The sequence below is a fragment of the Streptomyces sp. KL109B genome, assembly GCF_030766935.1.
GTDB lineage: Bacteria > Actinomycetota > Actinomycetes > Streptomycetales > Streptomycetaceae > Streptomyces.
On sequence record NZ_JASERL010000006.1, the window covers coordinates 401,804 to 458,093 of the forward strand.

53 protein-coding genes and 1 pseudogene (2 of these 54 cut by a window edge) are annotated in these 56,290 nt (G+C 71.9%); 33 read left to right on the top strand and 21 right to left on the bottom strand.

Annotated elements, in window-relative coordinates:
- A protein-coding gene (locus RBJ65_RS22565) for a TetR/AcrR family transcriptional regulator (protein WP_306318964.1) crosses the window boundary here: on the bottom strand, positions 1-73 show its 5' portion. Its footprint begins 527 nt before the window's first position; 73 of the gene's 600 nt are visible here — the first part of the coding sequence; it begins with the start codon at positions 71-73; its stop codon lies off the left edge, out of view.
- Positions 74-393: 320 nt separating this feature from the next.
- Between RBJ65_RS22565 and kdgD the strand changes: the two genes are divergently transcribed.
- The 4 genes from kdgD to RBJ65_RS22585 all read left to right on the top strand — a co-directional run bounded on the left by kdgD (position 394) and on the right by RBJ65_RS22585 (position 4,909).
- Complete coding sequence (kdgD, locus tag RBJ65_RS22570; protein ID WP_306318965.1) at positions 394-1,320, top strand: 5-dehydro-4-deoxyglucarate dehydratase; 927 nt, start codon at positions 394-396, stop codon at positions 1,318-1,320.
- An 88-nt stretch (positions 1,321-1,408) separates the two neighbouring features.
- Entirely contained in the window at positions 1,409-2,758 is a 1,350-nt protein-coding gene (gudD, locus tag RBJ65_RS22575) for a glucarate dehydratase (RefSeq protein WP_306318966.1), read from the top strand.
- Between the two features lie 124 nt (positions 2,759-2,882).
- A complete protein-coding gene (locus tag RBJ65_RS22580) occupies positions 2,883-4,205 on the top strand; it encodes a gluconate:H+ symporter (RefSeq protein ID WP_306318967.1) in 1,323 nt (440 codons plus the stop codon).
- Positions 4,206-4,255: 50 nt separating this feature from the next.
- Positions 4,256-4,909 carry a DUF4232 domain-containing protein gene (locus tag RBJ65_RS22585; RefSeq protein WP_306318968.1) on the top strand — a complete coding sequence of 218 codons (654 nt, stop codon included), beginning with the start codon at positions 4,256-4,258 and terminating at the stop codon, positions 4,907-4,909.
- 49 nt (positions 4,910-4,958) lie between these two features.
- On the opposite strand, the gene RBJ65_RS22590 is transcribed toward RBJ65_RS22585, so the two are convergent.
- Positions 4,959-5,825 (bottom strand): LLM class F420-dependent oxidoreductase, encoded by an 867-nt coding sequence (locus RBJ65_RS22590; RefSeq protein WP_306318969.1) that lies wholly within the window; start codon positions 5,823-5,825, stop codon positions 4,959-4,961.
- Positions 5,826-6,062: 237 nt separating this feature from the next.
- Between RBJ65_RS22590 and RBJ65_RS22595 the strand changes: the two genes are divergently transcribed.
- Together RBJ65_RS22595 and RBJ65_RS22600 are read left to right on the top strand one after the other, a co-directional pair.
- A complete protein-coding gene (locus tag RBJ65_RS22595; protein ID WP_306318970.1) occupies positions 6,063-7,436 on the top strand; it encodes a sodium/glutamate symporter in 1,374 nt (457 codons plus the stop codon).
- A gap of 153 nt (positions 7,437-7,589) precedes the next feature.
- Positions 7,590-9,335 carry an IlvD/Edd family dehydratase gene (locus RBJ65_RS22600; protein WP_306318971.1) on the top strand — a complete coding sequence of 582 codons (1,746 nt, stop codon included), beginning with the start codon at positions 7,590-7,592 and terminating at the stop codon, positions 9,333-9,335.
- Positions 9,336-9,356: 21 nt separating this feature from the next.
- Here the strand turns inward: RBJ65_RS22600 and RBJ65_RS22605 are convergent, their stop codons facing one another.
- The gene (locus tag RBJ65_RS22605) at positions 9,357-10,313 is read right to left on the bottom strand and encodes a fumarylacetoacetate hydrolase family protein (protein WP_306318972.1); all 957 of its coding nucleotides are present in this window, start codon (positions 10,311-10,313) and stop codon (positions 9,357-9,359) included.
- A 101-nt stretch (positions 10,314-10,414) separates the two neighbouring features.
- Here RBJ65_RS22605 and RBJ65_RS22610 point away from each other — a divergent pair, with 101 nt between their 5' ends.
- Entirely contained in the window at positions 10,415-11,911 is a 1,497-nt protein-coding gene (locus RBJ65_RS22610) for an FGGY-family carbohydrate kinase (RefSeq protein ID WP_306318973.1), read from the top strand.
- A gap of 26 nt (positions 11,912-11,937) precedes the next feature.
- Here RBJ65_RS22610 and RBJ65_RS22615 read toward each other — a convergent pair whose 3' ends face one another.
- Positions 11,938-12,561: a DJ-1/PfpI family protein gene (locus RBJ65_RS22615; protein ID WP_306318974.1), complete on the bottom strand. Its 624-nt coding sequence runs from the start codon at positions 12,559-12,561 to the stop codon at positions 11,938-11,940.
- A 100-nt stretch (positions 12,562-12,661) separates the two neighbouring features.
- Here RBJ65_RS22615 and RBJ65_RS22620 point away from each other — a divergent pair, with 100 nt between their 5' ends.
- A complete protein-coding gene (locus RBJ65_RS22620; RefSeq protein WP_306318975.1) occupies positions 12,662-13,999 on the top strand; it encodes a PLP-dependent aminotransferase family protein in 1,338 nt (445 codons plus the stop codon).
- 28 nt (positions 14,000-14,027) lie between these two features.
- Here RBJ65_RS22620 and RBJ65_RS22625 read toward each other — a convergent pair whose 3' ends face one another.
- A complete protein-coding gene (locus RBJ65_RS22625; RefSeq protein WP_306318976.1) occupies positions 14,028-15,491 on the bottom strand; it encodes an APC family permease in 1,464 nt (487 codons plus the stop codon).
- Positions 15,492-15,733: 242 nt separating this feature from the next.
- Here RBJ65_RS22625 and dapE point away from each other — a divergent pair, with 242 nt between their 5' ends.
- Complete coding sequence (gene dapE / locus RBJ65_RS22630) at positions 15,734-16,822, top strand: succinyl-diaminopimelate desuccinylase (protein WP_306318977.1); 1,089 nt, start codon at positions 15,734-15,736, stop codon at positions 16,820-16,822.
- Here the strand turns inward: dapE and RBJ65_RS22635 are convergent.
- Positions 16,811-18,382, bottom strand: coding sequence for a CdaR family transcriptional regulator (locus tag RBJ65_RS22635; protein WP_306318978.1), 1,572 nt, complete (start codon positions 18,380-18,382; stop codon positions 16,811-16,813). The genes dapE and RBJ65_RS22635 overlap by 12 nt on opposite strands.
- Before the next feature lie 117 nt (positions 18,383-18,499).
- On the opposite strand from RBJ65_RS22635, the gene RBJ65_RS22640 reads away from it, so the two are divergent.
- The 5 genes from RBJ65_RS22640 (at position 18,500) to RBJ65_RS22660 (ending at position 22,941) form a co-directional block, all read left to right on the top strand.
- Positions 18,500-19,300, top strand: a complete 801-nt coding sequence (locus RBJ65_RS22640) for a chorismate synthase (protein ID WP_306318979.1) — start codon at positions 18,500-18,502, stop codon at positions 19,298-19,300.
- Positions 19,297-20,403: an o-succinylbenzoate synthase gene (menC, locus tag RBJ65_RS22645; RefSeq protein ID WP_306318980.1), complete on the top strand. Its 1,107-nt coding sequence runs from the start codon at positions 19,297-19,299 to the stop codon at positions 20,401-20,403. The genes RBJ65_RS22640 and menC overlap by 4 nt, the downstream gene beginning before the upstream one ends.
- A 157-nt stretch (positions 20,404-20,560) precedes the next feature.
- Positions 20,561-21,208 carry a class I SAM-dependent methyltransferase gene (locus RBJ65_RS22650; protein WP_306318981.1) on the top strand — a complete coding sequence of 216 codons (648 nt, stop codon included), beginning with the start codon at positions 20,561-20,563 and terminating at the stop codon, positions 21,206-21,208.
- A gap of 91 nt (positions 21,209-21,299) precedes the next feature.
- Positions 21,300-22,457, top strand: a complete 1,158-nt coding sequence (locus RBJ65_RS22655; RefSeq protein WP_306318982.1) for an NAD(P)/FAD-dependent oxidoreductase — start codon at positions 21,300-21,302, stop codon at positions 22,455-22,457.
- A 70-nt stretch (positions 22,458-22,527) separates the two neighbouring features.
- Positions 22,528-22,941 carry a VOC family protein gene (locus tag RBJ65_RS22660; RefSeq protein ID WP_306318983.1) on the top strand — a complete coding sequence of 138 codons (414 nt, stop codon included), beginning with the start codon at positions 22,528-22,530 and terminating at the stop codon, positions 22,939-22,941.
- A 65-nt stretch (positions 22,942-23,006) separates the two neighbouring features.
- Here RBJ65_RS22660 and RBJ65_RS22665 read toward each other — a convergent pair whose 3' ends face one another.
- The 3 genes from RBJ65_RS22665 to RBJ65_RS22675 form a co-directional block, all read right to left on the bottom strand.
- Positions 23,007-24,827, bottom strand: a complete 1,821-nt coding sequence (locus RBJ65_RS22665; RefSeq protein WP_306318984.1) for a phospholipase C — start codon at positions 24,825-24,827, stop codon at positions 23,007-23,009.
- 119 nt (positions 24,828-24,946) lie between these two features.
- On the bottom strand, positions 24,947-26,173 hold the full coding sequence (efeB, locus tag RBJ65_RS22670; protein WP_306318985.1) for an iron uptake transporter deferrochelatase/peroxidase subunit: 1,227 nt from the start codon (positions 26,171-26,173) through the stop codon (positions 24,947-24,949).
- Positions 26,174-26,184: 11 nt separating this feature from the next.
- Entirely contained in the window at positions 26,185-27,402 is a 1,218-nt protein-coding gene (locus RBJ65_RS22675) for an EfeM/EfeO family lipoprotein (protein WP_306318986.1), read from the bottom strand.
- Between the two features lie 199 nt (positions 27,403-27,601).
- Between RBJ65_RS22675 and RBJ65_RS22680 the strand changes: the two genes are divergently transcribed.
- Positions 27,602-28,774 (top strand): TetR/AcrR family transcriptional regulator, encoded by a 1,173-nt coding sequence (locus RBJ65_RS22680; protein ID WP_306318987.1) that lies wholly within the window; start codon positions 27,602-27,604, stop codon positions 28,772-28,774.
- A gap of 55 nt (positions 28,775-28,829) precedes the next feature.
- Here RBJ65_RS22680 and RBJ65_RS22685 read toward each other — a convergent pair whose 3' ends face one another.
- A complete protein-coding gene (locus tag RBJ65_RS22685) occupies positions 28,830-30,038 on the bottom strand; it encodes an oxygenase MpaB family protein (protein ID WP_306318988.1) in 1,209 nt (402 codons plus the stop codon).
- Positions 30,039-30,220: 182 nt separating this feature from the next.
- On the opposite strand from RBJ65_RS22685, the gene RBJ65_RS22690 reads away from it, so the two are divergent.
- Genes RBJ65_RS22690 through RBJ65_RS22700 form a run of 3 tightly spaced genes read left to right on the top strand, consistent with a single transcriptional unit; the run spans position 30,221 to position 33,365 of the window.
- Positions 30,221-31,825 carry a succinic semialdehyde dehydrogenase gene (locus RBJ65_RS22690; protein ID WP_306318989.1) on the top strand — a complete coding sequence of 535 codons (1,605 nt, stop codon included), beginning with the start codon at positions 30,221-30,223 and terminating at the stop codon, positions 31,823-31,825.
- Positions 31,822-32,307, top strand: coding sequence for a DUF4334 domain-containing protein (locus RBJ65_RS22695; protein ID WP_306318990.1), 486 nt, complete (start codon positions 31,822-31,824; stop codon positions 32,305-32,307). Before RBJ65_RS22690 ends, RBJ65_RS22695 begins: the two co-directional genes overlap by 4 nt.
- Positions 32,304-33,365 carry an alcohol dehydrogenase catalytic domain-containing protein gene (locus tag RBJ65_RS22700; RefSeq protein ID WP_306318991.1) on the top strand — a complete coding sequence of 354 codons (1,062 nt, stop codon included), beginning with the start codon at positions 32,304-32,306 and terminating at the stop codon, positions 33,363-33,365. Before RBJ65_RS22695 ends, RBJ65_RS22700 begins: the two co-directional genes overlap by 4 nt.
- 32 nt (positions 33,366-33,397) lie before the next feature.
- Here RBJ65_RS22700 and RBJ65_RS22705 read toward each other — a convergent pair whose 3' ends face one another.
- Entirely contained in the window at positions 33,398-34,279 is an 882-nt protein-coding gene (locus tag RBJ65_RS22705) for an SDR family oxidoreductase (protein ID WP_306319155.1), read from the bottom strand.
- Between the two features lie 120 nt (positions 34,280-34,399).
- Here RBJ65_RS22705 and RBJ65_RS22710 point away from each other — a divergent pair, with 120 nt between their 5' ends.
- The gene (locus RBJ65_RS22710; protein WP_306318992.1) at positions 34,400-34,981 is read left to right on the top strand and encodes a TetR/AcrR family transcriptional regulator; all 582 of its coding nucleotides are present in this window, start codon (positions 34,400-34,402) and stop codon (positions 34,979-34,981) included.
- Between the two features lie 6 nt (positions 34,982-34,987).
- Here RBJ65_RS22710 and RBJ65_RS22715 read toward each other — a convergent pair whose 3' ends face one another.
- Positions 34,988-35,431, bottom strand: coding sequence for a cytidine deaminase (locus tag RBJ65_RS22715; protein WP_306318993.1), 444 nt, complete (start codon positions 35,429-35,431; stop codon positions 34,988-34,990).
- Between the two features lie 63 nt (positions 35,432-35,494).
- Here RBJ65_RS22715 and RBJ65_RS22720 point away from each other — a divergent pair, with 63 nt between their 5' ends.
- Positions 35,495-37,474 carry a hypothetical protein gene (locus tag RBJ65_RS22720; RefSeq protein WP_306318994.1) on the top strand — a complete coding sequence of 660 codons (1,980 nt, stop codon included), beginning with the start codon at positions 35,495-35,497 and terminating at the stop codon, positions 37,472-37,474.
- On the opposite strand, the gene RBJ65_RS22725 is transcribed toward RBJ65_RS22720, so the two are convergent.
- A complete protein-coding gene (locus RBJ65_RS22725) occupies positions 37,471-39,144 on the bottom strand; it encodes a translation initiation factor 2 (RefSeq protein WP_306318995.1) in 1,674 nt (557 codons plus the stop codon). The two genes, RBJ65_RS22720 and RBJ65_RS22725, sit on opposite strands and share 4 nt — an antisense overlap.
- Before the next feature lie 272 nt (positions 39,145-39,416).
- On the opposite strand from RBJ65_RS22725, the gene RBJ65_RS22730 reads away from it, so the two are divergent.
- Entirely contained in the window at positions 39,417-39,863 is a 447-nt protein-coding gene (locus RBJ65_RS22730; protein ID WP_306318996.1) for a hypothetical protein, read from the top strand.
- Between the two features lie 8 nt (positions 39,864-39,871).
- Here the strand turns inward: RBJ65_RS22730 and RBJ65_RS22735 are convergent, their stop codons facing one another.
- Both RBJ65_RS22735 and RBJ65_RS22740 read right to left on the bottom strand, forming a co-directional pair.
- Positions 39,872-40,288, bottom strand: a complete 417-nt coding sequence (locus RBJ65_RS22735) for a hypothetical protein (protein ID WP_306318997.1) — start codon at positions 40,286-40,288, stop codon at positions 39,872-39,874.
- 68 nt (positions 40,289-40,356) lie between these two features.
- Entirely contained in the window at positions 40,357-41,358 is a 1,002-nt protein-coding gene (locus RBJ65_RS22740; RefSeq protein ID WP_306318998.1) for a hypothetical protein, read from the bottom strand.
- 127 nt (positions 41,359-41,485) lie between these two features.
- On the opposite strand from RBJ65_RS22740, the gene RBJ65_RS22745 reads away from it, so the two are divergent.
- The gene (locus RBJ65_RS22745) at positions 41,486-42,316 is read left to right on the top strand and encodes an aldo/keto reductase (protein ID WP_306318999.1); all 831 of its coding nucleotides are present in this window, start codon (positions 41,486-41,488) and stop codon (positions 42,314-42,316) included.
- 59 nt (positions 42,317-42,375) lie between these two features.
- Here the strand turns inward: RBJ65_RS22745 and RBJ65_RS22750 are convergent, their stop codons facing one another.
- Together RBJ65_RS22750 and RBJ65_RS22755 are read right to left on the bottom strand one after the other, a co-directional pair.
- Positions 42,376-42,984, bottom strand: a complete 609-nt coding sequence (locus tag RBJ65_RS22750; RefSeq protein WP_306319000.1) for a histidine phosphatase family protein — start codon at positions 42,982-42,984, stop codon at positions 42,376-42,378.
- 91 nt (positions 42,985-43,075) lie between these two features.
- The gene (locus tag RBJ65_RS22755; RefSeq protein WP_306319001.1) at positions 43,076-43,771 is read right to left on the bottom strand and encodes a type 1 glutamine amidotransferase domain-containing protein; all 696 of its coding nucleotides are present in this window, start codon (positions 43,769-43,771) and stop codon (positions 43,076-43,078) included.
- Positions 43,772-43,917: 146 nt separating this feature from the next.
- On the opposite strand from RBJ65_RS22755, the gene RBJ65_RS22760 reads away from it, so the two are divergent.
- Positions 43,918-44,664: an IclR family transcriptional regulator gene (locus RBJ65_RS22760; protein ID WP_306319002.1), complete on the top strand. Its 747-nt coding sequence runs from the start codon at positions 43,918-43,920 to the stop codon at positions 44,662-44,664.
- 73 nt (positions 44,665-44,737) lie between these two features.
- Here the strand turns inward: RBJ65_RS22760 and RBJ65_RS22765 are convergent, their stop codons facing one another.
- Positions 44,738-45,112, bottom strand: a complete 375-nt coding sequence (locus RBJ65_RS22765; RefSeq protein ID WP_306319003.1) for a nuclear transport factor 2 family protein — start codon at positions 45,110-45,112, stop codon at positions 44,738-44,740.
- Between the two features lie 128 nt (positions 45,113-45,240).
- On the opposite strand from RBJ65_RS22765, the gene RBJ65_RS22770 reads away from it, so the two are divergent.
- The gene (locus RBJ65_RS22770; protein ID WP_306319004.1) at positions 45,241-46,116 is read left to right on the top strand and encodes a LysR family transcriptional regulator; all 876 of its coding nucleotides are present in this window, start codon (positions 45,241-45,243) and stop codon (positions 46,114-46,116) included.
- A 41-nt stretch (positions 46,117-46,157) separates the two neighbouring features.
- Here RBJ65_RS22770 and RBJ65_RS22775 read toward each other — a convergent pair whose 3' ends face one another.
- On the bottom strand, positions 46,158-46,424 hold the full coding sequence (locus tag RBJ65_RS22775; protein ID WP_306319005.1) for an amidohydrolase family protein: 267 nt from the start codon (positions 46,422-46,424) through the stop codon (positions 46,158-46,160).
- Positions 46,425-46,931: 507 nt separating this feature from the next.
- Here RBJ65_RS22775 and RBJ65_RS22780 point away from each other — a divergent pair.
- From RBJ65_RS22780 to RBJ65_RS22820, 9 genes and pseudogenes are all read left to right on the top strand, one after another.
- Positions 46,932-47,330 (top strand): annotated as a pseudogene (locus RBJ65_RS22780) (GNAT family N-acetyltransferase); the annotation flags it as partial.
- 84 nt (positions 47,331-47,414) lie between these two features.
- Complete coding sequence (locus tag RBJ65_RS22785; protein ID WP_306319156.1) at positions 47,415-48,323, top strand: amino acid ABC transporter permease; 909 nt, start codon at positions 47,415-47,417, stop codon at positions 48,321-48,323.
- Entirely contained in the window at positions 48,320-49,096 is a 777-nt protein-coding gene (locus tag RBJ65_RS22790; RefSeq protein WP_306319006.1) for an amino acid ABC transporter ATP-binding protein, read from the top strand. The genes RBJ65_RS22785 and RBJ65_RS22790 overlap by 4 nt, the downstream gene beginning before the upstream one ends.
- A 62-nt stretch (positions 49,097-49,158) precedes the next feature.
- A complete protein-coding gene (locus RBJ65_RS22795) occupies positions 49,159-50,154 on the top strand; it encodes an ABC transporter substrate-binding protein (RefSeq protein ID WP_306319007.1) in 996 nt (331 codons plus the stop codon).
- A 68-nt stretch (positions 50,155-50,222) separates the two neighbouring features.
- Positions 50,223-51,389, top strand: a complete 1,167-nt coding sequence (locus RBJ65_RS22800) for an LLM class flavin-dependent oxidoreductase (RefSeq protein WP_306319008.1) — start codon at positions 50,223-50,225, stop codon at positions 51,387-51,389.
- A 20-nt stretch (positions 51,390-51,409) separates the two neighbouring features.
- Complete coding sequence (locus RBJ65_RS22805) at positions 51,410-52,831, top strand: NtaA/DmoA family FMN-dependent monooxygenase (protein WP_306319009.1); 1,422 nt, start codon at positions 51,410-51,412, stop codon at positions 52,829-52,831.
- Entirely contained in the window at positions 52,824-53,951 is a 1,128-nt protein-coding gene (locus RBJ65_RS22810; RefSeq protein WP_306319010.1) for an MsnO8 family LLM class oxidoreductase, read from the top strand. The genes RBJ65_RS22805 and RBJ65_RS22810 overlap by 8 nt, the downstream gene beginning before the upstream one ends.
- Positions 53,952-54,011: 60 nt before the next feature.
- Entirely contained in the window at positions 54,012-54,167 is a 156-nt protein-coding gene (locus RBJ65_RS22815) for a hypothetical protein (protein WP_306319011.1), read from the top strand.
- 54 nt (positions 54,168-54,221) lie between these two features.
- Positions 54,222-54,935: a glutathione S-transferase C-terminal domain-containing protein gene (locus RBJ65_RS22820; RefSeq protein WP_306319012.1), complete on the top strand. Its 714-nt coding sequence runs from the start codon at positions 54,222-54,224 to the stop codon at positions 54,933-54,935.
- Here RBJ65_RS22820 and mltG read toward each other — a convergent pair.
- A complete protein-coding gene (gene mltG / locus RBJ65_RS22825; protein WP_306319013.1) occupies positions 54,914-55,690 on the bottom strand; it encodes an endolytic transglycosylase MltG in 777 nt (258 codons plus the stop codon). The genes RBJ65_RS22820 and mltG overlap by 22 nt on opposite strands.
- Positions 55,691-55,844: 154 nt before the next feature.
- On the bottom strand, positions 55,845-56,290 hold the 3' portion of the coding sequence (locus tag RBJ65_RS22830) for a CdaR family transcriptional regulator (RefSeq protein ID WP_306319014.1). Its footprint extends 745 nt past the window's final position; only the last 446 of its 1,191 coding nucleotides appear in the window; the start codon falls outside the window, past its right edge; its stop codon occupies positions 55,845-55,847.

Below are 56,290 nucleotides of genomic sequence, written 5' to 3' on the forward strand. Positions count from 1 at the left end.
ACAACTCGCGCTCCCGCTCGGGGGTGAGGCGCGTGCGGCGCTTCCTGCGCGTGAGGGGTTCGGACAGCCCCATGGATTCCTTGCCTGACGGTGAATAAGCGAACCGAAACGGTTTCGTACCGCTAAAAGGTACGCCCCCGCTCATCGAAACGCAAACGTTTCGTTGCGTGCCGCATGGAAGTCCCGTCCGAAGCCCCGCCCAAAGCCTCGTCCAAGTGATGCTCAATGGGCATCGCAAGATGCGAAATCGGTGTTGGACGTGCATCAGCGGCAGCTCATAGCGTCTCGCCAGACCAGTGACGCGGGCCACGCGGGAGACGGCCCGCCGCGGTCACATCTGTCGCACACCTCAGCTACGTCTGTCGCACATCTCAGCTCGGGAGCACCACCGCTATGACCGCCTATACGCCCGCCGAACTCGGCCGACGCCTCGGTTCGGGCCTGCTGTCCTTCCCCGTGACGCACTTCCGCGGCGCGGAGCACGGACACTCCTTCGACGAGGACGCCTACCGGGAGCACGTCGCCCGGCTCGGCGCCCACGAGGTCGCCGGGCTCTTCGCCGCCGGGGGCACCGGAGAGTTCTTCTCGCTCACCGTGCCCGAGGTCGAGCGCGTCGTGACCGTCGCCGCGGCCGCGGCCCCCGAGGGTACCCCCGTCCTCGCGCCCGTCGGATACGGCACCGCCACCGCCGTCGAGATGGCACGGGCCGCCGAGCGGGCCGGCGCCGACGGCATCCTGCTCTTCCCGCCGTACCTCACCGAGGCCCCGCAGGACGGGCTCGCCGCACACGTCGAGGCGGTGTGCGCCGCGACGAACCTCGGTGTCATCGTCTACAGCCGCGCCAACGCCGTGTACCGCGCCGACACCATGGCCCGCCTCGCCGAGTCCTGCCCGAACCTGATCGCCTTCAAGGACGGCGTCGGTGACATCGACGCCATGACACGCCTCTACACGAAGCTCGGCGACCGCCTCACCTACATCGGCGGTCTGCCCACCGCCGAGACCTTCGCCCTGCCGTACCTCGAACTCGGTGTCACCACCTACTCGTCGGCCATCTTCAACTTCGTCCCCGAGTTCGCGCTCTCCTTCTACGCCGACGTCCGCGCCCGCCGCCACGACGAAGTGCTCCGCAAACTCGACGAGTTCGTGCTGCCGTACACGGAGATCCGCAATCGGAAGAGCGGATACGCCGTGAGTATCGTCAAGGCCGGGCTCGCCGCCACCGGGTACCACGCGGGACCGGTCCGGCCGCCCCTCACCGACCTCGAACCGGACGAACTGGACGCGCTCACCGTGCTGATCAAGGGCATCGGCCACTGACGGCGCGCCGCACACCCGCAGCCCCCTCATGCACCACACGTAGGCCCCTCATCCGCCCGCGAGCCGCACGCGAAAGGCCCCACCGTCCATGAGCACCCAGGCCGTTCCCCCCACCGCCACCCCCGTCGTCGCCTCGATGCGGGTCGTCCCGGTCGCAGGCCAGGACAGCATGCTGCTGAACCTGAGCGGCGCGCACGCCCCGTACTTCACCCGCAATCTGGTGATCCTCACCGACTCCGACGGACGTACGGGCGTGGGTGAGGTGCCGGGCGGCGAGGCCATTCGCGGCACCCTCGAAGAGGCCACCGACCTCGTCGTGGGGCGGCCCGTCGGCGATCCGCAGGCCGTGCTGCGCGCGATACGCGAGCGGTTCGGCGACCGGGACTCCGGCGGGCGCGGCGCGCAGACCTTCGACCTGCGGGTCACCGTGCACGCCGTCACCGCCGTCGAGGCGGCCCTGCTCGACCTCCTCGGCCAGTACCTGAACGTGCCGGTCGCCGCGCTGCTCGGGGAGGGTGTGCAGCGCACGTCCGTGCCCGTCCTCGGGTACCTCTTCTACGTGGGTGACCGCCGCCGCACCGACCTCCCGTACCGCGACGAGTCCGACGCCAAGGACGCCTGGGAGCGGCTGCGCAGCGAGGAGGCGCTCACGCCCGAGGCCGTCGTCGCGCTCGCCGAGGCAGCCCAACAGCGGTACGGATTCCAGGACTTCAAGCTCAAGGGCGGCGTCCTCGACGCCCGCGCCGAGGCCGAGGCCGTCACCGCGCTCGCCGAACGCTTCCCCGAGGCCCGCATCACCCTCGACCCCAACGGCGGCTGGCTCCTCGACGAGGCCATCGAGGTCGGGCGGTCCCTGCGGGATGTACTCGCATACGCCGAGGACCCCTGCGGCGCCGAGGGCGGCTACAGCGGCCGCGAGGTGATGGCCGAGTTCCGGCGCGCCACCGGCCTGAGGACCGCCACCAACATGATCGCCACGGACTGGCGGCAGCTCGGCCACGCCATCAAGGCCGACGCCGTCGACATCCCGCTCGCCGACCCGCACTTCTGGACCATGAACGGCTCCGTGCGCGTCGCCCAGCTCTGCGACGCCTGGGGACTGACGTGGGGCTCGCACTCCAACAACCACTTCGACGTGTCGCTCGCGATGTTCACCCACGTCGCCGCCGCCGCGCCCGGTGACATCACCGCCATCGACACCCACTGGATCTGGCAGGACGGTCAGCGCCTCACCCACGTGCCGCTGCCCATCGAAGGCGGCGCCATCGCGCTGCCCGAACGCCCTGGACTGGGCGTCGAGTTGGACATGGACGAGGTCGAGGCCGCCCACCGGCGCTACCTCTCCCTCGGCCTCGGCGGCCGGGACGACGCCGCCGGAATGCAGTACCTCATCCCGGGCTGGACCTTCGACCCGAAGCGCCCGGCCATGGTGCGCTAGGGCCCTAACCCTCCCCCCTCTCGCCGGTACGGCGTCGTGCCCCGCTCGGACGACGCCGCGCCGCACCCTCGCATGCCCTGAACAACCGAACGTGCACCTCCGTCACTTCGAAGGGGAAGTGATCATGCCAATGCTCGTCGTGGCGCTCAGTGTTGTGGCGCTGCTGTTCTTGATGACCAAGGTGAAGCTCAACGGCTTCATAGCCCTGCTCCTCGTCGCGGTCGTCGTCGCGATGGTCCAGGGGATCAGCCTCCCGGAGATCTCCGACGTCCTTGAGGCAGGAATCGGTGATCAACTCTCCGGTACGCTGCCGGTGATCGGCCTAGGGGCCATGGTGGGCCGCGTGATGGGCGACGCGGGAGCCGCCCAGCGCATCGCCACCAAGCTCACGAAGGCGTTCGGTGACCGGTGGGTGCAGGTGGCGATGGTCGTCACCGCCATGCTCATCGGCGTCACCATGTTCTACGAGGTCGCCTTCGTCATCATCGTCCCGGTGGCCTTCACCCTGGTCCGTGTCACCCGGCAGAACCTGCTGTGGATCGGCCTGCCGATGTCCATCGCGCTGTCCACGATGCACAGCTTCCTGCCGCCGCACCCCGGACCGACCGCCGTCGCCGAGATGTTCGACGCCTCCGTCGGCCAGACGCTCTTCGTCGGCCTGTTCATCGCCGTCCCGGCCGGCGCCCTCATCGCGCTGGTCTGGCCGCGGCTGCCGTTCGTCCGCCGGATGAACCCGTCGATCCCCACCGGCCTCGTCACCGAGCGCGTCTTCGAAGAGGACGAGATGCCGGCCCTCGGCTGGTCTCTCGCGGTCGCCCTGCTCCCGGTCGTCCTCATCGCCGGAGCGGCCATCGCCGAGATGTCCCTCGACGACCACGCCCCCGGCATGGGTGTCATCAAGTTCATCGGTTCCCCCGAGTTCGCGCTGCTGCTCACCCTGCTGCTCGCGATCTACGTCTTCGGCCCGCGCATCGGCCGCTCCCTCAAGGACATCGCCACCTCCTGCGGCGACGCCGCCAAGTCCATGGCCATGATCATGCTGGTGATCGCGGCGGGCGGCGCGTACAAGAACGTCCTCGTCGAGGGCGGCATCTCGGACTACATCAAGGACACCACCGAGCACTGGTCGATCTCCCCGCTGCTGCTCGCCTGGCTGATCGCCGCGATCCTGCGCATCGCCCTCGGCTCCGCCACGGTCGCGGTGTCCACCGCCGCCGGAATCGTCGCTCCGATGGTCGCGGGCAGCGGCAGCTCGCCGGAACTCATGGTGCTCGCCGTTTCCTGCGGCTCGATCGCGTTCTCGCACGTCAACGACCCGGGCTTCTGGATGTTCAAGGAGTACTTCAACCTTTCGGTACTCGACGCCATCAAGGCACGGACCACGTACACGACCGTGCTCGCGGTGCTTGGACTCGGTGGCGTGCTCGCGCTCAACGCGGTGATGTGACAAGGCTGTTCGTAGCATCCGGCACCACCGACCACGGAGGAACCGACACCATGCGCGCTCAGCAGACCACGCTTCTCGCCCTGGCCCTCCTCGCGGGGCTCTCGCTCACGGCCTGTGAGGGGACCGGGGCCTCCGCGGCGGGCACGGGTGATGCCGGTTCCTCCTCGTCGGCGTCGGCGTCGGCGTCCGCGTCGGAGTCGGAGTCGGCGTCGGAGTCGCCCGAGGCGTCGGCGTCCGTGGCGCCCTCGTCGCGCTCGCCCGAGGCGTCGACGGCCCCCGAGGGCAGCGGCGGCGGGCAGATCAACACGGGGCCCTGCAAGACGGCGAACCTCGCGTTCAGCACCGCGCACGGCATGGGCGAGGGCGATCTCCTGGTGACCATGAAGAACACCAGTGACGCCTGCTTCCTCAAGGGCTTCCCCGGCGTCGACCTCAAGGCCGACAACGGCCCCGGCGGCATCAGCGCCCAGCGCGACGACCGGCCCGTCACGACGGTCGTCCTCAAGAACGGCGAGGAGACCCGGTTCACGCTGCACACCCCGCGCAACGACACCGGCGGCTCGGGCCTCGACATCGTGAGCATCGTCGTCACCCCGCCCAACGAGACCCACTCCAAGACCCTGCCGGTCTCCCTCACCCTGCCGGTGTCCGACTCCACCGCCGGGAAGGTGACGGTGGACCCGGTCGGCTCCGGCAAGCAGTGACGGTCAAGCCATGACGGTCATGCGGTGACAGTCATGCGGTGACAGCGCCTCAGGCGAGGAGCGCGGCGACCTTCCGCCAGCCCTCGCGCGGCAGTTGGTCGGCCGGGGTGCCGTCCACCACCTGAAGCGCCAGATGGTCCGCGCCCGCGTCGAAGAACTCGTCGACGCGGGCGCGGATGCGTTCCTCGTCGCCCCACGCGTAGAGCGCGTCGATCAGGCGGTCGCTGCCGCCGTCGGCGAAGTCCTCCTCGGTGAAGCCGAGCCGCAGCCAGCTGTTCGTGTAGTTGGGCAGCGCGAGGTACATGGCGAGGACCTCGCGGGCGAGCGTGCGGGCGCGGTCCGGGTCGGTCTCCGGAACCACCTTCAACTCCGGCGCCAGCAGCGGCTGTTCGCCGAGGATCTCGCGGGCCTGCGCCGTGTGCTCGGGCGTGACCAGATACGGGATCGCGCCCGCGGCCCGGTCCGCGGCCAGCTTCAGCGTCTTCGGGCCGAGCGCCGCGAGCAGCCTGCGCTCGGCGGGCACCCCGGCGTCGTCGAGCGCGTCGAGGTAGTCGACAAGCGCGGAGTACGGGCGCCGGTACTGCTCCGCGATCTTCGCGTGGCTGACACCGAGGCCGAGCTGGAAGCGCCCGGGGTGGGCCTTCTCCAGCTCCGCGAAGCCCTCGGCGGTCGCCGCCGGTTCGTGCTGCCAGATGCTCTGGATGCTGGTGCCGACCACGAGCCGTTCGGTGCCCTCCAGCAGCGGCACGGCGTTCACCGCGGAGCTGTTTCCGCCCAGCCAAGCGGCTCCGTAACCGAGTTGTTCGAGTTCGGCGGCGGCCTCGACGATCTCGGCACGGTGCTCCGGGTCCTCCGAGCGAAGCCCGACGTTCCAGATTCCGTACCGGCCGACCTTGTCCTTCAGGGCGGTGCTCATGGGTGTCCGATCCCTCCGACGAGTTGGGTGTGGCGCGTCCACCACCAGACGATCACAACGAGTGCGGGGTCGCGCCGCATTCCGCTTCCGTGTCCGCGCTCCTCTCCGCGCGGTGCGCGCGTACCCACGTAAACCGGAACCTGGGTTTCCCTTTACCGTTTCTTTGCTGATAGAAAACTCCGGATCACCCCGCTCGTCCCGCACTGACTGAGGTGCCTGCCCCACCCCGGAGTCCCCGTGTCCTACTCACCCTGGTCGTTGCTCAGCGACGCCGGCCTCATAGCCGCGCTGCTCCTCGTCGGCACGCTGCTGCGGGCCCATGTCCGGCTGTTCCAGCGGCTGATGCTGCCCTCCAGCGTCATGGCGGGCTTCCTCGGCCTCGCGCTCGGCCCGGAGGGGGCGGGGCTGCTGCCGTTCTCCGACCAGCTCGGCACGTACGCCTCCGTGCTCATCGTCGTCGTCTTCGCCTGCCTCGCCCTCACCGACGGCCTCGGCCTCAAGGGCTTCGGCAAGGCCGCCGGCTCCTTCGGTTCGTACGGTGTCGCCGCCTACGCCCTCCAGGTGGGCCTCGGCATCGTCCTCGGCCTCGTGCTGCTGCAGCCACTGTGGGACGTGCCCGACGCGTTCGGCGCGCTGCTCTTCGCGGGCTGGGCCGGCGGCTTCGGCACGGCGGCGGCCCTCGGCACCGCCTTCGAGTCGAACGGCTGGGAGGGCGCCAGCTCGCTCGGCTTCACCTCCGCCACCGTCGGCATGCTCGTCGGCGTCGTCGGCGGCATCATCCTGTGCAACTGGGGCGCGCGGCGCGGACACACCAGCAGCGTCGGCCGCTTCGAGACGCTCCCCGACGAACTGCGCACCGGCCTCGTCCGCGACGAGGCGGAGCGTCACCCCACCGGCCGGGCCACCACCTCGCCCGCCTCCATCGAACCGCTCGGCTTCCAGATCGCGGTCATCGCCGCGCTCGCCGCCGCCGCGTACGGGGTCTCCGAGTGGATCACCGGGATGTTCCCCTCGCTGATGCTCCCGGTCTTCGCGCTCGCCTTCATCCTCGGCCTGATCCTGCGCGCCGCCGTGTCCCGCACCAAGGCCTGGAACTACGTCGACGGGGACTCCCTCAAGTCGCTCTCTGGCACCGCCACCGACGTCCTGATCACCTGCGGCATCGCGTCCATCGTGCCGAGCTTCGTCGCCGACTACTGGCTGCCACTGGCGCTCATGTTCGTCGGCGGCCTGGCCCTCGTCCTGGTCCTGTTCCTGGTCGTCGCGCCGCGCCTCTTCGAAGGCAACTGGTTCGAGAAGGCGCTCGTGACCTGGGGCTGGACCACCGGCGCCGCCGCCACCGCGATCGCCCTGCTGCGCATGGTCGACCCGAAGCTGAAGAGCGGCACGCTGGAGGAGTTCGGCGTCGCCTACATCCCCGTCGCCCCCGTCGAGACGGCCACCGTCACCTTCGTGCCCGTGCTGCTGTCGGCCGGCGCCGCCTGGGCGGTCGGCGGCGCGTGGGCCGCGGTCGGCGTCCTGGCGCTCGTCCTGCCGTGGCTCGCCGGATGGGCGCCGCGCGGCAAGTCGAAGGCGGCAGCGGCGCCGGCGAAGGAGAACGCCGGAGTCTGACGCCGACCACGCGACGAGAGAACGCCCCGGGCCACCGTGCCCGGGGCGTTCTCGTGCGCGCACACTGGACGGCCACCCTGAATCATCCGATGATTGCCGGGCATGGCAAGCGCTTCACTTCCGCCCCAACGGCCCCTCGGAGGAGTGAGCTTCATGGCACACGGTCACGGTCACGGTCACCCGCCCCGCCGCAGTCAGGCCTGGTTCGGGGCGGCAGGGCGCGGCGGCATGGTGTACCGGTCGTGGATGCGCAACCAGGGCTTCGGGCCCGAGGTCTTCGACGGGCGGCCGGTGATCGGCATCGCCGTCTCCGCGTCCGAACTCGCCCCCTGCAACGCCCACTTGACCCGGGTGGCGGAGGCGGTGAAGCGCGGAGTGTGGCAGGCGGGCGGCTTCCCGCTGGAATTCCCCACCATGGCGACCGGCGAGACACTGATGCGGCCCACGGCCATGCTGTACCGCAACCTCATGGCCATGGAGGTCGAGGAGCTGCTCCGCGCCAACCCGCTCGACGGGGTGGTGCTGCTCTCCGGCTGCGACAAGACGACCCCCGCCATGCTGATGGGCGCGGCCAGCGTCGACCTGCCCGCCGTCATGGTCACCGGCGGGCCCATGCTCAACGGCAAGTTCCAGGGCCGCGACGTCGGTTCGGGTACGGCGGTGTGGCAGATGGAGGCCGAGGTCAAGGCCGGGCGGATGACCGAGGAGGAGTGCTTCTTCGCCGAGGGCTGCATGGCCCGCTCCAACGGCCACTGCATGACCATGGGCACGGCCTCCACGATGGCGTGCATGGCGGAGACCCTCGGCATGCAGCTGCCGGGCTCCGCCACCTGGCCCGCCGTCGACATGCGCCGCTACGAGACCGGGCAGGCGGCGGGGCGCCGCATCGTCGACATGGTGGAGGAGGACCTGCGCCCCTCCCGCATCCTCACCCGCGAGGCCTTCGAGAATGCCGTCCGCACGAACGCGGCGATCGGCGGCTCCACCAACGCCATCATCCACCTGACTGCGCTCGCCGGACGCGTCGGCGTCCCGCTCGCCGCCGAGGACTTCGACCAACTGGCCCGCGAGGTACCGACGTTGCTCAACCTGATGCCCTCCGGCCGGTACCTCATGGAGGACTTCTGCTACGCGGGCGGGCTCCCGGCCGTCCACCACGAGCTGGTGCGGGCCGGACTCCTGCACGGCGAGCAGCTCACCGTCACCGGGCGCGCCCTCGCCGAGAACGTCGCCGACGCGGAGCGCATCGGCGACGAGGTCATCACCGGGGTCGTCGCCCCGTTCCAGCCCGCCGGAACCGGCACCGCCGTGCTGCGCGGCAACCTCTGCCCCGACGGCGCGGTCATCAAGCAGTCCGCCGCCTCGCCCCACCTCCTCACCCACTCCGGCACCGCCCGCGTCTTCGACTCCCCGGAGGCGTACCACGCGGTGTGCGACGACCCGGACCTGGACGTCGACGAGAACACGGTGCTCGTCATCCGCGGCGCGGGCCCCAAGGGGTACCCGGGCATGCCCGAGGTCTCCAACGTCCCGTTGCCGACCAAGCTGTTGAAGGCCGGCGTCACCGACATGGTGCGCGTCTGCGACGGCCGGATGAGCGGCACGGGATACGGCACCGTCGTCCTCCACGTGGCACCGGAGGCGGCGGTCGGCGGCCCGCTCGCCCTCGTACGGGACGGCGACACCATCACGCTGGACGTACCGAAGCGATCGCTTCAACTCGACGTGGACGACGTGGAATTGGCGAGTCGGCGCACCGAGTGGCAGCCACCCGCGCCGCGCCACACCAGCGGCTACGCCTGGCTCTACACCCAGCACGTCCAAGGCGCCGACCAGGGCGCCGACTTCGACTTCCTGCGCGGCTGTCGCGGCGACGCCGTACCCCGCGACTCGCACTGACCGGCATCCGGGAACGGCACGTCAAGCCCGCCCGGCACCGGCCCGCCCGGAACCCGTCCGCCGCACCGCGCGGCGGACGAGCGGGCCGTCCACCGCCGCCACCAGCCAGTCGAGTTCGGCCACGCCGACGCACACCCGGTTCCTCAGGACGCCCACCCCGTCGATCGCCGTCTCGACCACGTCACCCGCGCGCAGCGTGAAGTCGAGCTCCGGGACGATGCCGGTGCCGGTGGACAGCACGGCGCCGTCGGGGAACGGCTGGCAGCGCCACAGGTGTCGGGCCAGGTCTTCGGGGGAGCGGTGGAAAGCGGCCGTGGAGACCGTGCCCCGGAACGCGGCGGCCTCGTCCCGCCACACGGTCAGCGAGATCTTCAGCGCCCGCGCGTCCTCGACCTCCCACGCCGGGACGATGCCACTGGACACCGCCGCGCTCCCGGCGTAGATCTTCGCCTGCGGGAGGTAGAGCGGGTTCTCGCCCTCGATCGACCGCGAACTGACGTCGTCCACGATGACGTAACCCACCGTCTGCGCCGCCTTGTTGAGGACGACGCCGAGTTCCGGCTCGGGCACGTTCAGCTCGGAGTCCTCGCGTACGGCGATCGGTTCGTCGTCGGTGACCACGCGCCACGGCAGGGCCTTCAGGAACAGTTCGGGGCGGTCGGCGTCGTAGACCCGCTCGTACACGGACCGTTCGGAGCTCTCCTCGACGCGGGCCTCCCGCGAGCGCTCGTACGTGACCCCCGCAGCCCACAGCTCCATCAGGCCGTCCATCGGGGGCAGCAGGAGTACCTCGGCCTCGGCGGCGTCGGGCCGCCGCTCGGCGGTCGCCGCCACCAACTCCCGTAGCGCGTCGACCGGAAGTCGAAGAAGGTCGCCGATGCGGGGCGCCCCCTCGAAGGCGCGGATCGCGCCGGAGGTGTCGGCGATCCCTGTGCGTATGGAACCGGTGTCGTCGGCGAAGCGGACGATGCGCGTCATACGGGTCCCTTCCTCGGGGTGTCGGGGGGTTGAGTGCGCCGGTGCCTCATGCCTCAAATGGCTCCACGACAGTAACCGGACAACCGAGGAACGGAAGCCCCATGCCCCAGTCAGCAGTCAACGGTTCGGCGGTCATCGGCGTGGACATCGGTACGTCGAGCAGCAAGGGCGTCCTCGTCGCCCTCGACGGCACCGTGCTCCACACGGCGGTCCGCGAGCACGCCGTCGACCGCCCGGCGCCCGGACACGTGGAGATGCCGGGGCAGGTGTGGTGGGAGGAATTCGTCTCCCTGGCACAGGAGATGACCTCCCGGTTCGACGGTGACGTGGTCGCGGTCGGCGTCAGCGGCATGGGGCCCTGCGTGCTGCTCACCGACGCCGACGACACCCCGCTGCGGCCCGCGATCCTGTACGGCGTCGACACCCGTTCCGTAGCGCAGATCGAGCGACTGGAGCGGGAGTTGGGGGCCGACGAGATCGTCCACCGCTGCGGCTCGCGGCTCACGTCGCAGGCGGCGGGCGCCAAGGTGGCGTGGGTCGCGGACGAGGAACCGGAGGTGTTCGCGCGCGCCCGCCGCCTCTACATGCCCAGCTCGTGGCTCGCCCGCAAGCTCACCGGCTCCTACGTCCTCGACCAGCACTCCGCCAGCCAGTGCACCCCGCTCTACGACACCCTCGCCCGCGACTGGTACGCGCCCTGGGCCGAACACATCTGCCCCGGCCTCGAACTCCCGCCGCTGCGCTGGTCCGGCGACGCGGCCGGTACTGTCACCGCCGAGGCCGCCCGTGCCACGGGGCTGCCCGCCGGTATCCCCGTCACCACCGGCACCGTCGACGCCTGGGCCGAGGCGCTGAGCGTCGGCGCGCACACCGTCGGCGACCTGATGCTGATGTACGGCACGACCATGTTCCTCGTGCACACCGTGCCCGAGCTGCTGCGCGACCCGGCGTTGTGGAGCACCGTCGGCGCCCTGCCCGGCACCCGCAACCTCGCGGGCGGCATGGCCACGTCCGGCGCCGTCACCAGCTGGCTGCGCGACCTGTTCGGCGACGCCGACTACCCCGAACTCCTGCGCCTCGCCGAGAAGTCGGGGCCCGGCGCGAACGGCCTGCTGATGCTGCCGTACTTCGCGGGGGAGCGCACCCCCGTCGACGACCCGCGCGCCCGTGGTGTCATCGCCGGACTCACGCTCGGCCACACGCGCGGCGACCTGTACCGGGCCGCACTCGAAGCCACCGCGTTCGGTGTGCGGCACAACATCGAGGCGTTGGAGGCGGCCGGTGGTGACATCCGCCGGGTCGTCGCCGTGGGCGGCGGCACCCAGGGGCGGCTGTGGACGCAGATCGTCTCCGATGTCACCGGCCGTACGCAGGAGGTGCGTACGACATCCGTCGGCGCCTCGTACGGCGGCGCGCTGCTCGCCGCCCGACTCGTCACCGACGACGCCCGTATCGACGACTGGAACCCGGTCGCCGAACGCCTCGCCCCGCGCCCCGAGGCGACGGCTCACTACGACCGGCTGTACGCGCTGTACCGCGACCTGTACCCGGCGTCGGCGGACGTGGCACACGCCCTCGCCGACCTCCAGACCCGCTGACGCCGCCGCACACGCAGAAGGTCTTCTCAGGCGAGCGCCGGGGCGGGAGCGGGCAGGTAGGGGGTGATGTTGCGCCAGGCGCGCTCGATGTACTCCTCCTTCTCGCCGACAGGGGCGACATAGTGCAGCGCGCCCTCGGCGGCTTCGTGGCCCGCGAGCCGGGCGATGATCCAGCCGGCGAGGTAGTGCGAGGCCAGGCAGCCGCCGGCGGTGGCGATGTTGTCCTTGGCGTAGAAGGGCTGGTCGAGGACCTCGACGCCGGCGGCGACGACCCACGGCTTGGAGGTGAGGTCCGTGCACGCGGGGACGTCCTTGAGCAGACCGAGCCTGGCCAGCACGAGCGCACCGGAGCACTGCGCCGCGATGAGCTGCCGCGAGGGGTCGAGGCCCCGCAGCACGTTCATGATCGCCGGGTCTTCGGTGACCTCGCGGGTGGCGATGCCGCTGCCGACGACGACGGCGTCGGCGGCGCACGCCTCCTCAAGCGTGGACATCTGCTCGACGACCACCCCGTTCATCGACGTCACCTTGGGGCTCGGGGTGGCGATGGTGACTCGCCAGTCGTCGGACTTGATGCGGCCCAGCACTCCGAGGGCGATCAGGGAATCGAGCTCGTTGTAGCCCTCGAAGGTGAGGATGGCGATGTGCACGGCGGCTGTCCTTTCCTGGCGATCGGGACACGACTCGGAGTCGACGGTAGGAACCCGCGAGCAGGACAGCCAAAGAATTGTCATGGATACAATCCGGCGCATGGCGGCACCCCGGTACAAGAAGCTGGTCGACGCGCTCGCGTCCGACATCCGGCACGGTCGGCTCGCCCCGGGGACGCGGCTGCCGACCCACCGCGCTCTCGCCGCCCGCGAGGGCATCGCCGTGGTGACCGCGACCCGCGTCTACGCCGAGTTGGAGGCGATGGGCCTGGTGAGCCGGGAACAGGGGCGTGGCACGTTCGTCCGGGACATCGCGGTCCCCGCCGGACACGGCATCGACCAGCAGGCCGTCGCCACGGGCGCCGTCGACCTCAACTTCAACTACCCGTCGCTGCCCGGCCAGTCCGACCTCCTGCGGCAGGCGCTGCGCGACGTGGCCGGCTCCGGTGACCTCGACTCGCTGCTGCGCTACCAGCCGCACCGGGGGCGACCCCAGGACAGGGCCTCCGTCGCGCGCCACCTCGTACGCCGGGGAATCACCGCCGACGCCGACCGGATCCTCATCGCGAACGGCGCCCAGCACGGACTGGCCGTCACCGTCATGGCCACGCTGAACGCCGGAGACGTCGTCGCGGTCGACGCGCTCACCTACCCGGGCTTCAAGGTGCTCGCGCACGCCTTCCACCTCGACCTGGAGCCCATTCCCTGCACCACCGAAGGGCCGGACCTCGACGCCCTGGAGAGACTGTGCGCGACCCGCCCGGTGCGCGCGATCTACACGATGCCCACCCTGCACAACCCGCTCGGCCGGGTCATGCCGGACGCCGACCGCACCCGCCTGATCGGGATCGCCCGACGGCACGGCCCGCTCCTCATCGAGGACGCCTCGTACGCCTACCTGGTCGAGGACCCGCCACCGCCGCTGGTCGCGCGCGCACCGGACATCACCGTGTACGTATCGGGACTCTCCAAGAGCATCGCCACCGGCCTGCGGGTCGGCTTCGTCCTCGCCCCGCCGGCCATGGTCCCGTCCCTGGAACGCGCCGTCCGGGCCACCACCTGGAACACCCCGGCGCTCACCACCGCCATCGCCTGCCGCTGGCTCGACGACGGCACGGTGAACCACCTGGAAGCGCAGAAGCGGGACGACGCCAGGGCCCGACAGGCGATCGTCCGGGAGGAGTTGGCGGGCCTCCCGCTCGTCGGCCACCCCTCCTCCTACTTCACCTGGCTGCCCCTGCCCGACGACGCACGCGCGGACCGCCTGACCGCCACCCTCGCGCGACGGCACATCTCGGTCACCACGGCGGAGCCGTTCACCACGTCGACGCACACACCACAGGCGCTCCGCCTCGCCCTCGGCTCGACCGACCTGGACAGCCTCCGGGCGACGCTGCGCACCGTGCGCGGCGTCGCCGTCGAGGACGCCTACACCTGAACCCGGTCCCTACACCTGAATCCGGCCCCTACACCTGAACCCGGTCCCCGGCCCCTTCGTCGGCGGCCGTGGTCCTGAGCGCCGACCTCCGCCGCCCGAACGCCAGGTACAGGGCGGCCGCGAGCGCCAGCCAGCCCAGGAACAACGTCCAGGTCAGGCCCGGCAGTTGGTACGCGAGGTAGCCGCAGGCCGCGGCGGTGAGCACCGGCACCAGCGGGTACAGCGGCACCCGGAAGGGGCGCGGCGCGTCGGGCGCGATGCGGCGCAGCACCACCACCGCCGCGGCCACCGCCACGAACGCGATCAGCGTGCCCATGCTGGTGAGGTCGGCCAGCTCCTGGAGCGGCACGAACCCGGCGAGCGCGGCCACCGCGACACCGACGATCCACGAATTGGCCGCCGGGGTGTGCCGCTTGCGGTCGACCCGGCGGAACACCTGCGGCACCAGGCCGTCGCGCGCCATGGAGAACAGGATGCGGGTCTGCCCGTACAGGGTCACCAGGACGACGCTGAAGATGGAGACGACCGCCCCCGCCGACAGCACGAGCGCGGCGGTCCCGGACCCGGTCACCGACGTGAGGATCGACGCGAGCACCGCCTCGCCCGACGCCTCCTGGCGCGCGAACGCCCCCTCGGGCTGCGCCCCGATACCCGCGACCGCGACCAGGATGTACAGCGCCGTCACCACGACGAGCGTGAGCAGCAGCGCGAGCGGGATGGTGCGGCGCGGATTGCGGACCTCCTCGCCCGCAGTGGACACCGCGTCGAACCCGACGTAAGAGAAGAACACCGCCGAGGCCGCCGCCGTGATGCCGCTCATGCCGTGCGGCGCGAAGTCGGCGAACCGGTCGGCCTGGAACGCGGTGAGCGCCACCGCCGCGAACATCACGAGGACGCCCAGCTTCACGCACACCAGGACGGAGTTGACCAGCACGGACTCCCGGGTGCCGCGCGCGAGCAGCGCCGTGCACGCGAGCACCACCACGATCGCCGGAATGTTCACCACGCCGCCCGCGCCCGGCGGTTGGCTGATCGCGTCGGGCAGCGTGACACCGAACAGCGCGTCCGACACCTCGTTGAGGTACTGGCCCCAGCTCACCGCGACCGTGGACACCGCCACCCCGTACTCCAGGACGAGACACCACGCCACGAGGTACGCGATGCCTTCACCGAGCGAGGCGTACGCGTACGAGTACGTGCTGCCCGCCACCGGGATCGCCCCGGCCAACTCGACGTAGCACAGCGCCGCGAGCGCGGCGACCGTCCCCGCGATGACGAACGACAGCACCACACCGGGCCCTGCCGTCGGCACACTCGTCCCGAGGACGAAGAAGATGCCGGTGCCGAGCACGGAGCTGATCCCGAGCAGCGTGAGCCGCCCGAGACCCATGGAGCGTTCCAGGCGGGGGCCCTCCTGCCCCGCGCCCTCGGCGTCCGCGACGATGCTGTCCAGAGGTTTGCGGCGGCACAATTGACTGGCCACAGGGCCCATGGGTCCTCCTGTACGGCGAATGGGAACGCGAATGGAACGCGATGGGATCGCGAGTAGAGCGACACGTGGTCGGTGAGGGTGCGGATCCTTCGGGACCCGCCGCCCCCGCACATTGGCCGATCGGCACAAGAGCCGTACGGGGTGTTGGCCGACGGCACAACCCGGCGGTGCCACCGGCTGTTCGATCATGGTGTGCGCACTCTCGCGGCCGCCCGGCCGCGCCGAAGCGAAGGAGATCAACCGTGCCCCTCGACCTCGCCGCCGACGTCGTCGCACTCACCGAGGCACTGGTCGACACACCATCCGAGAGCGGCGCCGAGGGCCCCCTCGCCGACGCCGTCGAGGAGGCGCTGCGCGCACTGCCGGGCCTCGACGTGCAGCGGATCGGCAACTCCGTCGTCGCCCGCACCGACCTCGGCCGCCCCGAACGGATCGTCATCGCCGGGCACTTGGACACCGTGCCCGAGGCCGGGAACCTCCCGGCGCGCCGCGAAGGCGAGCGGCTCTACGGGCTCGGCGCCTGCGACATGAAGGGCGGCGTGGCGGTGGCCCTGAAGCTGGCCGCCGAGGCCGCAGGCAAGCCCCTGGCGCGCGATGTCACCTTCGCCTTCTACGAGTGCGAGGAGACCGTCGGCGACCGCAACGGCCTCGCGGTGATCGCCGCCCGCCGCCCCGAACTCCTCGACGGAGACCTGGCGTTGCTCCTCGAACCCTCCGACGGCGGCGTCGAAGCCGGCTGCCAGGGCTTCCTCCTCGCCGACATCGTCGTGCCGGGGCAGCGGGCGCACACCGCCCGCGCCTGGATGGGCAGCAACGCCGCACACCTCGCGGGCGAGGTCCTCACCCGGCTGCACGCGCACGTCCCGGAGCGGGTCGAGATCGACGGCCTGGAGTACCGCGAGGGCCTCAACGCCGTCGCCGTCCGCGCCGGAGTGTCCTCCAACGTCGTCCCCGACGAGTGCGTGGTCACCGTCAACCTCCGCTTCGCGCCCAGCCGTTCACCCGAAGAGGCCGAGGCGTACGTGCGGGGTCTCTTCCCGGAGTACGAGGTGCGGGTCACGGAGATCGAACCGGGCGCCCTGCCGGGGCTCGACCGGGACATGGCCGCCGATCTGGTGGCGGCCCTCGGTGTCGCGCCGCGCCCGAAGCTCGGCTGGACCGACGTGGCCCGCTTCGCCTCGCTCGGCGTCCCGGCCCTGAACTGCGGCCCCGGAGACCCTCAACTCGCCCACACCCCGGGCGAGTTCGTGCCGATGGCGGAGGTGCGGGAGTGCGAGGAGCGGCTGCGCGGATGGCTGCTCGACGGCGGCCGCAAGGGCTCAGCCTCGTAGGCCCGCCAACGTACGCAACTGAAGCCACAGCACGAGCCGCTGGTCCGGGTCGTCGAGGTCGATGCCGAGCTGGCGCTGTGCCTTGCGGAGGCGGTAGCGGCAGGTGTTGGGGTGGACGACCAAAAGCTGCGCCGCCCGTCCCGCGTCGCAGCCCGCGTCCAGCCAGCAGATGAGCGTACGGGCGTACTCGGTGCCGTGCTCGGCGTCGTACGCCAGAACGTCCCGCCACGGACCCGCGGCCTGGTCCCTGCGGCCGGCCAGGAACTCGCCGAGCACCAGGAGCGAGGTCCGCTCCCGCACCTGCCCGGCCTCCGCGACCTCCCCGGCCCCCAGCACCCGCAGCACCAGATCGGCGTCCTCACGCGAGTCCCTGACCCCCGCGACGCCCGGCGCCGCGTGCCCGAGCCCGGCCCGCACCGGGATCCGTAGCGCCTCCTCGGCCCGGCGCACGATGTCGTCGGCGATCCGCACATGCCGGTCGGCGGCGTGATCGGCGGCGCCGACCACCGGGAGCAGCGCGTACACGACACCGTCGAGGAGCACGCAGGCGTGCTGGCCGTAGCGGGTCTGGCACTGGAGGCGCACCAGGTCGAGCAGGCGCAGCGCCGCCTGCCCGCCGTCCTGCGCGGTCGCCGCGCCCGCGAGCGCGAACGCCGCCACCCGCACCGGGGCGTCCGGCGCCAGGCCCAGGCGGTGCGCGGCGGCGCCCGGCTCGATGGAGCCGTCGAGGAGGCGGCGCAACAGGTCGCTGCTCAGATGCCGGGCCAGCTCGTCGGCGGCCCGCGCCCTGAGCAGCAGCATCGCGGCGGCGGACGCGCCCTGCCGCAGCGCGTCCTCGGCGTCGGCGGCCAGGCCCCCCGTGTCCACCGCCCAGATCGAGCCGAGCAGCTCGCCGCCCGCGCGCACCGTCATGGCCAGGCGCGGCAGCTCCTCGGCCGAGATCCCGTCGAGCCGCAGCGGGCCATTCGCGGCGTACAGGACGCGGTAGTCCTCGTCGTTCTCCGGGCTGCCGGGCACCTGGCGGCCGAGGATGCCCTGCCGCCGCGTCTCGTCCACCGGCTGACCGGGCACCGTCGAGTACGCGAGGATCTGGCGGCCCAGATCCTCCACGGCTATCGCCCCGCCGACCGCCGCCGCGACCGCGTTGGCCAGCGCGAACAGATCCCCGGGCAACGCGTCCTCGCCCAGCGGCGCCGTCCGCGCCCCGTGCGCGCCGATCACGGACGACAGCAGCTGGAACACCTGGTGCCAGGCGGCGTCCCGGTCGGTGGCGAGCAGCGCGGTACCGGCCGATTCGGCACCTGGCACCGGCGCGTCGCCGCGCACCACGACACCCGCGAGCCCGGCCCGCCCGGCGGCCCGCACCAGCGGCCCCGCCTCCTCGCCGCGCACCCCCACCGCGAGCAGCAGCGCTCCCGGCGCCCGCTCCGGCAGCGGCGCGTGCGGATCGTGCAGCAGCACCTCGGTGACGGGCACGGCCAGGCCGTGCGGGGCGGCCAGCAGGCGCAGCGTGGAGCCGCCGAGGGCGTCGAGGAGGTTTCCCAGCGTGCAGGTGTCCATGGGTGAACCTTTCGCCACGGGCGGGGGAGCGGGATTGGCCGATCGCAACAGGCTAGACACCCATGATTGGCCGCCTCCACAAGGCCCTCCCCGCCGCCGCCCCCGAGACTCGTGCCCATGAACGACATGACGACCTCGACCGTCGGCACCGTCGACGACGTCGCAGGACTGCGGGCGGTCGCCGCCTTCCTCGCCGACGTGTGGGGGATGCCCCACGACGCGCCGCCCTTCCACACCGACGTCCTGCACAGCGTCGCCCACGCGGGCGGCGCCGTGCACGCCGCCCGCTCGGGAGGCGACGTGGTCGGCGCCTCGGTCGCGGTGTTCGGGCCGCCGGCCGAGCGGGACGTGTACTCGCTGGCCGCCGCGGCGGGCACCTCCGACCGGGGCATCGGCCACGCCGTGAAGCAGGCCCAGCGCGCGTGGGCCCTGGAACGCGGCGCCCGCACCATGCGCTGGACCTTCGACCCGCTCGTCGCCCGCAACGCCCGCTTCAACCTCGTCAAGCTGGGCGCGGTCGCCAGCGAGTACCAGGTCGACTTCTACGGCCCGATGGACGACGGCATCAACAACGGCGACGAGACCGACCGCCTCACCGCCCTGTGGGACCTGACGGCCGACGCCCCTGCCCCGGTGGAAGAGGCGGACGGCCGCGCCGCCGCGCCCGTCCTCGCGAAGGCGCCCGACGGCGGACCGCTCGCCGTCCGCGACGACACCCGCGTGTGGTGCCGCGTCCCCGAGGACGTCGTCGCCCTGCGCGCCACCGACCCGGACACCGCGCTGCGCTGGCGGCACGCCGTCCGCGAGGTCTTCACCACCGCCTACGCGGAGGGCCTGCGGGCGACCGCGATGTCCCGCGACGGCTGGTACACGCTCACCGTTCCCACCGCCCTCACAGCTTCGGAGGACCAGGCATGAAGATCGAACGCGTAGAGCTGCTGCACATCGCGATCCCGCTGGTCAAGCCGTTCCGCACGTCGTTCGGCAGCGTCGACACCAAGGACGCGTTCCTGCTGCACGTGATCACCGACGAGGCCGAGGGCTGGTCGGAGTTCGCCGGTGACCCCGACCCGCTGTACTGCTCCGAGTTCATCCCGGGCGCCGAGATCGTCATCCGGGACTTCCTGCTGCCGCGCGTCAAGGCACTGCCCGAGCCCCGCGCGGCGGCGGCCGGGGCCGCGATGGAACCCGTCAAGGGCAACGAGCTGGCGAAGGCGGCCCTGGAGACGGCGCTGCTCGATGCCGAACTGCGCGCGTACGGAATGCCGTTGGCCCACTACCTCGGCTCGTCCACCGGTCAGAAGGTCCCCGCGGGTGTCTCCGTCGGCATCAAGAACTCGATCCCGGAGCTGCTCGACGACGTCGAGGAGTACCTCGCCGAGGGGTATGTCCGGATCAAGCTGAAGATCGAGCCCGGCTGGGACCTGGAGCCGCTGCGCGCGGTCCGCGAGCGCTTCGGCGACGACCTCCCGCTCCAGGTCGACGCCAACACCGCGTACACCCTCGCCGACGCCGAACACCTGCGGAAGCTGGACGAGTTCGGGCTTCTGCTCATCGAGGAGCCGCTCACCGAGAACGACCTGCGCGCCCACGCCCGCCTCCAGGAGCGCATCAGCACGCCCGTCTGCCTCGACGAATCGATCCACAGCGCCCGCGACGCCGCCACCGCGATCGCCATGGAGGCCTGCCGGATCATCAACGTCAAACCCGCCCGCGTCGGCGGCTACTTGGAGGCCCGCCGCATCCACGACGTCGCCCTCGCCAACGGGGTGCCGGTGTGGTGCGGCGGCATGCTGGAGACCGGAATCGGCCGCGCCCCCAACCTCGCGCTCGCCGCGCTCCCCGGCTTCACCCTCCCCGGAGACACCTCCGCCTCCAGCCGTTACTACGCAGAGGACATCACCGAGCCGTTCGTCCTCGACGCCGACGGCTGCCTGACGGTGCCCTCCGGGCCCGGCATCGGCATCGACCCGCTGCCCGAGACGCTCGCCCGCTTCACCACCGCCACTCACGTGCTGTGACGGCACGGGCGATCCACTGGCCGTAACCGGTCGGTCCCCACACCGGTCATGTTCGGATCCGGTCTTTCCGGGTAGCGGCGTGACGGTCGCCCCCGGCACGGCTCGACACGGGCCCGCCGCCGGGGGCCGCAACTGTCCGACGACAAGGGAGACTTGGGTGTCAGAGAGCCAGGACCGGATCAAGCGCGCGCACCGACTCGACGGAATCGCGGACCGCATCGACTCGTACTACGGCGACTGGGCGGCCTCCTACGACGAGGACCTGCGGGTCACCGACTACCGCGGGCCCACCGAGCTCGGCGAGCTGTACGGAGCCATGGCGGACGATTACCCCGCGGCGATCGGGGCCGGGTCAGTGGTCCTCGACGCGGGCTGCGGCACCGGCCTCGTCGGCGCGGTGCTCAAGCGGCGCGGCGTCACCGTGATCGACGGCTTCGACCTCAGCGAGAGCATGGTGACCGAGGCCCGCAAGACGGGCATCTACCGCACGCTCACCGGGGGCGTGGACATGAACCGGGGCCTGGTGGAGTTCCCGGACCACACCTACGACGTCACGGTCTCCTGCGGCGTGTTCACCCTGGGCCACGTGCCGCCGACCGGGATCCAGGGAATGCTGCGGGTCACCAAGCCCGGCGGCCTCGTCCTGCTGAGCACCTTCTCGAAGTACCTGGAAGGCTCGGACTTCGTCGAGTACGTGCAGCGGCAGGCGGACGACGGCGCCCTCAAGGTCGTCGAACGGCGCAGGGACGTCCCGTACACAGCCGAAGGGCCCGCGGACTACTGGGCGTTCGAAGTGCTGCGCTAAGAGTCCGGGGCCGGGCCGGTGTCGACGCCGTGTCGGTGGCCGTCGGCGATCTGTAGGTGATCTGTCGTCGGCGGCGGCGAGGGTGGTGCCCATGAACACGGACACCACCCACGTCACGATCGTCGGCGCCGGACTCGGCGGCCTCGTCCTCGCCCGCGTCCTGCACCTGCACGGCATACCGGCCACCGTGTACGAGGCGGATCCCTCGCCGACCGCCCGCTCGCAGGGCGGCCTGCTCGACATCCACGACTACAATGGCCAACTCGCCCTCGAAGCCGCCGACTTGATGGACGAATTCCACGGCATCGTCCTCGAAGGGCGCCAGGCTCTCAGGATCCTCGAACCCGACGGCACCGTCCTGTTCGAGAAGGACGACGACGGCACGGGCGGCCGCCCAGAGGCGCCGCGCGGCGAACTGCGCCGCATCCTGCTCGCATCGCTCCCGGCCGGCACCGTCCGCTGGGGCCACAAGGTGACCGGCGTCCGCACCCTCGGCGGCGGCCGCCACGAGGTGACGTTCGCCGACGGAGCCACCGTCGACACCGGCCTGCTGGTCGGCGCGGACGGCGCCTGGTCCCGGGTCCGCCCGCTGCTCTCCGCCGCCACCCCCACGTACACCGGGAAGTCGGTCGTCGAGACGTACCTGTACGACGCCGCCACCCGGCACCCCGCCACCGCGAAGGCCGTCGGCGGCGGCTCGATGATCGCGCTGACGCCGGGCCGGGAGATCTTCGCCCACCGGGAGCAGGGCGACACCCTGCACGCCTACGTCGGCCTCGCCGAGCCGCGGGACTGGTTCGCCGCGATCGACTTCACCGACGCCGCCGCGGCCACCGCCCGGATCGCCGAGGAGTTCCCCGGCTGGGCGCCGGAGCTCACCGCGCTGATCACCGAGGCCGACGGCGCGCCGTCCCTGCGCCGCCTGCACGCGCTGCCGCCCGCGCACCGCTGGGACCGGGTGCCGGGCGTGACCCTGCTGGGCGACGCCGCCCACCTCGCGCCCCCGAACGGCGAGGGCGCCAACCTGGCCATGCTCGACGGCGCCGACCTCGCCCGGGCCGTCGCCGCGCACCCCGGCGACGTAGAGGCCGCGCTCGGCACGTACGAGGAGGCCATGTTCCGCCGCGCCGCCGAGACCCACGGGGCCGAAGGCGACGAGCACGCGCTGGAGGAGCTGATTACCGGGCTTCACCGTGCGAAGGAGGAGCAGGCGTCGAATAATGCGGAAGTCCGGAGCACCCACACGTAGCGTCACACACGTAGCGCCACACACGTGGCGGCACATCGTGGCGCCGCACACACACGGAAGGGACCGTGCCGTGGCTTCTCGCCTCAACCCGTACATCGCCTTCGACGGCGACGCCCGTCAGGCCATGGAGTTCTACCAGAGCGTGTTCGGCGGCGAGCTCGCCCTGAACACCTTCGGCTCGGCCGGAGGCGGCGGGGCGCCCGCCGACTTCGCCGACAAGATCATGCATGCCCTGCTGGAGACCCCCGACGGCTTCACCATCATGGGCTCGGACACCCCACCGGGCATGAACCGCACCGCGGGCACCAACATCTCGGTCAGTGTCAGCGGCGACGACGCCGAGGCGCTGCGCGGCTACTGGGCCAAGCTGTCCGAGGGCGGCACGGTCGGGGTGCCGCTGGAGAAGCAGGTGTGGGGCGACGAGTTCGGCATGTGCACCGACGCCTTCGGCATCAACTGGATGGTCAACGTCAGCGGCCAGTAACGTCAGTTGATCCCGCCCGGCACGGTCCAGGGGGCGCTGGACCGTGCCGGGCAGTCATGAGGACGTCAGACGGCGGCGCGCCGCCTGCGTCGCAGGGTGAGGTACGTGCCGGTGGCGCCGGTCGCGAGGAGGGCCGCCACGCCGAGGCCGACCGGGAGCGCGGGGGATTCCTCGCTCGTCGCGGCCGTGTTCTCCATCTTCGGCCCCGGTGTGATGTGCGTGGTGACAGGGGCGACGGCGTGCGCGGCGCCCTCGGACTTCACCGAGCCGTCCGGATTCAGGAGCAGTTGCCTGTTGTTGGGGTGCTTGAAGTCGAACATGCCGGACAACGAGCCCGCGGAGGCGTCGAAGGAGTGGTCGCCGATCCGTTCCGTGCCCCAGTTGTCCTCGATGAACCGGGTGATCGACGCCTGGTCGGTCAGCGTGTGGTCGACCTTGTCGACCTTGCTGTACGGGGAGATCACGAGCAGCGGCTGCCGGGTCCCTGGACCGCAGCGGTCCTGGTAACCCCCGGCCGCCGCAGGGCCGTTCTGGCAGGCGGGGGAGTCGGCGGCCTTGCCGTTGGAGCCGACCGTGGTGTCCTTCGAGCCGTTGCGCGGAGTGATGTAGGCGTGGTCGTACCAGCCGTCGGAGTCGTCGTACGCGACGACCACCGCGGTCGACTTCCACTGCGGTGAGCTCTGCACCGCGTTGATCTGGTTCACCAGGAAGTGCTGCTCGTCGACCGGGTCGGAGTACCCGGCGTGCCCGTCCTGGTACTGGCCGGCCTTGACGAAGCTGACGGCCGGGAGGTGTCCCGACTTCGCGGCGGCGGAGAAATCGGTGAGGTCGTAATTGTGGTTGGCGCGGCCCGCGTGACCGATCTCCGCGACGCTCGTGGGCGCCAAGTGGTGCGGATTCGCCGTCGACTTGTAGTACGCGAACGGGTTGTGGTGCGGGCTGTAGTCGAGGGTCGAGGCGCCGCCTACGTTGGCGTGCGCGCTCTCGCACTTCGCGTACGTGCCGTCGTCCGCGCCGTTCCACGCGCTCGTCGGCCGGAAGCCGCCCTGGAACCAACCCCAGGACACCTTGCGGGAGTTGAGCCGGTCGCCGATGTTCTTGCCCCGCATCACGGCGAGCGCGTTGGTGGAGGTGTGGTTCTTGTCGGAGCAGTCGTCGTACGCCGGGTCCGGGTCGTTGATCATCGTGCCGACGCCGTGCGCGTCCGGCGACTGGACCGCGGTCTTGTCCGGTGTGTCCGTCTGCTTCGGGTCCTCGGTGCCGGAGGCCGGGTCGGTGGAGATGACGCCGTGCGTGTTGCCGGAGACCAGGTTGATGGCGCCGGGCGTCGAAGGGCCGTAGTTGGAGTTGTAGGAGCGGTCGCTGAGCGCGTAGTGCTGGGCGTAGTTCCACAGCGCCGTGACGGTGTTCCCGTCGAAGTAGTCCATCACCAGGCCCGGTTCGCCGAACAGGCCGCCGCTGCACTTGTCGACCTCGGTGTTCTGCACGAACCGGTCGGCCGGGCCGCCGTTGTACGCGTACTGCTCGGGGCCGTAGGAATGGTTCTGGTCGCAGGTCACGGCGTGCTCGGGGGAGAGCCGCTTCGGGGCGTACTGGTTGGGGTTCTGCTTCAGCAGGCCCGCGTGCGCGAGGGTGTCGATGTTCTTCGGTGTGTCCTTGGACGGCGTGAACGTGGTGCCGTCGGTGTTCGCGGCCTTCGGATACGTCGCGAAGTAGTGGTCGAAGGAGTTGTTCTCGTCGAAGAGGACGACGACGTGCTTGATCGGGGTGGCGGTCCCGGAGTCGGGCGTCGCGGACCAGCCGGGTGCGGCCCCGCCGAGCACGGTGAGCGCGGCGGCTCCCGCGAGCGCGCTCAGGCTTCGTATCACCGATCTGCTGCTGGGCATGCGCGTACCCTGACACTTACGTGAGCCCTGCATCTATGGCGTATGGCCGAGCTTGACCACCTGTTGACCGCTTGTGAGCGGAAGTTTTCCGGAGTGCTGAGCCCCGCTTGGTGGGCGCCTCAGGAGAGCAGCGCGCGGCCGTACCAGTCGTCCGCGTCGCGCACCCCCGGCAGCGCGAAGAAGTAGCCGCCGCCGAACGGGGAGATGTAGTCGGTCAGCGGTTCCCCCGCGAGCCGCTTCTGCACCGTCTCGAACTGCCGCCGCACGTCCCGCTGGTAGCAGCAGAACAGCAGGCCCATGTCGAAGTTGCCGTTGGCGTCCGTGCCCAGGTCGTAGTTGTACGCGCGGCGCAGGATCCGCTGGCCGCCGGTGCCCGGGGTGCGGGGGTTGGCGAGCCGGATGTGCGCGTCGAGGGGGATGACGTCGCCCTTCGGGTCGTCCACGTACTTCGGCGCGTCGTGCTCCGCGTCGCCGTCCAGCGGGGCGCCCGAAGCCCGGGACCGGCCGAACATCCGCTCCTGTTCGGTCAGCGACACCCGGTCCCAGAACTCCACCAACATCCGGATGAGCCGCACCACTTGATAGCTCCCGCCGACGGCCCACCCGGGCTCGCCGTCGCCCTCGCCCACCCACACCAGGCGGTCCATCGCGCGCGCGTCGGCGGTGTCCGGGTTGGCGGTGCCGTCCTTGAACCCCATCAGATTGCGCGGCGTCCCCGAAGGGCGCGGCGGGCTGGTGAACCCGTCGACGCGCCAGCGCACTTGGAGCGCGCCGCGCGTGTGCCGGGCGAGGTCGCGCAGCGCGTGCAGCACGGTGTCCCGGTCGTCGGCGTGCAGTTGGAGGCTGAGGTCACCGTGGCACCACTCGTCCCTGAGGTCGTCGTCGGGGAAGACCGGCATCGCGGCGAGCCGGCGCGGCCCGCGCCCCGTCAGCCCGAACCGCTCGTCGAACAGCGACGCCCCGACCCCCACGGTCACCGCGAGCGCCCCGCCCGGCAGCCGCTCGCCGAGTACCCCCGAGTCGGCGGGCGGTGCCGTGATCCCGACAGGGCCCGGCACCCCGCCGGAGGTGAGGAACCGGGCACGGTGGGTCAACGTGCGCAGCGCGTCCGCGAGTTCGGCCCGGCCCTCGGCGGTGACGTCGAAGGACACGAAGGCGGTGGCCCGCCGCTGCTCCGCGACCACGGACGCCTGCCTGGCGCCGTGGAAGGGCGCGACAGGTGTGACCGGCAGGGTGGGTGCGACCGGGGGCGCCGCCCCGCCCGCCCCGAGCCCGACTCCGGCGACGGCGGCACCCCGCAGGAATCCGCGCCGCCCGACGCCGCCGGCGGCCGTATGCGGCGTCACGCCGTCCCCTCTCAAGCCGTCCTCCGTGGGTCGCACAGCGTCGCGATCGACGCGAGCCGTTCCACCAGGTCGCCGAAGCGCGCGTCGACCCGCTCGCGGCGGGCGTGGCTCACGTCGTCGAGCGCGGGCCAGTGCCCGTCGTGCCGCAGGCCGTCCAGAGTGGTACCCGCGCGCTTCAAGTCCCCTTCCAGGGAAGGGAGATGCGGATAGCGAGAGGTGAGGATCGGGTGCAGACGGGACAGCACCTCGCGCGTGCCGTCCACGTTCGCCCGCGCCGTCGCCAGGTTCGTGCCGCTGCCGAAGTCGGTACGGCCGGTCAGCTCGAACTGCACCGTGTTCTCCAGGATCTCGTGTGCCCGCAGACCCAGTTGCGCCGGATCCATCCGGGCCTGCGCCCAGTCGTCGCGCAGCGTTTCGAGCGCCTTCAGCAGCGCCGCCGTCGGGGCGCGCAGCTCGTGCGCCGACGCGTCGTGCCACAGGCCGTACTCGACCCGGTGGAAGCCGGTGAAGTCCCTGTCGTGGGCGCCGTCCGGCAGACCGGCGTCGGTGCCGTTGATCCGGCCGTCGGCGTCGCCGAACGCGTCGTAGGCCGCGCCCAGACGCTCGTACTGGAGATGCGCGGGCAGCCACGCCGTCCGCGCCGCGCCGAGGTCGCCCCGGTCGACGGCGGCACGCAGCGTGCCCGTGAGCCGGACCACCTTGTCGAGCCCCGCCCCGACCCACTTCTGGTAGGCGATCGCCGGTGGGATCAGGTCGTGCGTGGTGACCGGCGCGGCGGCGGGACCCGGACGGCCCCTGCCGATCCGGACCGTGGGCCCGGTGACCGAGTCCGCGTCCTCGGGCACGCACTTGAAGGCGTACGCGCCCCTGCCGAGCCGCACCGTCAACTCCCGCGTCGTACCGGGGCCGATGTCCTCCACCTCGCCGAACACGGCGTGGTCGCGCGGATCCTCCAGGAGTACCTCGGCGGAGGCGGCCGAGGTGTTGTGCAGCGCGAAGACCTGCACGCCCGGCGCGGGCGCGGACCAGCCGCTGCCGCAGTGGCCGGAGGAGACCTCGATGGTGGTGCGGCGAAGGGCGCCGCGCGAGGAGGTGTCACCGTCGTGCGGCTCGCGCACCAGCACGACGACACCGGCGATCAGGAGGCAGAGCAGCAGACAGAGCAGCACGGCGAGGGCCCCGCCCGCCCACCGTGCTCCGCGCCGCCGGAGCGGGCCGGGCAGCGGCATCCGGGCCTCCTGGGGGTCGTACGGTGCGGGACGGCCCGATGGTAGGCGGCGACCCCCGAACGTACAGCGGGCCAGCGGGAATCATGACCAAGAGTTGGACTTGGATTCACATCGCCGGACGTGCGCGGGCGTGTGATTGACTGGCCCGCATGGCCCCGTCCCTGTCCCTGCCCCCGTCCCCGCACCGGTCGGGCCGGTCATGACCGCAGAGCCGATGTCGGCCACCCGCCCCCGCAATCGCAGGCAGCTCATCGTCGAGGCCGCCGGTCGGCTGTTCAGCGCGCGCGGCTACCACGCGGCGTCCATGGAGGAGATCGCCGCGGGCGTCGGCATCACGGCGGCGGCCCTGTACCGGCACTTCCCCAACAAGTACGCGCTGTTCTCCGAGTGCGCGCACGCCATGGTGGACGGGCTGCTCGCCACGCTCGACGAACTGCCGCCCGACGCCAGGACCGAGGACCTGCTCACCGCCCTCGTCCGGATCACCGTGAAGCGCCGCGCGGAGGGCGGCGTGTACCGGTGGGAGGCCCGCTACCTCAACCACGAGGACCGCAGGCTGCTGCGCGGGAAGTTCGCCCGGGTCGTCGGCCGGGTGACCGAGGCGGTACGCCGTGAGTTCCCGGCGGACGGTGTGGAGTTGCGGGTCGTCGCGGCGCTCGGCGCGATCGGGTCCATCACGATGCACCGCACGTCGATCGCGGGGCGCCGGGCCGAGGGCCTGCTGGTGGACTGCGCGCTGCGGCTGGTCGCAGAGGAGGCGGCCCCGCTGCCCGTCGCGCCGGGCGGCGCGCGGGCCGTCGAGCTGCCGGCGCTCCCCGTGGCGCGCTCCCGGCGCGCGGAGATCCTCGTGGCCGCGATCCCGCTGTTCGCCCGCGACGGCTTCGCCAACGTCACGAACGGCCAGATCGCCGAGGCCGTGGGCCTGGCCCCGTCCGCGCTCTACCGGCACTACCAGGGAAAGGTCGACATCCTGGCGGCGGCCTGCCTGCAGGCGGCGGGCCTGCTCGCCCAGGCGGTGGACCGGAATCTGCGCGAGATCGCCGACCCGCACGAGGCGATCGTGGCGCTGACGGCGACGTACGTGGCGTACAGCTTCGAGCACACCGAGCTGACGAGCGTCGCCGAGGCGGAGTTCGTGGGCCTGCCGGCCGAGTCGCAGCGGCCGCTGATCCTCGCGCAGCGCGAGCACATCGCCGTATGGGAACAGCAGTTGAGGCGCGCCCGCCCCGAGCTCGACCCGCGGCAGGCGCGCGTCCTGGTGCACGCCGGATTCGGAGTCGTCGTCGAGGCCGGGCGGAGCGTGCGGTGGCGGGACACCCCCGGACACCGGGCCACCGTGACCGGCCTCGTGGTGCGGGCGCTGGGGCTCTGAGCGGGAGAGCGGCAGCCCCAGCGCCCGCCTTTCTTTTTTTGGGGAGGGGGAGTGGTCAGCCCTGCCGGTTGTGCGTCGGGATCACGATCGGCGTGGTCTGCCCGGAGGCACCCTTGTTCAGGAACGCCATGGCCAGCGCGCGGATGAACTGGTCGAACATGTAGAACGCGCTCGGCGCGACCGGGTTCAGGCCCTCGCGGAACAGGATGAAGGCCGGCCACACGGTGCGGACCAGGGTCGCCGCGGCGTAGTCCCGCTTGAGGCCGAGCCAGTCGCCGATCTGGTCGCTGAGGACGTAGCGCACGAACTCGTTGAGGAAGCCGCGCGTCACCCCGAGGTCGACCTGGGCGGTCAACCCGAGGAGATCCTCGGCGAGTTCGATGCCCTCGGTGGTGGGGGAGAGGATCGGCGTGAGCACCTGCGCCGACTGCTTGTGCGCCTCGTCCCACGACTTCGGGATGTACTCGGTGTGCACGCCGAGCAGGTGCAGGGCGACCTGCCAGCTGTGCAGGAACGCCTCCTGGTCCTCCGCGTTGAACGGCACCTTCCAGTCGAGCAGCTTCCGGTGCACGAACGTGCCGAGGCTGTGGAAGGTGACCAGGATGTCCGCGTTGCTGATCGGGATCTTCTGGTCCGCGACCGCCGACCAGTGCGGCGACTGCGGCAGCATGTGCCGCACCGCCGCGTGCACCATACGGGTCTTGTTGGCGGTGACGATGAACTGGCCCTCGGGCTCGAAGCCCTTGAGCTGCGCCAGGTCGTAGCCGAACGTGAAGGTCTTCGCCGCGCGGTCCTGCATGTCGGCGCCGCCCGCCGACCAGTACACACTCTTCGCCTCGCGCGGGATCACGGTGCTCATGATCCCGCTGCCGAGCCCGTAGAGCATGAAGAGGTACGTGTCCTTGCGCCGGTTGAAGTCGGCGGCGCGCGCCAGCTTCTTCGGATCCGCCCAGCTGGGCAGCTTGTTGACCCCTTGCAGGTACGTGCGGAGCTCGGCGGGCAGACCGCTGGGCAGCGGGTCGCCGTTGTTCACCCACGGCTCCATCGCCTTGTTGACCGCCGGGACCTGCCCGCTGGTGATGATCTTCGCCATCAACGGGTCGATCGCGTCGTCCCACACGTACTCCGGATCGGTGCCCGCGCCGGCTCCGGCGACCGAGCCCGTCGGCGACCACGCCCACGCGCTGCTCGCCGTGCCCGTCGCGCCGACGAGCCCCAGCGCGGCACCGAGCGACAGTACGTTCCTGCGGCTCAGATTTGTCATTGACTTACTCGCTTTCCTGGTCGTCCGGACGGTTCAACAGGCCCGTCAATGCTTGGGATTGGGGCCTGTCGGCACGCTTCAAATCTTGTTCCAGGATGTGATTTCCGATTAACATAGCGAGGCACGCAGCCATCGACAAGAGAGTCGACAAGAGTGCCGTCAGGGCACGAGCGAGGAGCCGCATGACCACGGAGCAGGCCCGGCCGGGCTGGGTGACGGAGGAGCTGACGGCGCGATGGTGCGGATGGGTGCGCCGGGACGCGAAACGTGACGAGGGCCGCGAGGAGGGGGACGGGGTGGAGCCACTGTCCGCGGTGGCCCCGTTCGATCTGTCGCCGATCGCGGCCGTTCCCACCTGTACGCCGGATGACGTGGCGCAGGCGGTGGCGGGCGCACGCGCGGCCCGGCCGCAGTGGGCGCGCATGTCCCTGAAGCGGCGCGGCGAGACCGTACTCGCCTTCCACGACCTGCTGTTGAAGCGGCAGGACCAGGTGCTCGACCTCATCCAGTGGGAGACCGGCAAGGCCCGCTACCACGCGTGGATGGAGGTCGCGCAGGTCGCGACGATCGCCCGGCACTACGCGCGGCGCGCCGGACACTATCTGGCCCCGCGCCGGGTGCGCGGCATGGTGCCGGGTGCGACGAAGGTCAGGGAGGTACGGGTGCCGAAGGGCGTCGTCGGCGTCATCTCGCCCTGGAACTACCCGCTCTACCTCGGCGTCGGCGACGTACTCCCGGCCCTCATGGCGGGCAACGCCGTGGTCTCGAAGGCCGATTCACAGACCGCGCTGACGCTGCTGTGGACGCGGGACCTGATGGCCGAGGCCGGACTGCCCACCGACCTGTGGCAGATCGTCACCGGGTCCGGGAGCGTCGTGGGCACGGCCCTCGTCGACGCCGCCGACTACGTCTGCTTCACCGGCTCCACCACCACCGGACGCTCCGTCGGCGAACGCGCCGCACGCCGCCTCGTCGGTGCCTCCCTCGAACTCGGCGGCAAGAACCCGCTGATCGTGCGCGCCGACGCCGACCTCGCGGCAGCCGCGGCGGGCACGGTGACGGCGGCCTTCGCCAACACCGGGCAGATGTGCATCCACATCGAGCGCGTCTACGTGCACGAGAAGGTCTACGACGCGTTCCGCGACGAACTGGAGCGCGCCACACAGGCATTGAGGCTCGGCCCGGCCTACGACTACTCGACCGACATCGGCTCCCTCACCTCACAGGCCCAACTCGCCTCCGTACAAGCACATGTGGACGCGGCGGTCGACAAGGGCGCCACGGTCCTCGTCGGCGGCAGGCCCCGCCCCGACCTCGGCCCGCTCTTCTACGAACCCACCGTCCTCGAAGGCGTCACACGTGACATGGACGTGTGCGGCGACGAGACCTTCGGCCCCGTCGTATCCCTCTACCCCTACGCCTCCGACGACGAGGCGGTGACCCTCGCCAACGAAGGCAACTACGGCCTCTCGGCGTCGATCTGGTCCAAGGACACCCGCGCAGCGGCCCGCCTCGCCGGACGGATCCGGGCCGGTTCGGTCAACATCAACGACGGCGCCGCGGCCGCCGCAGGCAGTATCGAGGCCGGGATGGGCGGCATGGGCGACAGCGGTCTGGGCAGGCGGCACGGCGCCGAGGGCATCCGCAAATACACCGAGAGCCAGACGGTCGCCACACAGCGACTGCTGCCGCTCGGCCCGACGAAACCGGAGGAGAACGCGGTGCAGAGCTTCATCCGCCGTACGAACGGCCAACTGGCCCTGCTGCGACGGCTGGGGGTGCGATGAGCACGGCGGTGGGCCAGCGGTGGCGTACGCTCCGCGCGGCGGACGGGCCCCTCGACCCGGACGAACTCGACGCCCTGTGGGCCGAGTTGGCGCCGGTCGACGCGTCGGAGATCCTCGGCGCCTGGCGCGGATTCGCGTTCCTCACCGGTCACCCGATCGAGAAGGTGCTGGCCGCGAGCCGCTGGCACGGCAAGCGGTTCGACGCGCTCGACGACTGCAAACCGCTGATCTGCCGCGCCGACGACGGCAGCCTCTACTCCGACACGAAGGCGGGGCGCGGCGAGGCCGGCCTCTGGAACGTCGAGTTCCGCGGCGAGGTCACCGCCACGATGGTGTACGACGGGATGCCCGTCCTCGACCACTTCAAGCGCGTCGACGAGAACACGCTCATGGGTGTCATGAACGGCAAACCGGGGGTCGTCCTCGCGGACGGCCGGCACTTCTACTTCGGCCTCGAACGCGAAGCCGGCGCCGCCGCATGAAGACATCGGTACTGCTGTCACGCGGCGGCGCCGACACCGCCCGCACCGCCCTCGTCGAGGCCGACCTCGACGAGCCGCGCCCGCACGAGGTGGTCGTCCGGATCGAGGCCGTCGGCGTCTGCCACACGGACCTCGTCACCCGCAGGGCACTCGGCGACCGCCCCGCCGTACTCGGCCACGAGGGGTGCGGCGTGGTGGAACGGCTGGGCGCTGACGTCGACTCCCTGCACGTCGGGGACCGGGTCGTGATCTCCTTCGCGTCCTGCGGACGGTGCGCCCAGTGCCGCTCCGGACACCCCGCCTACTGCGCCCTTGCGACCCAACTCAACAACTCGGGACGCCGCCCCGACGGCAGCCCGACGATCCGGGTGGGCGGCACCCCCGTGTTCGGCGCGTTCTTCGGCCAGTCGTCGTTCGCCACGACCGCGCTCGCCGACGCCCGCGCCTGCGTCCCGGTCGGCGACGTACCGCCGTGGATCGCCGCCCCACTGGGCTGCGGATTCCTGACCGGGGCGGGCGCGGTGCGCAACGTGCTGCGACCGGGGCCGGGGGACCGGGTCCTGGTGGTCGGGGCGGGCGCGGTCGGCGGCGCGGCCGTGCTGACCGCGCTGTCCGAGGGCGCCGAGGTCGTCGTCGCGGAACCGGTCGCCGCGCGCCGCGCCCTCGCGACCCGGTTCGGCGCGCACGCCGTGGCCTCCCTCGACGAGCCGCTCCCCTCGGTGACCCACGCCCTCGACACCACGGGCCGCCCGGAGCTGCTGCGCCGCGCCCTCGCGCTGCTCAAACCGCGCGGCACGCTCGCGGTGGTCGGCCTCGGCCCCGCGAACGCCGACATCGACGTACGCGACCTGATGCTGCGCGGCCTGCGACTGCGCGGCTGCGTCGAGGGCGACGCGCAGCCGTCCCGTCTCGTGCCCGAGCTGATCGACCGCTACCAGGCGGGGCGGCTGCCGCTCGACGAGCTGGTGACGACGTACGGCCTGGGCGACTTCGACCGGGCGGTCGCGGACCAGCGGGCCGGTCTCGTGGTGAAGCCGGTGCTGCTGCCCGGGGGCTGACCGGTCCCCGTCCGGGTGCCGCCCCGGGAGCCTTACGGCTGGATCTTCTCCAGGTCGTCGAGGAGGGCCGGGTGGGTCGGCTGCCAGCCGAGGGCGGCGCGGGTGTGGGCGCTGCTCGCCGGCTGGTCGGTCGCGAAGATCGGGCCGAGCGGGCCGAAGTTCTCCTCCGGCACCGACTGGGCCGGGACGCCGAGCCGCCGCCCGATGACCGCGGCGATGTCCCGTACGGCATCGCCCTCGTCGGCGACGGCGTGCCACGCGGTTCCGCCGGGGGCCTTCTCCAGGGCGAGGCGAAACAGGACGGCGGCGTCGAGGGCGTGCACGGCGGGCCAGCGCTGTGTGCCGTCGCCGGGGTAGCCGGAGACGCCGCTCTGGCGGGCGATCCGGGTGAGGAGCCCCGCGAAGCCGCCGTCGCCCTCGTTGTGGACGGTGCGCGGCAGGCGGATCGCCGAACTGCGCACGCCGCTGGAGGCGAGGCCGAGGAGGCGGTTCACCGACTCGCCGCGCCCGCCGACGGGGCCGTCCGTGGACAGCGGATCCTCCTCGGTCGAGGCCCGGCCCTCGGCCCGAGGCGTGCCCGACACCGTGACGAGCGGCTTGTCCGAGCCGACGAGGGCCTCGCCGAGCGCCGCCGTCGCGGCGCCCTCCTCCGCCACGGAGCGGGCCAGCGCCTCGGGCGAGCTGAAGTCGTTGCTGAAGGCGAGGTGCACGACGCCGTCCGCCTGCTCGGCGGCGGTGCGCAGCACATCGAGGTCGGTGAGGCCGCCGCGCAGCACGTCCGCCCCGGCGGCCCTGGCCTTGTCGGCGGAGGCCTCGGAACGGGCGAGGGCGGTGACCGTGTGTCCCGCGGCGAGCAGTTCGGAGACGACGGCGGAGCCGATGAGACCTGTACCGCCGGTGATGAAGACGCGCATGGCGAGCTCCAGGGGTGAGGGGGAGGGAGAGAGATGGGTGATGCGACACATGTCGCATCACCTGTCTCAATACCGTACACCCAGTGATGCGACATCTGTCGCATCACTTACGATGGTCGTATGCCGAGATGGAAGCCGGATGCCCGGCAGCGCCTGGTCGTGGAGGCGCTCCGCCTGTTCGCCGAGCAGGGCTACGACGACACGACGGTCGCCCAGATCGCCGAGCGCGCGGGCCTCACGCGCAGCACCTTCCACCGGCACTTCGCCGACAAGCGGGAGATCCTCACCGCGGGCCAGAAGACCCTCAGCCGCCTCCTGGTCGAGGGCATCGGCGACGCGCCCGCCGACGCCACCCCGGTGGCCGCCGTCGCGGCGGGCCTGGAGCGCGCCTCGGGCGACATGACCTCCTTCAACCGCGAACTCGGCCCCCTGCTGCACGCGGCGATCGAGGCCAACAGGGAACTCCAGGAACGCAACGCGCTCAAGAGCATCGGCATGGCCGCCGCCATGGTCGACGCGCTCAAGGCGAGGGGTGTCGCGGAGGCCACGGCGCAGGTCGCCGCCGAACTCGGCGTCCTCGCCTTCAAGCTCGCCTTCACCCGCTGGGCCGACCCCGCCCGCGACGAGGACCCCGGCGAGCTGGCCCCGCTCGCCCTCGCGGCGCTCGAAGAGCTGCGGGCGGCGGCCGTAGAGCTGCGCTGACGCGCGTCACTCCTCGTCGAGCTGGTGGTCGGCCCAGACGTACCCCGCCGGCAGCAACTCGGCGACAGGAGTGCTGCGCAGGCGCCCGCCCGCGCCGCCGCCGACGACGATCTCGACGGCCGGGAAGTAGTCGAGCAGCACCTGCCGGCACCGGCCGCACGGCGGTACCACGCCACGCTCCCGGTCGCCCACCGCGACGACCGTGACCAGCTCCTCGACGCCCTGCGCGGCCGCCGTACCGAGGAGAACCAGCTCTGCGCAGGGCCCGCCCGTGAAGTGGTAGACGTTCACGGCGGTGACGATCCGGCCGTCCCGGGCGCGGCCCGCGGCGGCCATGGTGTGGTTGTCGCCGTGGCAGCGCGTGCGCGCCACGTGTGTCGCCGCCTCGACGAGTTCGTGGTCGACGGGGCGCGGCGCGGACGGGTCCGTGGCTTCGTTGTTTCGTGGCATGTCACTAGTAAAGTGCCTGGCGGTACGCCCAGTTGACCGGACCACGCCGCTGAGAGGGAGCCCGTGAGGATCGAACTTCCGCCGGAGCCGGTGCACTTCGTCAACCGAGACGACGAGCGGGAGCGGGCACTGCGCGCGGTGGACGACTGGCAGGGGCGTTCCCGGCCGCTCATCATGTCGCTCAGCGGCCCCGCCGGACTCGGCAAGTCGGAGCTCGCGTATCTGATCGCCCGGACGGTGCGCGACCGCTACCCCGACGGCGTCCTCTCCGTCGACCTCGACGACTTCCGGCTCGACGGCGTCCTCGACCCCGCCGACGTACTGGCCCAGCTGCTGCGCTCCCTGGACGTCGAAGACGGCCTGCTGGCACGGCAGTTCAAGGCCCGCTGCAGGCAGTACTGGAGCCTGACGGCGGACCTCGGCCTCGTGCTGGTCGTCGACAACGTCCGGTACGCCTCCGAACTCGTCCCCCTGCTCCCGGCCTCCGGCGCGAGCCTGGTGATCGTCGCGAGCCATGGCCCGCTGTACGACCTGGAGGACGGCGCGGCGATCGGCCTGCCGCTGCACCCCCTGACGGAACGCGCGGCGACCGAACTCCTCGAACTGATCGTCCGCGACGACCGGCTCGCCGAGGACCCCGCCGCCGTACGCGCGCTCGTGGGCCTGTGCGAGGGGCTGCCGACCGCCCTGCACGTCGCGGGCCGCTGGATCCGCGCGCACCGGCTGCGCCCGCTGCCCCGCCTCATGGACGAACTGCGCGGCGAGTGGAGCGAGAAGGGCGTACCGGGAGTCGAGCGAATCTGGGACACGGCGTACCACGCCCTGTCCGAACCCGCCGCCCGCCTCTACCGACTGCTGCCGCACCACCCCACGGCCGCCTTCACACCCGACTCCGCCACGGCCCTGCTCGGCCTCGGCTCCGACGCCTGCCAAGGCGCCCTCGAAGAACTCGACCGGGCCGGAGTCCTCGACCTGCGCGCGACACCCGGCGACGGTGCGGCGGCACGCATGCGGCTGCCGGGCCCGCTGCGCGCGCACGCCCTGCGCAGGTCACGCCGCGACGCGGCGGCCGACGAGGCGCGGGAGGCGCAGGCCCGGGTGGTGCGCTGGTACGTCCGCCAGGCCCAGCGGGCCGACCTGACCGCGGCAGGCACCCGCCTGGTGGTCACCGACCGCGCCGCCCCGCTCCCCGACGCCCCCGACACACCCTTGCCGGAGGCCCCCGCCCGCGCAGCCCAATGGCTCCTCGCCGAACGACACACCTTGTTCGCCTGCGTCCGCCTCGCCCACACCCTCGGCCTGGACGCCGAAGCGGTGGCCCTGTCCGAGCCCCTGTGGACGTACGCCCTCGACCACCCCGGACAGGCCGAGGCCGTCGACGCGTTCCGGCTCGCCCGCGACGCGGCGGTCCGGCACGGCGGCAGCGCCGCCTGGCTCGTCCGCACACGCGTCCAACTGGCCCGCCAGCTCTGGGAATTGGGCGACTTCACGGAAGCCCGGAACGAACTCGACGCCGCACAGTCGGCCGCCGATCTCCTCGGCGCCACGGACACGGACCGCAAACTCACCGCCTCCGTCCTCGAGTCCCACGGCATGCTGAAGGGCGCGCAGGGGCACTGGGCGGACGCGGTCACCGACTTCGCGGCCTCCCGCGACGTACACCGAGTCATCTCCAACCCGTACGGCGTCATGCTGCAGACCTACCGCATGGGCGAGGCACTGGCCCGCCTCGACGACACGGAGGGCGCGCACCGCCTGCTCGCCGAGGCGCACGCCTCGGCCCGGGAGCAGGGCCGCGCCCGCATGACCCTCCGCACGGGCTTCGCCCTCGCCGGCGTGCTCGCTCGACTCGACCGCAGGGACGAGGCGCGCGTCCTGTACGAGGAGTCCCTCGACGGCGCCCGCGGCCGCGGCTCCGGCTTCGACGAGGCACGGGTGCGTGACGCGATGGCCGACCTGGCGGTGGCCGACGGACGGCACGGCGAGGCGGAGGAACACCGGCGGGCCGCGCACGAGATCCGCCACCGCAACGGCCTTGCCTAGATCTCCTGTTGGGCCTCGTTGTCGGTGGCGTGGCGTACATGCAGCGGGAACGCCCGCGCGCCGATCACGCACGTGAGCCGGGGCTCGGGCGCGGTCGGCGTCTTCGTTTCCGTTTTCGTGAGCCAGGCGTGCGCGGCCGACACGGCGGCGGCCGGGTCCACGCGTGCGACGCGACCGTCCTCCCGGACGACGGGCCCGGCCTCCAGAACGTACGGGCGGTCATGCCCGCGGACGCGCAGCAGGCAGCGCCCCGAGGGCGAGGGCAGGACGGCGGCGACCGTGCGGCACCCCGGGTACGCGGACAGGGTGTCCCGCGCCCAGCCGTCGAAGGTCCAGGTGAGCCCCGGCCCGCCGTCGCGGGGCGGGGCCTGCGGCCTTCGGTACAAGAGGCCCGCGGAACGGGCCAGTTGCTCGCTCGCCGCGCCGAGTTCCACGGCCAGGTGATGGCCGGGTGGCCCGGCTCCGGCGGGGCGGCGCGCGACGACGACTCCGTCCCCGGACTCGGTGAACTCGGCTTGTACGTCAAAGGAGTTGGGCGTGCGGGTCGGCGGCCGGGGGAGGGGGAGCGGCGCGGCGACGGGGGCGGGCCGGGCGGCCGGTGGGGTGAGGTCGAGCAGGGTGTAGAGCTCGGCGCGCAGCCGCCGCAGGGCGTCGTGGCGGTGCGCGAAGGCGGCGCCGGCGGCGGACGCCGCGGGCCCCGGCCGGTACGCGCGCAGCGCCTTCGCCACGTCGTCCGCCGGCCCCAACTCCGGTACGCCGCCCAGGAGTACGCCCATCGGGCTGCCGGTGAGGAGTTCGGCGCCGCCCCGGCAGGCGGCGACGACGGGCCGCGTGTCGTCGGCGGCGGCGTAGTACAGCGCGGCCGAACCGTGGTCGGTGATCAGGGCGTCCGCCGCGACGAGGACGGACGCCCACTCGTCGCGCGGCCGGGGCAGCAGCAGACCCGCAGCGAGCGCGGGTTCGAGGCGCTGCGTGAGCTCGAACGAACCGAGCCTGCTCCACTCGTTGGGGTGCACGACGAGCGCCAACTGGTACTCGTCGTGCGGCAGTTGGGCGGCGAGCTCGGCCGGCAGGTCCGGGCGGCGGCAGAGGAGCGACTCGGGTCCCCAGGTGGAGGTGAGGGCGAGGAGGGTGCGCGGGCCCGTGCCGAGTGCGGACCGGTAGCGGTCACGGTGCGCGCGGGAGGCGAGGACGCGCTCCAGCGTGGGGTCGCCGACGACCTTCGCGCTGCGCGCCGCCCGCGGGGCCACCCTCGTGAGCCGGGCCACCTGGTCCGGGTGGGCGAGGGCGTGCAGCGCGATCGGCGCGGCGTCCCCGGACCGGGCCAGGTACAGCGGGTCGAGCCCGGACGCCGAGTCCGGACCCGACCCCTCGTACGGAAGGGACTTGTTGAACCCCGCCCCGTGCGGCAGCAGGACCTGCGGCCCGCGCAGCCGCCCCAGCTCCCCCTTCGGGCTCGCCACGACCACGAGGTCGTACTCCGTGCGCGTGGCCGTGTCCCACGGCACGGTGCGCGCGCCCGTCTCCTCGATGGCGGTCAGCGCGTCGGCCCCGAAGTCGGAGCCGGGGACGAGGGTGAAGCGGCGGGTGACGCGGTCGTCACCGGCGAGGGCGGGCAGCACGTCGAGGAGCCGGTAGAGCGCTACGGCCGACCGCGCGGCGAACAACACGGTCCGCTCCCGCTCCCGCTGCCGCTCTCTGTCGCCTGTCGCCCGTCGCCCGTCGCCCGTCGCCCGTCGCCCGTCGCCCGTCGCCCGTCGCCCGTCGCCCGTCGCCCGTCGCCCGGAAATGGTCGATTCTAGTGGGTGCGGGTCGTCCGCGGTGCCGTTTCCGCAGATGGGAGCTGGTTCTTGTGCGTCGTCCGGCGACATGATCCGATCCTACCGTCGGGTGTTCCAGGGGAACCGCGTACGGCTCGGGGCCGGGGAGGGTGTGGCGGGGGATGAGTGACTGGGGCGTGGCGTTGATCGCCGCGGGATCGGCGATCGCGGGCAGCGTCGTCACCGGCTGGTACGGCAGGGCCTCCGGCATCCGCCAGGCCGAGGCCGCCCGGCACGCCGGGGACCGGCAGGCGGACGCGCTGCTCACCTCGGTCCGGATGACACTCGGGGCCGAGGAGGAGCGGGCCGCCCGCGAGGTACGGCGTCGTACGTACGCGGAGTTCCTGGCGGCTGTCGAGAGCCGCGTCTCCGGTGCGGAGGACGACGCGTCGCGGCTGTACCGGGCGGCGAGCGCCGTCGCCCTCGAAGGCCCGCCGGCCGTGGCCGACGCGGCGGGCGGTGTCGTCGACGTGCTGCGCCGGCACGTGGCACCGGACGAAGTGCGGCGCGCGAAGGACGAGTTCGTCCGCGCCGCGAGGGAGGACCTGAACGGGGCGGCCGACACCTGAGGGCCGGGCTACGAACCGGCGATCTCCTGGCGCAGCCGCCGCGTGAAGCCGCGCAGGAGCTCCAACGCCTCCTGGTACTCGGCCCTGCGCTCCGGCATCCCCTCCGTGGGACGGATGCCCCAGACCTTCCGGGCGAGGGCGTCGGCGACGCCGACGGTGTCCTCGTCGCAGAGCAGGTAGAGCGCCGACCGGGCCTCCTGCATCCGGTTCGCCAACTCGTTGGCGCCGGGGCCGTCATCGCTCAGCCGCGAATCCTTCAGGTAGTCGATCAGCTGCACCACGGCCGTGCTGAAGCCGACGCCGGCCTTGAGCTTCTGTTCGCGCAACCACATCCGGTCCTGGCGACGAGCGGTGAACCAGGATCCGAACACGGCACCTACGAGCCCGATACCGGCCCCGAGGACCACGGACAGCATGCTCAGCACGGTCGCGTCACCCGCTCTTCTGATCCCCCGGTGGTCGTCATGCGGATCAGCGTAGGACTCGACAGGCCCTAGCGGTCGCGGTGCACCGACCGGACCGCGGCCGCCGCCAGGACGAGCGCACCCGCGCCGAGGACGACATTGCCGACCAGGGCGACGCGGAGCGGGACACCCATGTCGGACGCGTGCGTGAAGCCCACCCAGACGTACGTCAGCAGCGCGCCGACGGCGACCGAGACGCGATGGGTGGCTCCCCAAGCAGGGCCGTGTGACCAGCGGATGCCCAGGGTGACGGCGGCCGCGGCCAGGAGGAACCAGAAGACGACCACGAGCCAGTCCGAGACGTGGTCGCGCAGCAGCGACTGTCCGCCCCAGTACGCGCTGGTGAGGGCGAAGGCGGCGCAGCCGGTCCACCACGGAGTGGGTGCCTCGGCGGCGCGGACGAGGGGACGGGGGAGTGGCACGCGGTCGACGAGGAAGGCCGCCGCCACCAGCGCGGCGATCAGTACGACGGCGACCGTCCACTGCCAAGGCGAGGCCATGAACTCGTCGTTGTACGCGTACTGCAGGGCGGCGAGGCCGAACGACCCCAGCGCGAACACCACCGCGGTGACACCGAGCCCGGGCCGCCCCAGCCACGGGCGTCGCGGATCCCGGCTGAACGCCTCGACCAGCGCGATGGGCACGCAGACGCTCCACACCATGTGCATCGACACGACGTCCTGGAGGAGGGCCACGCTGGTGCCGAGCAGCGGTACCTGGGTGCCCGCGTAGACGAGGCCGAACGGGACGCCGCCGTAGTCGGGGTTCCACAGCATCTGGTCGACGGGCCCCTCCTCGAACAGCCCGTAGGCCGCCCCGAGCAGCAGCATCGTCGGCCAGCCCCGCCCGGTGTGCCGTGCGGACTCCCGGACGAGCAGGGCCCCGCACCCGTACAGGGGGAGGTACATGAACAGCGAACCGAAGTCGCTGATCGGCGTGTTGCCCAGGAGGAACTCGCCGACCAGCGGGGCCAGCAGGAGCAGGGCGACGGTCGACCGCCGGCGGTGGGGGGTGCGGCGTACGTCGTTCATCGGGCCGAGAGTATCCGTGCGCGTCCGCTCCGGGCCGCAGGCGAGTGGTGAGGTCGGCGCTGCTCTCGCGTTACGTTGGACGGGACACAGGACTTGAGGCACCACGTCACGTAAGGACACACGCGTCATGAGCACCACCCCCCAGGTCACCCTCAACAATGGCGTCACCATGCCGCAGCTCGGCTTCGGCGTCTTCCAGGTGCCCGACGAGGAGGCGTACGCCGCCGTCACGAGCGCCCTGGAGAGCGGCTACCGCAGCATCGACACGGCGACCCTGTACGAGAACGAGAAGGGCACGGGCCGCGCCATCGCCGACTCGGGCCTGGCTCGCGAGGACGTCTTCGTCACCACCAAGCTGTGGAACGACGCGCAGGGCAGGGACGCCGCGCTGCGCGCGTTCGACGCCTCGCTCGGCCGGCTCGGCATGGACTACGTCGACCTGTACCTGATCCACTGGCCCGCGCCCGCGCAGGACAAGTACGTCGAGACGTGGCAGGCGTTCGAGGAGATCCTCGCCGACGGCCGGGCCCGCGCCATCGGCGTCTCCAACTTCCTTCCCGAGCACCTGGACCGGCTCGCCGCCGAGACCTCCGTCGTGCCCGCGCTCAACCAGATCGAGCTGCACCCGCGCCTCCAGCAGGAGGAACTGCGTACGTACGGCGCGAAGCACGGCATCGCGACGGAGGCATGGTCCCCGCTGGGCCGCGGCAACGGCGTCCTCGACGACGACACCGTGACCGCGCTCGCCCGCAAGCACGAGCGCAGCCCGGCGCAGATCGTGCTGCGCTGGCACCTGCAGCTCGGCAACGTGGTCATCCCGAAGTCGGTGACCCCGTCCCGGATCAAGGAGAACATCGACGTCTTCGGCTTCGAGCTGGACGCCGAAGACATGGCGGCGCTCGCCGGCCTGGAGACCGGCGAGCGGGTGGGTCCCGACCCGGCGGTGTTCGGGGCCTGACGCCCCACGGGGCCGGGATGGAGGACCTGGCCGTGTTCGGGGGCTGAGGCTGATCGCGGTCAGACGTCGAGCGGGCGGCCCTCCCACAGCCGGAGCTCCCAGCCGTGCTCCGGCGAGCCTTCGAGGGCGACGACGCCGGTGTTCGGCAGCGGCCGGGCGGCGATGAAGTCGACGTCGATGTTGCCCGCCCGCGCCGCTGTCCACGTACGGATCACGGCGCCGTGGCTGACCATGACCACCGTGTCGGCGCCGGTCGCCGCCGCCTCGGCGACGACGGTGTCGAAGCGGCCGAGCGTCTCCACGCCGTTCTCGCCGCCGGGCATCCGGCGCCCGGTGTCGTCCGCGGACCAGGCGAAGGCCGTGGCCAGGTAGGTCCGGGCGGCTTCGTCGTCGCCGCGCATCTCCATGTCCCCGGCGGCGATCTCACGGATCCCGTCGCGGACGTGGACGTCGAGGCCCCGCGCGCGGGACAGGGGCTCGGCGGTGAGCTGGGTGCGGACGAGCGTGGAGGCGTACATGGCGTCGATCCGCTCGTCGGCCAGCGTCCCCACGAGCGCCTCCGCCTGCTCCAGGCCGAGCGGTGTCAGGCCGGGGCCGGGCGCCGCCGTATCGAGGAGGCGCTTGAGGTTGGACGGGGTCTGGCCGTGACGTATGAGCAGCAGACGCATGCGGGAGGTACCTCCGGGAGACGAGTGGAACGCTTGCCTCCAACTGTGCCAGCCGCCGTCGTGTCCCGATGCCCTACGCCGTCTTCGGTGGTCAGCCCAGCTGTTCCAGCAGCCGGGCCGCGAGCGGGGCGGCGGACGCCGGGTTCTGGCCGGTGACGAGGTTCCGGTCGACGACCACGTGCGGCGCCCACGGCTCGCCGACCCGGACGTTGATCCCGGCCTCCGTGAGCCGGTCCTGGAGCAGCCAGCGCGCCTTGTCGGCGAAGCCGGCCTGCGCCTCCTCGACGTTGGTGAAGGCGGCGACGTCGTACCCGGCGAAGGCGTTGCCGCCGTCCGCCTTCGTGGCGGCGAGCAGCGCCGCGGGCGCGTGGCAGACGACGCCGAGCGGCTTGCCGGACTCCAGGGCGCGGGTCAGCAGCGCACCGGATTCGGCGTCGGCGGACAGGTCCTCCATGGGGCCGTGGCCGCCGGGGTAGAACACGGCCGCGTAGTCGTCCAGGTTCACCTCCTCCAGCTTGACCGGGGAGCGCAGCTCGGCGTTGTCCGCGACGGCGGCTGCCATCCGGTCGGCGTTCTCCTGGCCGTCGTTGAACTCGGGCGCGAGGCTGCCCGCGTCGACGGTGGGCACGACGCCGCCGGGCGTCGCCACGACGACCTCGTGGCCGGCCGCCTTGAAGGCGTCGTACGGGGCGATGGCCTCTTCGGCCCAGAAACCGGTGGGGTGGCGGGTGCCGTCGGCCAGGGTCCAGTGGTCGGCGCCGGTCACTACGAACAGGATCTTCGACATGGGGGTTCATCTCCGGGGGAGGCGTCGGTGTGGTGATGTGTCGACGGTAGGGCCGCCGGCCCGGGCCGACCAACGCGGGATCCGCAGATCCGGGTGATCCACCGGTCCCTTCCGGCCCGGGAGCGGCGCGCGATACGGTGCCGGGCGTGGCAGAGCGGATCCAGTCGGTGGAGCGGGCGGCGCTCGTCCTTCGGCTGCTCGCGTCCGGACCCCGGCAGTTCGCGCTCACGGAGCTGGCCAGGGCGATGGGCCTGTCCGAAGGGGAGCTGCGCGGCATCCTCGGCACGCTCGTGACGGCGGGCCTCGTGGAACAGGACCCGGCCACCGGCAAGTACCGGATCGGCGCGGCCCTGCTCCACCTGAGCAACGGCGACCTCGACGCCAACGAACTGCGTGCCCGCTCGCTGCACAGCGCCGACACCCTCGCGGCCCGCAGCGGCGAGTCCGTGTGGATCGGCACACCGCACGAGGAGCAGGTCCTCGTCGTGCACCACGTCTTCCGTCCCGACGGCAGCGCCCAGGTCCTGCGCATGGGCGACCATGTACCGCTGCACGCCACGGCCATCGGCAAGACCCTGCTCGCCTTCGACCACGACCTCGACGTCCCCGAGAAACTCCCGCCCTTCACCGACCGTACGCTCACCGAACGCGCCGCGCTGGCCGCCGAGTTGTACGAGATACGCCGCCGTGGCTGGGCCGCCGCGATCGACGAGCACACCGAAGGGGAGAGCGCGATCGGCGCCCCCGTCCGCGACGCCTCCGGCCGCACCGTCGGCGCCCTCTCCATCGCGGGCCCCACCCACCGCCTGACCGATTCCGGCCACCCCCGCGCGGCCCTCGCGGCCCAAGTCACCGACGCGGCGGGGGAGATCGGCCGAGCACTGGCTCGCTGAGTCAGCACCGCCACCCTTTCCACTCCAACGGGCGCGTGGCGCACGGCGGTTGGTGTGTTCGCCGTCGGGCGCTTCAGGTGGTCGGCGGGACGAACTCCGGCTGGTCCAGGAGGCGGAGCCAACTCCCGTCCGGCTGACGGCGGACGACCTGTGCGCGGGCGCCCGCGCCGTCCTTCGGCGGGGTCGACGTGAGGGCGATGTCGCCGCTCAGCAGTGTCGGCAGTGGTTGTTCCGGGGTGAAGTGGGGGCGGTTCGCCAGGACCTTCTCCCACAGTGCGCGGATCGCCTCGCGGCCCACCGTTTCCTGGCCCGGCGGGTAGGCCAGCACCGCGTCCTCCTCGTAGAGCGCGGCGACGCCCGCCGCGTCGCCCGCGTTGGACCGCTCGACGAACAGGCGGGTGATGTCCTCGGGGCGCATGGCCTTCTCGTAGTGCGATGTCTCCGACATGGACTCCTCCTGTGTGCGCTGATATCGCCTGACTTCCACGTTCTGCTTCCAGCGTCGCCGCCCGCCGGGCAGAAGTCCAACAGATGGTTCTGCTGGAAACTAGAAGCTGTAGTACTAGAATCGGGGGTATGGAGATGCGGCAGCTCGAGTACTTCATCGCCGTGGCCGAGGAGCAGAACTTCACGCGCGCCGCCGAGCGGGTGCACATCAGCCAGTCCGGCGTGAGCGCCCAGATCCGCCGGCTGGAGCGGGAGATCGGGGCCGAGCTCTTCGACCGCTCGGCCCGCACCGTCACCCTCACCGTCGCCGGGAAGGCCGCGCTGGAGCACGCCAGGGCCACCCTCGCCGCCGCCGGGTCGATCGGCCGGGCGGTGGCCGAGGTCACCGAGCTGATCCGGGGGCGGCTCACCATCGGCATGGTCATCGGCTGCACCGTCACCCCGCTGTTCGACGCCCTCGCCGCGTTCCACGAGGCGTACCCGGGCGTCGAGTTGTCGCTGTTGGAGGACGGCTCCGACCGGCTCGTCGAAGGGGTGCGCGGGGGAGACATCGACGTCGCGCTCATCGGCGCCGCGCACGCCGCCCCCGACGACCTCGACTCCCTGACCCTCATCGACGAGCGGCTCGTCGTGGCGGTCCCGGCGGGGCACCCCCTGGAGCGGCGGCGGCGCGTGCGGCTGCGTGATCTGACGGACCACCCGCTCGTGTGCATGCCGTCCGGCACGGGCCTGCGCACCGTCCTCGACCAGGCGTGCGCCGCGCAGGGACTCCACCCCACCATCGCGCTGGAGGCGAGCGCCGCCGACGCGATCGCCGCACTCGCAGGCCGCGGCCTCGGCGTCGCCGTCCTCAGCGAGTCGATGGCCGCGAGCTACCGGGACCGCCTCACCGCCCACCTCATCGACGACGTACGCACACCGGCGCTGCTCGCCCTGGTCTGGAAGCGGGCGAGCAACCCGGCGCTGCGCGAGCTACTGACGCACGCGCGGCGGACGTTCGGCTGAGAGCCTGTGGCCCGGCACCGGCACCGGCACCAGCACCGGACTCACAGGTCCCCGTACTCGCCGACCCGCCGCCCCGCGACCCACGTCTGCAACACCTTCGTCTGCCACACCGCCCGCCCGGACGGCAGGTCGAAGGGGTCCGTGTCGGTGAGGATGAAGTCGCCCCACTTGCCGGGCCCCAGGGTGCCGAGGACATGCTCCTGGTGGGCCGCGTGCGCGGGCTCCACCGTGTACGAACGCAGCGCCTCCACCGGCGTCATCGCCTCCTCGGCCATGTTCATGTCGTCGGTGGCGTGAACCGGCTGCATCGACGCGACGATGCCGAGCCTCCGGAGCCGCGGAATGTCCTGTGGCGCCAGCACCTGTACGTGCTCGATACGGTGCCGCAGCCCGGCGTCGCCGTCAAGATCCCGTACGTCGGTCCGGGGGCGGGCACCGAATGTGAACGCCGTGTCAACAGCCTCTGAAACGGCGCCTCTTGGCGGTCCGGGATACGGGCGTCACTTGACGAACACCTCCATGGACTGGTCAATTGGTCCCATGACTGCCCAGCAGCACTTGGTCTCGCGCGACCACATCGACTTCGGTCGGGTGTGGTCGGCGGCGTGTTGCGCCTGAATCGGCAGCGGGCCCTCTGACCGGCCCCTCTCTCTTCCTCGGTAACCCCTTCGCGGCCCGAGCTCTGGCATTCCCCTGTAACGCCTCCTGTGTCGACCCGTCCTATTGACGGGCCGTCATCCCCATCATCTCCGCCCGCACGCGCGGCACTTGCGCCTGCCCGCGCGCGATCGCCGCCGCCCTCGAAAGGCCCTCCCATGCCCGTGGAATCCCTCGGCATCGCCGCCACCGGAACCACAGAACCGACGGTGGTTCACGTCACCGTCGACGACCCACGCGTCGAACCCCTGCTGCGCGAGCTCGGCCACGAGTACTCGACGCGGTACGGCAAGGACGCCCACGCCGAGATCGCCCGCTACCCCGACGAGGAGTTCACCCCCGCCCACGGCGGCCTGCTGCTCCTCGTCCTCGAACACGGCGAACCCGTCGCCGGCGGCGCCTTCCGCCGCTACGACACCACGACCGCCGAACTCAAGCGCATCTGGACGCACTCCGCACACCGGCGGCGCGGCCTCGCCCGCCGCGTCGTCGCCGAACTGGAGCGAGAAGCGCGCGCACACGGCTACCAGCGCGTCTACCTCACCACAGGACCGCGCCAGCCGGAGGCCCGCGGCCTGTACCTGGCCACCGGGTACACCCCGCTGTTCGACACCGAGGCCGACCCGGAGACCATCGGCCCGCTGCCGTTCGAGAAACACCTCAACCACCCCAGCCACCCCGAGCGGTCGTCACCCCCCCCACCGTCCGCCCTCAAAGTCGTCCCCGTCCGCCACTACGCCCGCTGGGCCGCGGCCGTCGCCGTACTCGTCGTGGTCGCCCAGCTCCTGCACGGCCTGCTCACCAACCCCGTCTGGGAATGGCACGTCTTCCGTGCCTACGTCCTGTCGGAGACGATCGTGCGGGCCGTCTGGGTGACCCTCCAACTCACCCTCTACGCAACGGTGTTGGGGTTCCTGCTCGGTACCGTCCTCGCCCTCATGCGGCTGTCGCACAGCCCGGTGCTGCGGACCGTGGCATGGACGTACATCTGGATCTTCCGGTCCATCCCGATGATCGTCCAGCTCGTCTTCTGGTTCAATCTCAGCGCGCTCTACAAGGAGTTGGGCCTCGGCATCCCCTTCGGGCCGGTGTTCTGGTCCGTCGACAGCAACAGCCTCATCGGCACCATCGGCGCCGCCATCATCGGTCTCACCCTGCACCAGGCCGCGTACGCCGCCGAGATCGTCCGCGGTGGTGTCATCTCCGTCGACCAGGGGCAGCTGGAGGCCGCCGCCGCTCTCGGCATCCCGCGCGTCCGGCAGCTCCGCCGCATCGTCCTGCCGCAGGCCATGCGCGCCATCCTGCCCACGGCGGGCAACGAGATCATCGGCCTGCTCAAGGGCACATCGGTGGTCTACGTCATGTCCATCGGCGAGCTCTTCTACCAGGCGCAGGTCATCTACGGCCGCAACGGCCGGGTCATCCCGCTGCTCCTCGTCGCCACCGCCTGGTACGTGGTCCTGACCTCGCTGCTGTCCATCGCCCAGCACTACGTGGAACGCCGCTACGCCAGGGGTGTCACCCCGAAGAACCTTGGAGGCCGACGATGACGACCCGTACGAGCAATGTGATGGTGGACGTCCAGGGCGTCCACAAGAGTTTCGGCGCGCTGGAGGTGCTGCGCGGCGTCGACCTGCGGGTGCACGCGGGCGAGGTCACCGTGGTCCTCGGCCCGTCCGGCTCGGGGAAGTCCACGCTGCTGCGCACCATCAACCACCTGGAGAAGGTCGACAGCGGCTGGATCAGCGTCGACGGCGAACTCATCGGCTACCGCCGCTCCGGGGACAAGCTGCACGAACTCAAGGAGAAGGGGGTCCTCAAGCAGCGCACCAACATCGGCTTCGTCTTCCAGGACTTCAACCTTTTTCCGCATCTGACCGTCCTGGAGAACCTCGTCGAGGCCCCCGTCTCCGCCCTGCGCCGCCCCCGCAAGGAGGCCGAGGACACCGCCCGCCGGCTCCTCGACCGGGTCGGGCTCGGCGACCGCGCGGACACCTACCCGCGTCGGCTCTCCGGCGGCCAGCAGCAGCGGGTGGCCATCGCCCGCGCGCTCGCCCTCGAACCGAAGGTGCTGCTCTTCGACGAGCCCACATCGGCGCTCGACCCGGAGCTGGTCGGCGAAGTCCTCGACGTCATCAAGGACTTGGCGGACTCCGGAACCACGATGATCGTCGTCACGCACGAGATCGGCTTCGCCCGCGAGATCGCGGACAACGTGGTGTTCATGGACGGCGGCACCGTCGTGGAGCAGGGGCCGCCCGAGGCCGTCCTCGACGCGCCGGAGCACGACCGTACCCGCGCGTTCCTCTCCAAGGTCCTCTGATCCAAGGCTCGTTGGTCGACCACCTCGTCACGTATCGCACGCACTCAAGGAGAAGCACGACCATGACCGGCTTCCTCACCCTCACCCCCGCCCGGCGACACACCGCCGCCGTACTCGGGCTCGCCAGCAGCCTCCTGCTCGCCTCCTGCGCCAACCCCACCGACGGCGGCACGACCGAGGTCGCGAACGGCTCCGGCACCAAGGCGAAGATCAACCTGAGCCCCGAGCAGCACCGCGTGAGCACCGGCAAGGTCGACTCCATAGCCGCCGAGGTGCCCGAGCGGATCCGTAAGAGAGGCACCCTGGAGGTCGTCGGCTCCTCCGGCTCCGCCGCGCCGCTCTCCTTCCACGCCACCGACAACAGGACCGTCATCGGCGTCGAACCCGACCTCGCCCACCTCGTCGGTGACGTGCTCGGCCTCAAGGTGAAGCTGAACACCGTGTCCTGGGAGAACATCTTCGTCGGCCTGGACAGCGGCAAGTACGACGCGGGACTCAGCAACATCACGGTCACCGAGGAGCGCAAGGAGAAGTACGACTTCGCCACCTACCGCGAGGACAACCTGGGCTTCGAGGCGAAGAAGGGCAGCGGCCTCAAGATCAGGGGGCCGAAGGACGTGGCGGGGAAGACCGTCGCCGTGGGCAGTGGCACCAACCAGGAGAAGCTGCTCGTCGAGTGGAGCAAGGCGAACGTGAAGGCCGGCCGGCAACCGGTCGACATCAAGTACTACCAGAACGACAGTGACACGTACCTCGCCCTCCAGTCCGGCCGCATCGACCTCTACCTCGGCCCCAACCCGACCGCCGCCTACCACGCGGCCGGCACCGGGAAGACGGAGGTCGTCGGCACCTACTCCGGCGCGGGCGCCGACCTCCAGGGACTCATCGCCGCCACCACCAAGAAGGACAACGGGCTCGTGAAGCCGCTCGCCGACGCGCTCGACCATGTCATCGACGACGGCAGCTACGCGAAGGTCCTCAAGCGGTGGGGCCTGTCCGACGAGGCCATCGACAGGTCGCGGATCAACCCGCCGGGCCTGCCCCGGAGCGCCCAGTAGACGACTTGGGCCGACCCACGTCGACCCGAGAGACCCCGAGCCGTACGCACCTCAAGAAAGGCACCCCCGTGTCTCCCTCTCCCACCCTCCACCTCGCCGTCGCCCTCGACGGCACCGGCTGGCACCCCGCCTCCTGGCGGGAACCCGTCGCCCGGCCGCACGACCTGTTCACCGCCGGCTACTGGGCGGACCTCGTCGCCGAGGCCGAGCGCGGGCTGCTCGACTTCGTCACCATCGAGGACGGACTCGGCCCGCAGTCCGCCCACTTCCTCGAACCCGACGAGCGCACCGACCAGGTCCGCGGCCGACTCGACGCCGTACTGATCGCCTCCCGTGTCGCCCCGCTCACCCGGCACATCGGCCTCGTGCCGACCGCCGTCGTCACCCACACCGAGCCCTTCCACCTGTCCAAGGCGATCGCCACCCTCGACTACGTCAGCCAGGGCCGCGCCGGACTCAGGGCGCAGGTCACCGCACGCCCGAACGAGGCCGCCCACTTCGGCCGCCGCACCACCGGGCGGGCGCGGATCGGTGAACTCCTCGACGAGGCCGCCGACTACGTGGAGGTGGTGCGGCGGCTGTGGGACAGCTGGGAGGACGGCGCCGAGATCCGGGACGCCGCGACGGGCCGCTTCATCGACCGGGACAAGCTGCACTACATCGACTTCCACGGCCCGCGCTTCAGCGTCCGCGGCCCCGCCATCACACCCCGCCCGCCGCAGGGCCAGCCACTCGTCACCGCCCTCGCCCATGGCACCCTCCCGTACCGGCTGGTGGCCCGCGCCACCGACGTCGGCTACGTCACCCCGCGCGACGCGGACCAGGCCCGCACCGTCGTCGGCCGGATCCGCGCCGAGCAGGAAGCGGCGGGGCGGGCCGCCGACCCCCTGCACGTCTTCGGCGACCTGGTCGTCTTCCTCGACGAAGACCCGGCCGATGCGAGGGCTCGCCGCGAACGGCTCGACGCGCTCGCGGGGGAGCCGTACCTGAGCGACGCCCCCACCTTCACGGGCACCCCCGCCCAACTCGCGGACTACCTCCAGGAGTTGTCCGCCTCCGGCCTGACGGGCTTCCGGCTGCGCCCCGCCGTCGTCGGCCACGACCTCCCGGCGATCACCCGCGGCCTCGTCCCCGAACTCCAGCGCCGCGGCGCCTTCCGCCGCGCCTACGAAGCCGACACCCTGCGCGGACTGCTGGGCCTCGCCCGCCCCGCCAACCGATACGCGGCCGCCTGAGCGGGAGGAACCGACACACCATGACCCATTCACCGCAGAGGACGAGCACGGGCAGGCCCGTGAAGCGGATCCACCTGGCCGCCCACTTCCCCGGCGTCAACAACACCACCGTCTGGAGCGACCCGCGCGCGGGCAGCCACATCGAGTTCGGTTCCTTCGCCCACTTCGCGCGGACCGCCGAACGCGCCAAATTCGACTTCCTCTTCCTCGCCGAAGGACTCCGCCTGCGCGAACAGGGCGGGAAGATATACGACTTGGACGTCGTCGGCCGCCCCGACACCTTCACCGTCCTCGCCGCGCTCGCCGCCGTCACGGACCGCATCGGCCTGACCGGCACCATCAACTCCACGTTCAACGAGCCCTACGAGGTGGCCCGCCAGTTCGCGAGCCTCGACCACCTCTCCGGCGGTCGCTCCGCCTGGAACGTCGTCACGTCCTGGGACGCCTTCACCGGCGAGAACTTCCGCCGCGGCGGCTTCCTCCCGCAGGGCGAACGCTACTCACGCGCACGGGAGTTCCTCACCACGGCCCATGAACTCTTCGACTCCTGGCGCGGCGACGAGATCCTCGCCGACCAGGAGACCGGCACCTTCCTGCGCGACGCCAAGGCGGGCGCCTTCACCCACACCGGCCAACACTTCGACATCCACGGCCGGTTCAACGTGCCGCGCTCCCCGCAGGGCCGCCCCGTCGTCTTCCAGGCCGGTGACTCCGAAGAGGGCCGCGAGTTCGCCGCCGCCGAGGCCGACGCCATCTTCAGCCGGCACGGCACCCTCGACGCGGGCCGCGCCTTCTACGCCGACGTAAAGGCACGCCTCCCCAAGTACGGCCGTGGCAAAGACCGGTTGCTCATACTCCCCGCCGCCACCTTCGCCCTCGCCGACACCGACGCGGACGCCGAGGAACTCGCCCGCGAGGTGCGCCGCAGCCAGGTCAGCGGCGCCACCGCCCTCAAGCACCTCGAGTTCGTGTGGAACCGGGACCTCTCCTCGTACGACCCCGAAGGCCCGCTGCCCGACATCGACCCGGACGTCCGCGAAGAACACATCGCCGAGGGCCGGGCCCAGGTCCGCATGTACCGGGACCCCCTGTCCACCGCCCGCGAGTGGCGCGAACTGGCCGCCGCCAACAAGTGGTCCATCCGCGACCTCGTCATCCACACCGGCAACCGGCAGAACTTCGTCGGCTCCCCGGCCACCATCGCCCGCACCATCAACGAATACGTCCAGGCGGACGCCGCCGACGGCTTCATCCTCGTCCCGCACCTCACGCCGGGCGGCCTCGACGCGTTCGCCGACCAAGTGGTGCCGCTCCTCCAGGAACAGGGCGTCTTCCGCACCGAGTACGAGGGCACGACCCTGCGCGAGCACCTCGGCCTCGCCCACCCCGACGCCCACCCCGACGCCATCCACGCGCCCACCCAGGAGCCCTCCCGTGCCTGACATCCCGCTCGCCGTGCTCGACCTCGTCCCGATCCCCTCGGGCGCCACCGCCGCCGACGCGCTGCGCAACTCCATCGACCTCGCCCAGCACGCCGAACGGCTCGGCTACGCCCGCTACTGGTTCGCCGAACACCACCTCAACCCGGGCGTCGCCGGCACCTCGCCCGCCGTCGTCCTCGCCCTCACCGCCTCCGCCACCGACACCATCCGGCTCGGCTCCGGAGCCGTACAGCTCGGACACCGCACCGCCCTGTCCACGGTGGAGGAGTTCGGGCTGCTCGACGCCCTGCACCCGGGCCGCGTCGACCTCGGCCTCGGCCGCTCCGGCGGCCGCCCGCCCGCACAGCCCGCCGCGACCGCGCCGAGCGGAACGCCGGTCGTCGAAGGCCGCGCCCCCAACGGGCTCGTCATCCCGCCCCGCTTCTCCTTCGAGCACCTCCTCGGCTCGCCCCGCGTCGCACTCCAACGCAAGCTGCTGCAACAGCCGGGCGCACAAGCACAGGACTACGCCGAGCAGATCGACGACATCCTCGCCCTGCTCGCCGGCACGTACCGGTCGGCGGACGGCGTCGAGGCACACGTCGTACCGGGGGAGGGCGCCGACGTCGAGGTGTGGATCCTCGGCAGCAGCGGCGGCGAGAGCGCCGAGGCCGCGGGTGCGCGCGGACTGCCGTTCGCCGCGAACTACCACGTCAGCCCGGCCACGGTCCTGGAAGCGGTCGAGGGCTACCGATCCTTCTTCAAGCCGTCCGCTGCCCTCGACGAGCCGTACGTGAGTGTCTCCGCCGACGTCGTCGTCGCCGAGGACGACGCCACGGCCCGCGAACTCGCCACCGGATACGGCCTGTGGGTGCGCAGCATCCGCAACGCCGAGGGCGCCATCGACTTCCCGACACCGCAGGAGGCCCGCGCGCACGCATGGAGCGAGGCCGACCGGGCGCTCGTACAGGACCGCCTCGACACCCGGTTCGTCGGCTCGCCCAAGACCGTGGCCCGCCGTCTCGCTCAACTCCAAGAGGCCACCGGCGCCGACGAGTTGCTCATCACGACGATCACCCACGACCACGCGGACCGGGTCCGCTCCTACGAGCTGCTGGCCGAGGAGTGGAACCGCTCTTGACGTGAAGTCCCCACGGCCACACACTCCTCTAAGGGAATCCTAGTGAAACGGTAGGAAATCATGGACGGTGCGGCGCGCGACCCCGGCGGCCCGGCCGTCCGCGCCGCCGTCCGGGCGCTGCCCCGGCTCACCTCCCGGCGCCACATCGACCTCGCGCGGGTGTGCAGCGCGGCGAGTTCTCCCCACGGCGGCGGCCAACTGGCCGCGCACGCCTGACACTTCCGTACGCCGACGCGCGTACGCCCGTGATCGAGCACCCCAGGGAGACGCATGTCCGCCACCGCCCCCACCGCCGCCGTGCCGTCCTTCCGGAGCCGCATCGGCTGCGACGCGCGCAGCGGCTACTACGCCGCGCCGCACCGCTACCGGCTCCACCTGTCGCCGTCCTGCCCGCACTGTCTCCAGATCGCCGTGACCCACACCCTGCTCGGCCTCGATGACACCCTCCCCGTCACCGTGCTGCCCGCCGCCCCCGACACACCCGGCGGCGGGCACCGGGCACTGCTCCCGCTCTACGAGGCCACATCACACCAGCACCCGGGCCCGCCCCTCGCACCCGTGCTCAGCGACGACTGGACGGGCCGCATCGTCAGCTCCCACCCCGGCGACATCCTGCACGACCTGGCGAGGCACTTCGGCGGCCACGGCCCCGACCTCCTCCCGCACGGCGCCGAGGGCGCGATCGCCGCGGTGGGCCGACTGTGCGAGCGCGGCATCACACTGGCCGCGCGCCGCGGCGACGCCATCGGACGCGCCACACCGCACCGCGCCCTGACCGTCCTCGACCGACGCCTCGCGGGCCGCGAGTACGTCCTGCACGGCCAACTCACCCTCGCCGACATCCGGTTGTGGTCGACCCTGGTCCACCCGAATCTCGCCGACCACGTCGCCACCCACCCCCGCCTCTCGACCTACGTGCGCCGCCTCTCCGCACACCCCGCCTTCGCACCCCACCTGGCGCGCTACTCCTTGGCGCTCGCCTGACGCGAGTTGAACTCCTCGACGTTCTTCTTCTGCTCCTCGTAGCTGTCGGTGAACCGGGTGTCCCCGGGCGCCACCGTCACGAAGTACAGCCAGTCACCCTTCGGCGGATCGATCGCCGCGTCGAGGGCGTCCTGCCCCGGATTCCCGATCGGCGTGGGCGGCAGCCCCTTGTGCTCGTACGTGTTGTACGGGCTGTCGATCCTGGTGTCCTCGTGGCTGGTGTCGAGCGTGGAGCGGTTCAGGGCGTAGTTGATGGTGGAGTCCATCTGGAGCGGCATGCCCTGGTCGAGCCGGTTGTAGATGACCCGGGCGACCTTCCCCATGTCGTCGTGGGTGTCTGCCTCCGCCTGCACGATGCTGGCGACGGTCACCGTGTCGTAGGAGCTGTCGCCGTTTCGCTGGTCGGCGGTGTTCGTCATGTACGACAGGAGCGAGGCGGAAGTCGTCTTGTCGTCGACGGGGTACGTGGCCGGGAACAGGTAGCCCTCGGGGTTGCCGTCGGCTGCGCCCGGCAGATCGAGCCGCGCCTTGGAAACGGCCTTCTTCGTCGTCCCACCGTCGACGTCGAGCGCCTTGTCCACCGCCTCGTACACCTGACTCGCCCGATACCCCTCCGGGATCACCACCTTCGAGGCCCGCGTGGGCCCTTCCCTGCCGAGGACCACCAACAACGGCACGACAATGGCCGCGACGACGGCGAACACCAGGACGACGATCACGACGAGCCTGCGCTTCTTCTTCCGATCCTCGATCACACCAAGACGCTAACCAATCCAAGCGTCTCGACGACCGAGGCGCGGCACATCACGCCCCGCCGACGGAGGCGCGGCATATCAAGCCCCGCCGGCGATTGAGGCGCGGGGCCCGGGGCAGAGCCCCGCAACCGCAACCACGTCACCCGCAACCACGTCACCCGCCACAACCAGCCCGCAAGGCCACCGCCAACAACGCCGCGTCCCCCGGCCTCCGCACATCCCGCCCGGTCAACTCATGGAACCGGTTGAACCGATGCTGCACCGTGTTCCGATGGCAGTACAGCGCGTCGGCCGTATCGGCGATGGACCCGCTCCCCGCCAAATGGGTCCGCACCGTGTGCAGCAACCGCTCCGCCTCGGCACGCGCGACCCCCGCCCCCCGCACCCCGCCCAGCACATCCGCCGCCAGCTCCCGCCCGAAATCCCCGGCCCGATGGGCGAGGACATCCAGCCAGCAGTCCTCCAGGAGCCGCGGCGACCCGGTGTCCGCGGGCAGCACCTGCGCCGTCGCCGCCGCGAGCACCGTCCCCCTCGGCACACCGGCGAGCCCCCGTGTCGGCGTGGCTATCCCGCACGGCGAGTCCCGCAGCTGGTCCAGGA

Bases quoted from the DNA above. Each gene is read 5' to 3' on its own strand.
- RBJ65_RS22700 (WP_306318991.1), top strand. From the start codon at position 32,304: ATGAAGACATCGGTACTGCTGTCACGCGGCGGCGCCGACACCGCCCGC.
- RBJ65_RS22640 (WP_306318979.1), top strand. From the start codon at position 18,500: ATGAACGACATGACGACCTCGACCGTCGGCACCGTCGACGACGTCGCA.
- RBJ65_RS22775 (WP_306319005.1), bottom strand. From the start codon at position 46,424: ATGCAGCCGGTTCACGCCACCGACGACATGAACATGGCCGAGGAGGCG.
- RBJ65_RS22635 (WP_306318978.1), bottom strand. From the start codon at position 18,382: ATGGACACCTGCACGCTGGGAAACCTCCTCGACGCCCTCGGCGGCTCC.
- RBJ65_RS22610 (WP_306318973.1), top strand. From the start codon at position 10,415: ATGCCCCAGTCAGCAGTCAACGGTTCGGCGGTCATCGGCGTGGACATC.
- RBJ65_RS22605 (WP_306318972.1), bottom strand. From the start codon at position 10,313: ATGACGCGCATCGTCCGCTTCGCCGACGACACCGGTTCCATACGCACA.
- RBJ65_RS22585 (WP_306318968.1), top strand. From the start codon at position 4,256: ATGCGCGCTCAGCAGACCACGCTTCTCGCCCTGGCCCTCCTCGCGGGG.
- RBJ65_RS22665 (WP_306318984.1), bottom strand. From the start codon at position 24,827: ATGCCCAGCAGCAGATCGGTGATACGAAGCCTGAGCGCGCTCGCGGGA.
- RBJ65_RS22745 (WP_306318999.1), top strand. From the start codon at position 41,486: ATGAGCACCACCCCCCAGGTCACCCTCAACAATGGCGTCACCATGCCG.
- RBJ65_RS22755 (WP_306319001.1), bottom strand. From the start codon at position 43,771: ATGTCGAAGATCCTGTTCGTAGTGACCGGCGCCGACCACTGGACCCTG.
- RBJ65_RS22770 (WP_306319004.1), top strand. From the start codon at position 45,241: ATGGAGATGCGGCAGCTCGAGTACTTCATCGCCGTGGCCGAGGAGCAG.
- RBJ65_RS22750 (WP_306319000.1), bottom strand. From the start codon at position 42,984: ATGCGTCTGCTGCTCATACGTCACGGCCAGACCCCGTCCAACCTCAAG.
- kdgD (WP_306318965.1), top strand. From the start codon at position 394: ATGACCGCCTATACGCCCGCCGAACTCGGCCGACGCCTCGGTTCGGGC.
- RBJ65_RS22675 (WP_306318986.1), bottom strand. From the start codon at position 27,402: ATGCCGCTGCCCGGCCCGCTCCGGCGGCGCGGAGCACGGTGGGCGGGC.
- RBJ65_RS22715 (WP_306318993.1), bottom strand. From the start codon at position 35,431: ATGCCACGAAACAACGAAGCCACGGACCCGTCCGCGCCGCGCCCCGTC.
- RBJ65_RS22680 (WP_306318987.1), top strand. From the start codon at position 27,602: ATGACCGCAGAGCCGATGTCGGCCACCCGCCCCCGCAATCGCAGGCAG.
- RBJ65_RS22820 (WP_306319012.1), top strand. From the start codon at position 54,222: ATGTCCGCCACCGCCCCCACCGCCGCCGTGCCGTCCTTCCGGAGCCGC.
- gudD (WP_306318966.1), top strand. From the start codon at position 1,409: ATGAGCACCCAGGCCGTTCCCCCCACCGCCACCCCCGTCGTCGCCTCG.
- RBJ65_RS22730 (WP_306318996.1), top strand. From the start codon at position 39,417: ATGAGTGACTGGGGCGTGGCGTTGATCGCCGCGGGATCGGCGATCGCG.
- RBJ65_RS22580 (WP_306318967.1), top strand. From the start codon at position 2,883: ATGCCAATGCTCGTCGTGGCGCTCAGTGTTGTGGCGCTGCTGTTCTTG.
- RBJ65_RS22655 (WP_306318982.1), top strand. From the start codon at position 21,300: ATGAACACGGACACCACCCACGTCACGATCGTCGGCGCCGGACTCGGC.
- RBJ65_RS22765 (WP_306319003.1), bottom strand. From the start codon at position 45,112: ATGTCGGAGACATCGCACTACGAGAAGGCCATGCGCCCCGAGGACATC.
- RBJ65_RS22710 (WP_306318992.1), top strand. From the start codon at position 34,400: ATGCCGAGATGGAAGCCGGATGCCCGGCAGCGCCTGGTCGTGGAGGCG.
- RBJ65_RS22625 (WP_306318976.1), bottom strand. From the start codon at position 15,491: ATGGGCCCTGTGGCCAGTCAATTGTGCCGCCGCAAACCTCTGGACAGC.
- RBJ65_RS22705 (WP_306319155.1), bottom strand. From the start codon at position 34,279: ATGCGCGTCTTCATCACCGGCGGTACAGGTCTCATCGGCTCCGCCGTC.
- RBJ65_RS22620 (WP_306318975.1), top strand. From the start codon at position 12,662: ATGGCGGCACCCCGGTACAAGAAGCTGGTCGACGCGCTCGCGTCCGAC.
- RBJ65_RS22790 (WP_306319006.1), top strand. From the start codon at position 48,320: ATGACGACCCGTACGAGCAATGTGATGGTGGACGTCCAGGGCGTCCAC.
- RBJ65_RS22805 (WP_306319009.1), top strand. From the start codon at position 51,410: ATGACCCATTCACCGCAGAGGACGAGCACGGGCAGGCCCGTGAAGCGG.
- RBJ65_RS22740 (WP_306318998.1), bottom strand. From the start codon at position 41,358: ATGAACGACGTACGCCGCACCCCCCACCGCCGGCGGTCGACCGTCGCC.
- RBJ65_RS22795 (WP_306319007.1), top strand. From the start codon at position 49,159: ATGACCGGCTTCCTCACCCTCACCCCCGCCCGGCGACACACCGCCGCC.
- RBJ65_RS22815 (WP_306319011.1), top strand. From the start codon at position 54,012: ATGGACGGTGCGGCGCGCGACCCCGGCGGCCCGGCCGTCCGCGCCGCC.
- RBJ65_RS22590 (WP_306318969.1), bottom strand. From the start codon at position 5,825: ATGAGCACCGCCCTGAAGGACAAGGTCGGCCGGTACGGAATCTGGAAC.
- RBJ65_RS22685 (WP_306318988.1), bottom strand. From the start codon at position 30,038: ATGACAAATCTGAGCCGCAGGAACGTACTGTCGCTCGGTGCCGCGCTG.
- menC (WP_306318980.1), top strand. From the start codon at position 19,297: ATGAAGATCGAACGCGTAGAGCTGCTGCACATCGCGATCCCGCTGGTC.
- RBJ65_RS22695 (WP_306318990.1), top strand. From the start codon at position 31,822: ATGAGCACGGCGGTGGGCCAGCGGTGGCGTACGCTCCGCGCGGCGGAC.
- RBJ65_RS22600 (WP_306318971.1), top strand. From the start codon at position 7,590: ATGGCACACGGTCACGGTCACGGTCACCCGCCCCGCCGCAGTCAGGCC.
- RBJ65_RS22690 (WP_306318989.1), top strand. From the start codon at position 30,221: ATGACCACGGAGCAGGCCCGGCCGGGCTGGGTGACGGAGGAGCTGACG.